Source organism: Duncaniella sp. B8, assembly GCF_005304985.1.
GTDB classification, from domain to species: Bacteria; Bacteroidota; Bacteroidia; order Bacteroidales; family Muribaculaceae; genus Duncaniella; species Duncaniella muris.
Window position 1 is genome coordinate 1384118 of record NZ_CP040121.1, and the last position, 57671, is coordinate 1441788.

General features: G+C 53.9%; 48 protein-coding genes, 1 tRNA gene, 3 rRNA genes and 2 riboswitches (2 of these 54 running past the window's edge). Of the genes, 10 read left to right on the forward strand and 42 right to left on the reverse strand.

The features are described 5' to 3' along the window. The 29 genes from FDZ78_RS06080 to FDZ78_RS06220 all read right to left on the reverse strand — a co-directional run. Nucleotides 1-1624, reverse strand: partial view of a glycoside hydrolase family 97 protein gene (locus FDZ78_RS06080; protein ID WP_137426190.1) — the 5' portion only. It extends 311 nt beyond the left edge of the window; only the first 1624 of its 1935 coding nucleotides appear in the window; the start codon lies at nt 1622-1624; the stop codon falls past the left edge of the window. A gap of 243 nt (nt 1625-1867) precedes the next feature. Beyond that, on the reverse strand, nt 1868-2545 hold the full coding sequence (locus FDZ78_RS06085) for an HAD family hydrolase (protein WP_124075935.1): 678 nt from the start codon (nt 2543-2545) through the stop codon (nt 1868-1870). Continuing rightward, the gene (locus FDZ78_RS06090; protein ID WP_124075934.1) at nt 2542-3099 is read right to left on the reverse strand and encodes a phosphoribosyltransferase; all 558 of its coding nucleotides are present in this window, start codon (nt 3097-3099) and stop codon (nt 2542-2544) included. Before FDZ78_RS06090 ends, FDZ78_RS06085 begins: the two co-directional genes overlap by 4 nt. After that, nucleotides 3096-4070 (reverse strand): glycosyltransferase family 2 protein, encoded by a 975-nt coding sequence (locus FDZ78_RS06095; RefSeq protein WP_137426191.1) that lies wholly within the window; start codon nt 4068-4070, stop codon nt 3096-3098. Before FDZ78_RS06095 ends, FDZ78_RS06090 begins: the two co-directional genes overlap by 4 nt. A 25-nt stretch (nt 4071-4095) precedes the next feature. Continuing rightward, nucleotides 4096-4785 (reverse strand): lipocalin-like domain-containing protein, encoded by a 690-nt coding sequence (locus FDZ78_RS06100; protein ID WP_136408231.1) that lies wholly within the window; start codon nt 4783-4785, stop codon nt 4096-4098. 40 nt (nt 4786-4825) lie between these two features. Beyond that, the gene (locus FDZ78_RS06105) at nt 4826-7336 is read right to left on the reverse strand and encodes a DUF4493 domain-containing protein (RefSeq protein ID WP_124075931.1); all 2511 of its coding nucleotides are present in this window, start codon (nt 7334-7336) and stop codon (nt 4826-4828) included. 32 nt (nt 7337-7368) lie between these two features. Next, nucleotides 7369-8199 carry a glutamate racemase gene (gene murI / locus FDZ78_RS06110; protein WP_123397854.1) on the reverse strand — a complete coding sequence of 277 codons (831 nt, stop codon included), beginning with the start codon at nt 8197-8199 and terminating at the stop codon, nt 7369-7371. Between the two features lie 141 nt (nt 8200-8340). Then, nucleotides 8341-9783, reverse strand: a complete 1443-nt coding sequence (locus tag FDZ78_RS06115) for an NADH-quinone oxidoreductase subunit N (RefSeq protein ID WP_123397853.1) — start codon at nt 9781-9783, stop codon at nt 8341-8343. A 17-nt stretch (nt 9784-9800) separates the two neighbouring features. After that, nucleotides 9801-11306, reverse strand: coding sequence for a NuoM family protein (locus tag FDZ78_RS06120; protein WP_107033124.1), 1506 nt, complete (start codon nt 11304-11306; stop codon nt 9801-9803). 37 nt (nt 11307-11343) lie between these two features. Then, on the reverse strand, nt 11344-13290 hold the full coding sequence (nuoL, locus tag FDZ78_RS06125) for an NADH-quinone oxidoreductase subunit L (RefSeq protein WP_107033123.1): 1947 nt from the start codon (nt 13288-13290) through the stop codon (nt 11344-11346). 9 nt (nt 13291-13299) lie between these two features. Continuing rightward, nucleotides 13300-13611 (reverse strand): NADH-quinone oxidoreductase subunit NuoK, encoded by a 312-nt coding sequence (gene nuoK, locus FDZ78_RS06130; RefSeq protein ID WP_107033122.1) that lies wholly within the window; start codon nt 13609-13611, stop codon nt 13300-13302. A gap of 16 nt (nt 13612-13627) precedes the next feature. Next, the gene (locus tag FDZ78_RS06135) at nt 13628-14143 is read right to left on the reverse strand and encodes an NADH-quinone oxidoreductase subunit J (protein ID WP_107033121.1); all 516 of its coding nucleotides are present in this window, start codon (nt 14141-14143) and stop codon (nt 13628-13630) included. Nucleotides 14144-14189: 46 nt separating this feature from the next. Then, complete coding sequence (locus FDZ78_RS06140; RefSeq protein WP_107033120.1) at nt 14190-14936, reverse strand: NADH-quinone oxidoreductase subunit I; 747 nt, start codon at nt 14934-14936, stop codon at nt 14190-14192. Between the two features lie 71 nt (nt 14937-15007). Continuing rightward, nucleotides 15008-15895, reverse strand: a complete 888-nt coding sequence (gene atpG, locus FDZ78_RS06145) for an ATP synthase F1 subunit gamma (RefSeq protein ID WP_136408232.1) — start codon at nt 15893-15895, stop codon at nt 15008-15010. 23 nt (nt 15896-15918) lie between these two features. After that, nucleotides 15919-17490 (reverse strand): F0F1 ATP synthase subunit alpha, encoded by a 1572-nt coding sequence (gene atpA, locus FDZ78_RS06150; protein WP_136408233.1) that lies wholly within the window; start codon nt 17488-17490, stop codon nt 15919-15921. A 27-nt stretch (nt 17491-17517) separates the two neighbouring features. Next, nucleotides 17518-18063, reverse strand: a complete 546-nt coding sequence (locus FDZ78_RS06155; RefSeq protein WP_123397848.1) for a F0F1 ATP synthase subunit delta — start codon at nt 18061-18063, stop codon at nt 17518-17520. A 153-nt stretch (nt 18064-18216) separates the two neighbouring features. Further along, nucleotides 18217-18714 carry a F0F1 ATP synthase subunit B gene (gene atpF / locus FDZ78_RS06160; protein ID WP_107033116.1) on the reverse strand — a complete coding sequence of 166 codons (498 nt, stop codon included), beginning with the start codon at nt 18712-18714 and terminating at the stop codon, nt 18217-18219. A gap of 25 nt (nt 18715-18739) precedes the next feature. Beyond that, nucleotides 18740-18991, reverse strand: coding sequence for an ATP synthase F0 subunit C (atpE, locus tag FDZ78_RS06165; RefSeq protein WP_162496197.1), 252 nt, complete (start codon nt 18989-18991; stop codon nt 18740-18742). A gap of 35 nt (nt 18992-19026) precedes the next feature. Then, nucleotides 19027-20178, reverse strand: coding sequence for a F0F1 ATP synthase subunit A (gene atpB, locus FDZ78_RS06170; RefSeq protein WP_124075938.1), 1152 nt, complete (start codon nt 20176-20178; stop codon nt 19027-19029). An 11-nt stretch (nt 20179-20189) separates the two neighbouring features. Continuing rightward, nucleotides 20190-20429, reverse strand: a complete 240-nt coding sequence (locus tag FDZ78_RS06175) for a F0F1 ATP synthase subunit epsilon (protein ID WP_123397846.1) — start codon at nt 20427-20429, stop codon at nt 20190-20192. A gap of 55 nt (nt 20430-20484) precedes the next feature. Further along, a complete protein-coding gene (gene atpD / locus FDZ78_RS06180) occupies nt 20485-21990 on the reverse strand; it encodes a F0F1 ATP synthase subunit beta (protein ID WP_107033113.1) in 1506 nt (501 codons plus the stop codon). A gap of 93 nt (nt 21991-22083) precedes the next feature. Next, nucleotides 22084-23160 carry an NADH-quinone oxidoreductase subunit NuoH gene (gene nuoH / locus FDZ78_RS06185; RefSeq protein ID WP_107033112.1) on the reverse strand — a complete coding sequence of 359 codons (1077 nt, stop codon included), beginning with the start codon at nt 23158-23160 and terminating at the stop codon, nt 22084-22086. Between the two features lie 87 nt (nt 23161-23247). Further along, entirely contained in the window at nt 23248-24882 is a 1635-nt protein-coding gene (locus tag FDZ78_RS06190) for an NADH-quinone oxidoreductase subunit C (RefSeq protein WP_107033111.1), read from the reverse strand. 39 nt (nt 24883-24921) lie between these two features. Further along, nucleotides 24922-25530 carry an NADH-quinone oxidoreductase subunit B gene (locus FDZ78_RS06195; RefSeq protein ID WP_136408234.1) on the reverse strand — a complete coding sequence of 203 codons (609 nt, stop codon included), beginning with the start codon at nt 25528-25530 and terminating at the stop codon, nt 24922-24924. After that, nucleotides 25521-25889 (reverse strand): NADH-quinone oxidoreductase subunit A, encoded by a 369-nt coding sequence (locus tag FDZ78_RS06200; protein WP_107033109.1) that lies wholly within the window; start codon nt 25887-25889, stop codon nt 25521-25523. Before FDZ78_RS06200 ends, FDZ78_RS06195 begins: the two co-directional genes overlap by 10 nt. Before the next feature lie 362 nt (nt 25890-26251). After that, nucleotides 26252-26360 (reverse strand): 5S ribosomal RNA (gene rrf, locus FDZ78_RS06205). A 163-nt stretch (nt 26361-26523) separates the two neighbouring features. Continuing rightward, nucleotides 26524-29433: ribosomal RNA gene (locus FDZ78_RS06210) — 23S ribosomal RNA — on the reverse strand. Between the two features lie 188 nt (nt 29434-29621). Further along, nucleotides 29622-29695, reverse strand: a tRNA-Ile gene (locus tag FDZ78_RS06215). 163 nt (nt 29696-29858) lie between these two features. Beyond that, nucleotides 29859-31391 (reverse strand): 16S ribosomal RNA (locus tag FDZ78_RS06220). Together the 16S, 23S and 5S rRNA genes with 1 tRNA gene alongside form the textbook arrangement of a ribosomal RNA operon. Before the next feature lie 803 nt (nt 31392-32194). Here FDZ78_RS06220 and glmS point away from each other — a divergent pair. Continuing rightward, entirely contained in the window at nt 32195-34042 is a 1848-nt protein-coding gene (gene glmS, locus FDZ78_RS06225; RefSeq protein WP_136408235.1) for a glutamine--fructose-6-phosphate transaminase (isomerizing), read from the forward strand. 168 nt (nt 34043-34210) lie between these two features. After that, the gene (rbr, locus tag FDZ78_RS06230) at nt 34211-34795 is read left to right on the forward strand and encodes a rubrerythrin (protein WP_107032759.1); all 585 of its coding nucleotides are present in this window, start codon (nt 34211-34213) and stop codon (nt 34793-34795) included. A gap of 101 nt (nt 34796-34896) precedes the next feature. On the opposite strand, the gene FDZ78_RS06235 is transcribed toward rbr, so the two are convergent. The 8 genes from FDZ78_RS06235 to FDZ78_RS06270 all read right to left on the reverse strand — a co-directional run bounded on the left by FDZ78_RS06235 (nt 34897) and on the right by FDZ78_RS06270 (nt 44658). After that, nucleotides 34897-35709: an SDR family oxidoreductase gene (locus FDZ78_RS06235; RefSeq protein WP_136408236.1), complete on the reverse strand. Its 813-nt coding sequence runs from the start codon at nt 35707-35709 to the stop codon at nt 34897-34899. Nucleotides 35710-35731: 22 nt separating this feature from the next. After that, nucleotides 35732-36895, reverse strand: coding sequence for a mannonate dehydratase (uxuA, locus tag FDZ78_RS06240; protein WP_136408237.1), 1164 nt, complete (start codon nt 36893-36895; stop codon nt 35732-35734). A gap of 122 nt (nt 36896-37017) precedes the next feature. After that, on the reverse strand, nt 37018-37686 hold the full coding sequence (locus FDZ78_RS06245; RefSeq protein ID WP_107032762.1) for a bifunctional 4-hydroxy-2-oxoglutarate aldolase/2-dehydro-3-deoxy-phosphogluconate aldolase: 669 nt from the start codon (nt 37684-37686) through the stop codon (nt 37018-37020). A 108-nt stretch (nt 37687-37794) separates the two neighbouring features. Next, complete coding sequence (locus FDZ78_RS06250) at nt 37795-39333, reverse strand: alpha-N-arabinofuranosidase (RefSeq protein ID WP_107032763.1); 1539 nt, start codon at nt 39331-39333, stop codon at nt 37795-37797. A gap of 64 nt (nt 39334-39397) precedes the next feature. Then, complete coding sequence (gene xylE, locus FDZ78_RS06255; protein WP_123398499.1) at nt 39398-40879, reverse strand: D-xylose transporter XylE; 1482 nt, start codon at nt 40877-40879, stop codon at nt 39398-39400. A 97-nt stretch (nt 40880-40976) separates the two neighbouring features. Beyond that, nucleotides 40977-42293 carry a xylose isomerase gene (xylA, locus tag FDZ78_RS06260; RefSeq protein WP_107032765.1) on the reverse strand — a complete coding sequence of 439 codons (1317 nt, stop codon included), beginning with the start codon at nt 42291-42293 and terminating at the stop codon, nt 40977-40979. Nucleotides 42294-42370: 77 nt separating this feature from the next. Then, entirely contained in the window at nt 42371-43855 is a 1485-nt protein-coding gene (locus tag FDZ78_RS06265) for a xylulokinase (RefSeq protein ID WP_136408238.1), read from the reverse strand. Between the two features lie 80 nt (nt 43856-43935). After that, the gene (locus FDZ78_RS06270) at nt 43936-44658 is read right to left on the reverse strand and encodes an NUDIX domain-containing protein (RefSeq protein ID WP_107032767.1); all 723 of its coding nucleotides are present in this window, start codon (nt 44656-44658) and stop codon (nt 43936-43938) included. A 468-nt stretch (nt 44659-45126) separates the two neighbouring features. On the opposite strand from FDZ78_RS06270, the gene FDZ78_RS06275 reads away from it, so the two are divergent. From FDZ78_RS06275 to FDZ78_RS06285, 3 genes are all read left to right on the forward strand, one after another. After that, the gene (locus FDZ78_RS06275) at nt 45127-46251 is read left to right on the forward strand and encodes an OmpA family protein (RefSeq protein ID WP_123398497.1); all 1125 of its coding nucleotides are present in this window, start codon (nt 45127-45129) and stop codon (nt 46249-46251) included. Between the two features lie 245 nt (nt 46252-46496). After that, complete coding sequence (locus FDZ78_RS06280) at nt 46497-46745, forward strand: hypothetical protein (RefSeq protein WP_123398496.1); 249 nt, start codon at nt 46497-46499, stop codon at nt 46743-46745. 34 nt (nt 46746-46779) lie between these two features. Then, a complete protein-coding gene (locus tag FDZ78_RS06285; RefSeq protein WP_107032770.1) occupies nt 46780-47976 on the forward strand; it encodes a DUF5309 family protein in 1197 nt (398 codons plus the stop codon). A 76-nt stretch (nt 47977-48052) separates the two neighbouring features. Here FDZ78_RS06285 and FDZ78_RS06290 read toward each other — a convergent pair whose 3' ends face one another. The 5 genes from FDZ78_RS06290 to FDZ78_RS06310 form a co-directional block, all read right to left on the reverse strand. Continuing rightward, a complete protein-coding gene (locus FDZ78_RS06290) occupies nt 48053-48964 on the reverse strand; it encodes an FKBP-type peptidyl-prolyl cis-trans isomerase (RefSeq protein WP_107032771.1) in 912 nt (303 codons plus the stop codon). Nucleotides 48965-49016: 52 nt separating this feature from the next. Continuing rightward, on the reverse strand, nt 49017-49826 hold the full coding sequence (locus FDZ78_RS06295; protein ID WP_168181955.1) for an FKBP-type peptidyl-prolyl cis-trans isomerase: 810 nt from the start codon (nt 49824-49826) through the stop codon (nt 49017-49019). A 58-nt stretch (nt 49827-49884) separates the two neighbouring features. Then, on the reverse strand, nt 49885-50511 hold the full coding sequence (locus FDZ78_RS06300; protein ID WP_107032773.1) for an FKBP-type peptidyl-prolyl cis-trans isomerase: 627 nt from the start codon (nt 50509-50511) through the stop codon (nt 49885-49887). A gap of 203 nt (nt 50512-50714) precedes the next feature. After that, complete coding sequence (locus tag FDZ78_RS06305; RefSeq protein ID WP_136408239.1) at nt 50715-51317, reverse strand: riboflavin synthase; 603 nt, start codon at nt 51315-51317, stop codon at nt 50715-50717. 61 nt (nt 51318-51378) lie between these two features. Next, complete coding sequence (locus FDZ78_RS06310; protein ID WP_107032775.1) at nt 51379-51627, reverse strand: hypothetical protein; 249 nt, start codon at nt 51625-51627, stop codon at nt 51379-51381. 203 nt (nt 51628-51830) lie between these two features. On the opposite strand from FDZ78_RS06310, the gene FDZ78_RS06315 reads away from it, so the two are divergent. From FDZ78_RS06315 to FDZ78_RS06335, 5 genes are all read left to right on the forward strand, one after another. Further along, nucleotides 51831-52412 (forward strand): cob(I)yrinic acid a,c-diamide adenosyltransferase, encoded by a 582-nt coding sequence (locus FDZ78_RS06315; RefSeq protein WP_136408240.1) that lies wholly within the window; start codon nt 51831-51833, stop codon nt 52410-52412. Between the two features lie 62 nt (nt 52413-52474). Continuing rightward, a riboswitch (cobalamin riboswitch) is annotated at nt 52475-52718 on the forward strand. A 226-nt stretch (nt 52719-52944) separates the two neighbouring features. Beyond that, complete coding sequence (locus FDZ78_RS06320; protein ID WP_136408241.1) at nt 52945-53490, forward strand: hypothetical protein; 546 nt, start codon at nt 52945-52947, stop codon at nt 53488-53490. A gap of 46 nt (nt 53491-53536) precedes the next feature. Further along, a riboswitch (cobalamin riboswitch) is annotated at nt 53537-53780 on the forward strand. Nucleotides 53781-54006: 226 nt separating this feature from the next. Next, on the forward strand, nt 54007-57018 hold the full coding sequence (locus tag FDZ78_RS06325) for an Ig-like domain-containing protein (protein WP_136408242.1): 3012 nt from the start codon (nt 54007-54009) through the stop codon (nt 57016-57018). 76 nt (nt 57019-57094) lie between these two features. Then, nucleotides 57095-57331: a hypothetical protein gene (locus tag FDZ78_RS06330; protein ID WP_136408243.1), complete on the forward strand. Its 237-nt coding sequence runs from the start codon at nt 57095-57097 to the stop codon at nt 57329-57331. After that, nucleotides 57310-57671, forward strand: partial view of an ATP-binding protein gene (locus tag FDZ78_RS06335; protein WP_136408244.1) — the 5' end (the start) only. It continues 988 nt past the right edge of the window; 362 of the gene's 1350 nt are visible here — the first part of the coding sequence; it begins with the start codon at nt 57310-57312; the stop codon falls past the right edge of the window. Before FDZ78_RS06330 ends, FDZ78_RS06335 begins: the two co-directional genes overlap by 22 nt.

Genomic DNA, 57671 nt, shown 5'->3' on the forward strand with positions numbered 1-57671 from the left:
CCTCAAGATTGTAGGGCGTTATGGCGAAGTTCTGCACCGGATTCTGAAACAGTACGGTTGTGGCCAATTGAAAGGCATCGCTGGTCATGCGGCGGTGACCGTCACGGTTGTTCCGGCTGATATACTTGTTCATGAAACAGCCGCCGAACTCCATGCAGCCCACACTATTGCGGATGAAGGGGTGGAGCGTGGCGTTGAAAGCCTCGTCGTCACAGGCCTGCTGGGTGAAATACATGTTCTCGCTTGCTCTCACGGCCTCGCTTCCCACATAGTTGGGATACATCCGCTCCCATCCGCGCGGCAGTGTGCAGCCGTGGAATATCACCATCAGTCCGTGGTCATCGGCATCAGACAGTATCGCCTCATACAAGCGCATGGTCTCCTGCTTGTCGCCGCCGAAGAAATCCACTTTTATACCCTTCACGCCGAGGCTGCGCAGCCAGCGCATCTCAGCCTTGCGTCTGATGGGATTGTCCATGCAGTTTATCGGGCCCTGCTCTATGTCGTTCCAGTAGCCTGAGGAACTGTACCACATTATAAGGCTCACTCCCTTCGAGCGGGCATATCCGGCAAGCTCCGGCAGACGGTCGCGCCCGATCTGAGTGTCCCACCAGTTGTCTACAAGCACATATCTGTAGCCCATCTCATGAGCGAAGTCAATGTATGCCTTCTGGTCCTCCATGTTGATGCTCTTGTCCTGCCATACAATCCAGCTCCATGTACCGCAGCCAGGCTCATAGCTGTTGGCCGAATCATAACGCGGGCTGACGAGATCCCAGGGCACGGTGGTCTCCACTATCGGCGCGAGGTCGCGGCCCACGGTGATAGTGCGCCAGGGAGTATAGCCTGGGAGAGCCATCGCGGCGCCCGCATTGCCGTTGCCGTTGTTTTCCTCCGGCATGGGATAGGCTATTGTATAGAGGCCGTCGAGCCTGTAGTCGCTCAGATGCGATCCGCAGTAATAGCCGTCGACCCCGGTTTCGGAGAGGAGCACCCAGCCGTCATCGCCAACTCTGAACAGACAGGGGAAGGTGTAGCCACGGCCGTATTGCGAGACGGCGTCCATAGGCGCATCGGCCGTGTAGACCTCCTCATACGACGGACTGGTGCGCTTCCAGTTCTCCATAGCCGTGCGCTGTGGCGTAAGGAAAGTGGTGGTGCCACCAGGAAAACGGAATCCTGAGGCCTCGGAGCTTATATAGATCGCCCCTGTATCGCCCTGACGAGGTATGCGGTAACGGAAAGCCACATCATGGTCCGACACCCTGAACTCTACCTCCCAGCGGCCTCCGCCGGGAGTTTCAAAAGACACCGTCGCTTCATTGGCCCGATAATCGACCGAGCTCTTCTTGATGCGGTCAAGCGTGTAATGTTCCTCAACCCTCCTGACCTCCGAGGGGACGATGGAGGACGATGTAGTGAAGGAGCCGATGTTTGATTCGAAACCTAAAGGCGACTGGCGGAGCATGGTCTTTCCGTCGAGAGTCACCGAGTAACACGGACGGCCTTCAGCGTCAAGCTCAACGCTGACGTCAAGTTTGCCGTCCGGGCCTGTGATGTTGAAAGCAAAAGCCGTTGATATGCCGGCAAGCATTGCGATGACCGGCAGCACTGTTCTTTTCATAAGTATGGATAGAGTTTTATAGTCCGGCAGGAAATCACTGATAGTGAGCAGTCTCTAATCAGAGACCCTTAATGAAACAGCCTCTAAGTTAGGCAATTTTTCAGAATCCGCCAACCCGTTGCGGCACTCATCAGCCTCAGCGGTCTCCTTTGATTACAAAACCCGCTCATTTTTATTACAAAACCGTCACTCCTCAAGCCAGGCAGACCTCACCGTGGCTATTCCATCCCGGCAGATCCGATTCTATATGATCTCGAAATCCAGTCCGCGGCGGCGCAGTTCTTCCGGCAGGCCCGGAGCCGGACTGACGAGCAGACGGCTGATGCCTGGCAGCAGAAGCAGTGGAAGATCATCGAGATGGTCGGTGGCCACAACGGCTATAGTCCACCCCTCGCGGGCGGCATAGTCCAGACAGAGATCTCGTTTGCGTTCACCGCGAGTCTCAGTGTAAGCCTCTCCAGCCCAAGCCGGAAGCGGAGTGGCGATGAAACCGTCAAAGCCTGCCAGAGCAGTAAGGCGCGGCAGGTAGAGGTCAGGAGCGGCCGATGCAAGCAAAATCCGATAGCCCCGCCGCCTGTAGCCGTCGAGCCGTTCAAGCAGCTTCCGGTTCAGAGCAGCGCCAAGCACCGATACAAAATTCTCCATGTCAGCTTCAGACATTGATTCAGCCGCCATGCGGTGGACCGGATGCTTCATGCCCGTGTGGCTTATCAGCCTGAGGCGGCGCAGTCCGAGCAGACCGCCCATGCGAAGCAGACGCCAAAAGCCACGCCGCCGGCGCAGCTGGGCGGCCATGAAGCGCACCAGCATGTGCAGCGAATTGCCGCAAATCAGCGTGCCGTCAAGATCTACGACCACGCAGGGCGACGCCACACACTGCACCCCCTCAGCCTGGAGTGAAACTCCGGTTGATATTTTCATGCGTCCATCGACCACGGGAAACGGATTAAAGTTCTGTCATCATAGATAGCATAGTCAGGCCTCGTCAGCGGAGCGGCTGTGGTCACGGTTATGGCAGCCGTGCGCAGTTCAATTTCAGGATTCCCGCACCTCAGCGCCTCGGCCACTCGCAGCATGGTCGTTCCGCTGTCAACGGCATCGTCCACAAGCAGCACCCTGATCTGTCCAAGCCCCGTAAGCGAAGATGGCAGCTGGAACGGAGGCAGGTCAGAGACACTCCTGTGGCGACCCGCCAAGACGTAGGCCTCAATAATTCTGAGCCTGTCAAGCAGAGGGCGCGGCAGACGGCCGAGCACCTTTCCGAACATGCGCTTGCGGCTCGTCGACGGCCTTTGGAGGCCCACAAAACCGAGAGCCGCACGCGAGAAGCACGGACGCATCTCACAGGCCACATACTCACCGCCCCGGCGTATGCCCACAATCAGCTGCGGCTCGAAGCCCGAAGCGACCACCAGCCCCGCAAGCTCCCGGCATATACGGCCAAATGCGGCGGAATCGAGTGTCAGCACTCTCATCTGATCCTCCCTTCGTAGAAACGGTGCGAGACCTGTCCGAGCACTCCGCGTCCGAGATAGCTCAGCACTATTCCGAGCTTGTTTTTCAAACGCACCCGTGGATTTGAAAGACTCTCACGGCGGTAAGCCCTGATCAGTCGCCAGCACTCATCGGCAACCGGCGCATAGCGCCCGTCAGGGTCATTCGCGGCTATCAGGCCGAACATATTGAAGGCCGCGCTCAGCCGGCGGTCACGGGCCGCAGGCAGCAGAGCGGGATGATGGAGAGCCATATGCTTCTCCATGCGCTCCGTCACTTCAAGCACATCGAAGCGACGCGGCGAAAAGCAGCCTGTCACGCTGACCGGATTTTTGCGATAGAAGTATAGGCAGTCTGGTATAAGAGCTGTCTTCCCGGCCTTTTCGGCCAGAAGATAGAATATGTCAAGGTCTTCATAGAGGATGCCTTCACGGAACCTCAGGCCGCTGTCAAACAAACTTCGCGCAAAGATCTTGCCACACACGGAGGGGCAGGCTCCATCCTGATAGAGCACCTTCTCTATATAAGCCTCCTGCCCGAACACCGTCGGCAAACCGGCCGGAGCATCCGCCCATCTGACCTGCAAGCTATCGGCGCCTTCAGTCCACCGGGCCTCAACAAACGAGGTGCCGCTCCTGCTGGCGGCCTCAAGCAGCACGGCCACGGCATAGGGCGAAAGCACATCATCGCTGTCGAGAAACATCACCCACTCTCCGCGCGCCATTTCCAGACCAGAATTGCGGGCAATTGGAAGACCTCCGTTGGGACGCCTGAGGACCCTCACCCGGCTGTCGCGCTCAGCATATCCGTGTATTATCTCCGGAGTAGAGTCGGTAGAGCCGTCATCAACCACAATCACCTCCAGGTCAGTGAATGTCTGTCCGAGAGCGCTGTCAAGACACTCCCGGATATACATCTCCACATTATAGGCGGGTATTATGATAGAAACCATGCTCTTATCCGAGATTCTCAGACTGTCAGTCCTGCCTCTGAAGTTCGAAACCGGCCGTCATGCCGTCATACTGCTGAAGGATGGCGGTGAGACCTTTGATTGTGCTGTTTCCTGAAAGAGAGCCGGCCTTTTCAACCAGCGTCATGAGCTTGGTGACATCGAAAGTGAGTTCCATTCTGTTGCCGTTCATGACAATAAAGCCCTCCATAGAGCCGACCTTTATCTTTTTGAAGGCCTTGAAATTGAAAATGAAGTTTCCAGACTCGGAGTCCCTGGTGATAGTGCCGTTCAGAGTAATCATGCGGGCCTTGAAGGTGAATGTGGAGTCGGCATTGATGGTCATGACGAGCGAAGTCAGACCGGCGGTCTTGTAATAGGGAGCCAGTTTGGCCTCTACCTGCTGTGCGGCGGCGGCACCGCCGGCCTTGAGCAGGAAATTGTCACTTTTGAACGACACTGCCGGATTGAGATATTTCCATGTTCCCACCATCTTCTCCACGGTAAGCTTCGAACTTCCCACACCGAGAGCGTTTGCCACACCTGAGAGCAGATCGCCGAGGCCGCCCCCTTTTGAAGAGCCGGTCTTGGTCGAGTCAGACGCGGTGGCTGAAGAGACTTTGCCGAGAAGGTCTGAAATGTCCCAGCCAGAGGCTGAGGCGCTCATTGAGGTTGAAAGGAATAGAAAGAGAAAGAGGATGACAGTTAATTTTTTCATATTTGCAGTTATTTGATTTCTAAAAACAGAGAAGCAGGCATCAGTAAGCAAGACTGATATTGTCAATCCATAGAGTGCTTCCGAGAGAGGCTCCTTTGACAGGATCAGCCGAGGTGACTATCGAGGCGGTCTCTTCAGCAATGGTGCCGACCGAAGCCGAGGAGGCAAACATCAGTCTCATGCCGCTTGCCTTGATGCCGAAACGGGTGTAGGACAGCGGGGCCGTGAAGGCTGTATAACTGTTGGCTATAGGCAGATATGTACGGGCCGAGGCTATCACCTGCAGCTCACCGCCGACATCGCCATAGATTTCTATAATGGCTACTCCGGTGTCTGACGGGCTGTCAGGCGAGGGTGCGTATTTATAGAATCCGTTAAGCGACCGCGGTCTCGACTTCCAGTCGACAACATCCTTATAGCTCTCCTCCATGCTGAAGGCGCTGAAAGAATACTCTCCGAGGAAAAGCTTGCCCGCGGCACGGCAGGCCACATGCGGAACCACCGGAGAATACTGCAGATAGGGTCTGCCGGTCTGCGCATAGTCCGGAATATCCTCACCGCTGAGATCAAAGCCCACACTGCGCAGGCAGACGGCGAATTCGCCGCTTTTGACCTCATCGGATACCGTGAAGACCGACGGCTGCATATACCAGGTGTTATGATTAGAGGCGCGTGTGCTGAAAGTCTTGGCGTTGGTGTTGGCCCACTTCTGTGGAACCTGCTGTGAGAATGACTCGCGGTTCTGCCAGTTGTAGATAGCGACTTCGGTCTGTGAATAGCGGCCTCCGCTCGGCAGTCTGTCATAGACCACTCCCGATTTACGGTCTTCAAAGTCTGAATTAGGAAGCGCCGGGGCCTTTTCTGTCGTGAAGCGCTGTCCGGGGGTAAAGTCAGAGGCATCCGGACGGTCCATCATGGTTGCGGTCAGCGTGTATGAGGTGTTTGGCGAAAGTCCGCTCAAGGCAAGCACTCCGCTTTCCTCGTCACGCAAGAGGACCGGCCCCCTGCGCCCGTCGACGTAGAGCATCAGCCGGCGCACCACTGTCTCGACCGTAGCCTGGTCCGGGGCCATGACCCTGATCATGGCATAGGTGGCGAAGGGATCTGCCACAAGTTCGAATTCAGGCATACAGCGCTCTACGGTGAATTCGGCTCTGATCTCCTCGCAATACAATATACGGGCCCTGATGTCGGCATTGCCGTCAGGGATAGCAAACTCAAGTTCATATGACGAATCGCCGGCCGGTCTGACCGCAAGCACAGATGCCGGCTGCCACAGACCGTCGGCATCAAGAATCTCGATCCCGACATTTGAGGCGAAGTCCACGGCCCTGGTGCTGACCGTGAGCGATGCGGATGTGGCTCCGACGGGAGCGTCACCGACCGATGTTACCGAGATGTCGACGGCGGTGGTCTGCACCTGCAGCCTCAGCGGCTCGCTGACACGTCCGCAGTCATCTTCGGCTATGAAGCTGAAACATGACAGGGCTTCATCGTCAGTCAGGAAGACAAGTTTTCCGATCAGTGCGGTAAAGTCCACCGATCCGCCGGCCGATGTCAGATCGGACATGAGTCCGACAGCAGCAAAGGCAGCTTCATCTTCCGCAGAGGGATGCAGCAGATCAACAAGCACCGGGAATGACAGCGATGAGAGATAGGCCGACGATACCGAGAGCCAAAGATGCGAAAGCGGGGCTGCGGCGGTGACGGCTGCTCTGACCGGAGTTTCCGGCTGTTCGCCCTCAGGCACTGTCAGGATGCTTCCGGGAGTCCAGCCCGAAGCGGTCAGAGATGGCGGAAGGGCTGACAGGAAGTCGGCGCTAAGTGTGAACGATGCACTCTTGCCGGGAGCCGAGCAGGTGAGCACGGGGTCAGGGCCTGAGATGTCGGCACTTACCTCACACTCATAAAAGCAGCCTGAAAGGGCTGAGAAGTCAAGGCTTCTGAATGCGGTATGCCGCCCGTCAGGGAGTATGACGTCAAGATATATCCCGGTCTGTCCGGGTGTCAGATAGAGCAGGCGCGATTCATCGGGGCTGACGCGGTGATATTCTCCGCCCGGAGTGTGGACAAAGGCTGCGACTTCACCGATACCGGCTGTTATGGCGGGGCTGAAATCGAATGAAAAGGCACTGCTGACAAGGTGCATTGTCAGCGGCCATGTCAGCCGGCGGTCCGGTTCGACTACGGCCGAGACGGAGCCTGAGTAACACGGAGTGTCAAAGCCTTCGGCTCCTTTGCCGGAGATTGCTTCTATAAGATATGAGCCGGAGTAGTAGAGATCCTGCGCGGGAAAATCACAGAGTGATTTCCATGTGTGGGAGTAGCTGCCCTCGGCGGCTATCATCGTCACGCTTATCTGCGATTGTTCGGGCACACAGGGCGAGGCCACTATGATCTCCTGCGTGAGCGGATCGCGCAAGGTGGCGTCGACGGTCACGTCAAGCGACAGGCTTCCGGCTCCGTCTGATGCCCGGTCAGAGTCATCGGAGCAGGAGGTGGCGAGCAGTGCGAGTGGTAAAAACGTGATGAATGAGTGGCGGAGAGACATAGTTTAGTTGTCGGTCAGCAGCAGGTGGAAGGTCAGAGATCTATACGGGAGGCCTTAAGAGGTGTCTGAAGGAATATTTCGGCGAGTTCGGTGAACTTGTCGGGGTTTTCGGTGGTCAGGAATTCGCATGAGCCGCCTTTGGTGCACTTGGCATCCATTTCGGGATGGCGGCGCAGATAGTCGGCGAGACTGGCGCCTACGAGTTCACCCTGGGTGACGATGGTGGCGCGCGAGCCGATTTCGCGGCGGATCTTGTCGATCAGCAGCGGATAGTGAGTGCAGCCGAGAATCACGGTGTCTATTTCAGGCTCCTGGGTGAAGAGTTCATCGACATATTTCTTCACAAAATAGTCGGCGCCGGGCGAGTCGAATTCCTTGTTTTCGACCAGAGGCACCCACATGGGGCAGGCCACGGAGACGGTGCGGAACTGGGGGAAGAACTTGGCGATCTCTATGTCATAGGTGCCTGAGCTTACGGTGCCGGGGGTTCCGAGCAGGCCTATATTTCCGTTTTTGGTTATATGACCGAGGGCTTCGACCGTGGGTATGACCACGCCGAGCACACGGCGCGATGGATCCCATCCGGGCAGGTCTTTCTGCTGGATGGAGCGCAGGGCTTTGGCCGATGCGGTGTTGCAGGCGAGGATCACCAGCTGGCAGCCGCGGCTGAAGAGGGCTTCCACTGCCTGACGGGTGAAGCGGTAGACTACGTCGAACGAGCGTGTGCCGTAGGGAGTGCGGGCATTGTCGCCGAGATAGAGGTAGTCATACTGCGGGAGAGTTTCGCGGATGCCTTTGAGTATGGTCAGGCCGCCGTAGCCTGAGTCAAAAACGCCGATTGGGCCGGGTGCTGAAGGAAACATGGTTCAGTGTTTTTTTTGAAGGTGGGTGAAACGAGAGGCGAAGAGCTGTCCGGGCCTCTGTCCTTTATCAGCAATCTCCGGCTGCAAGCAAAACGCATTGCGGCCGGAGATAGTTTTATCAGATCTGGGTAATTATTCTGTTCAGGCTACGACTGTCAGGAGATAGTCATAGAAGTAGCTTACGATGCCGAGGCCGATGATGCCTGCAACGCAGATCCACATGCCGAGACGTTCGGAGCATGCCGAGCGGAATGTGGCGATCGGGCTGTCGCTTTCATTGATGAACATGGCCTTCACAACGAGCAGATAGTAGTAGAGGGAGATGATGGTGTTGATGAGGGCAATGAGCACCAGCACGTAGAGAGCGGCTGAGGCGGTTCCGTTGAGGGCGGCTGTGAAGACAAAGAATTTGCTGAAGAAGCCTGCAAACGGGGGGATGCCGGCGAGGGAGAACATGGCGAGCATCATTGTGAACGACAGACGGGGGTTGGTCTTGTAGAGACCGTTGTAGTCGGTCATGTCTACCTTGCCTGTGGCGTTTTCAATGGCTCCGATCACGCCGAAGGCGGCGAGGTTGGAGAAGACGTAGACGAGGGTGTAGAACATGAGAGCCGAGACGCCCATATTGTTGTCGCCGATGATTGCGAGCATTATGTAGCCTGCCTGAGAGATCGACGAGAAGGCGAGGAAGCGCTTCATGTTGGTCTGGCGGATGGCGAAGAGGTTACCGACTGTGATGGTAAGGATGATCAGAGCGTAGAGCATCCATTCCCATGCCTGGGCGTAGAATTGACCGAATACCTGGGTAAGGACCACAAGGAAGGCGAAAGCCGCCGAGCCTTTGGAGATGACCGAGAGATATGAGGTCACCGATGTGGGTGCACCCTGATAGACGTCGGCTGTCCAGAGGTGGAAGGGAACGAGCGAGAGTTTGAATCCGAAACCGGCCATCACGAAGGCGAGGGCTACCGAGAGCATCACGCCCATGCGGCCTGCGAGAGCTCCGGTGATGCCGTCGTAGTAGAGAGTTCCGGCCAGACCGTAGACAAACGAGAGACCCATCAGGAGGATTGCCGAAGAGAATACGGCGGTGAGGACGTATTTGATGGCGGCCTCATGGCTTTCATAGCGGTGCTTGTCAAAGGCGACAAGTGCGCAGAGGGGAAGCGAGGCAGTTTCGAGGCCGATGATGAACATCAGGAAGTGGCGGCTCGAAATCATCAGATACATGCCTAAGAGGGTCAGAAGTATCAGTTCGTAGAATTCGCCGCGGCGCACTGCGGTGAATTCGGAGTTGGCCCATTTGACGGACTGGATGAGGACGATGAACACGCCGACATTAAGAATGTTTTTGATAGCCACCATCACGGGTGAAGTGACATACATTCCGGCGAAGGCGGTCTCAGGGGCCTTGACCACGGGGCAGAATCCCCAGGCGACGAGCACACCCATGAGAACGGTTGCGATCATCGGGACGGCTTTTGCCGAACGGGGGCTGCAGAAAGTGTCATAGAGGAAGACTAATAGGAATACGATTAACAATCCTATTTCCTGCTTGAGTGCTAAAAACTGTGAGTAATCCATTGCTATTAATCTATAGATTAGTTCAGACCGATAACGGTGAAGATTTCAGGGCTGAAAGTGAACTTGATAAGATCGACGAAGAAGTTGGGGAAGAAACCGATGCCGGCCACGCAGACGATGAGTCCGGCGGTGGCTACACGTTCCCACCACTTGGCGTCGGTGAGTGTCATGTGGTGCTGGTCATAGACGGGACCGTAGAGGAGCTTGCCTACGACGCGGAGGATGTAGACGGCGGTTGTCACGATGGAGCTGCAGGCCACTATGACGAAGACGCGGTGGAAGAGGTCAGAGTGTTCGAACGATCCGACAAAGATTGTCATTTCGGCAACGAAGCCGGAGAGACCGGGGAGACCGAGGGAGGCCATGCCGGCGATGACGTAGCAGACCGAGAGATAAGGGAGGATCTGCATCATGCCGCCCATCTCGCGGATGTCGCGGGTGTGGGTTCGTCCGTAGATCATACCGATGAGGGCGAAGAAGAGGGCTGTCATCAGACCGTGGGAGAGCATCTGCATGATGGCTCCGGTCATCGCTGTGGTGTTAAGCATGAGGATGGCGAAGAGCACCAGACCGCAGTGTGACACCGATGAGTATGCGTTGATGTATTTGAGGTCGTTCTGGACGCATGCGCTGAAGGCTCCGTAGACAACCGAGATGCCGGTGAGGATGAGGAAGATCCAGGCTAGTTCGTTGGCGGCGTGGGGCATCAGGTAGATGGCCACACGGAAGCAGCCGTAGCCGCCGAGCTTCATGAGCACACCTGCGTGGAGCATCGACACTGCTGTGGGGGCCGATGCGTGGCCGTCAGGCGACCAGGTGTGGAAGGGGAACATGGCGCCGAGCACACCGAAGCCCACGAAGGTCATCGGGAAGAGGAATGTCTGCCAGCCGTGGCTGATGGCGTCGTTCTGGGCAATCTCAAGGATGTTCCAGGTGAGGGGCTGTCCGGCGGGAGCGGAGTGGTAGTAGATGCCGATGAGGCCGAGCATGAGGAATGCCGATCCGCCCATGAGCATGAGGGTGAGTTTCATCGCCGAGTAGTTCTTGTTGCCGCTGCCCCAGACACCGATGAGAAGATACATCGGGATGAGGGCGACTTCATAGAACATGAACATGGTGAAGAGGTCGATGGAGATGAAGAATCCGTAGACACCGGTCGACAGGAGGATGAGCCAGAGGAAGAATTCCTTGGGCTGCGGGATTTCCCATGAGGCGAAGCTGCCTGTGATGAGGATTACGCCGGTGAGGATGAGCATGGCTATCGAGATGCCGTCGACACCAACGGCGAGGTTGATGTTGAGCGGAGCGAACCACTGCCAGGAGTCGACCCAGAGCATGGGGTCTGTGGCTCCGGCGGCGCGGAGTGCGAGATAGTCGACGAGAAGCCAGACCGAGAGGGCTGTCAGGACAACCGAGCCTGTGACTGCCACTGCCCGGATCTGCTTGATGTTCCGGCAGAGGAAGAGTCCCAGCAGCATGACCACGGGGATCACCACGAAGTAGATCAATATATTGGAAAACATATCGCGTTACTATATTTTTCTTAACAGGTTAACAGATTCAGAGGACACAGATGGCGGTTATGATGCCGAGCACGACAGCTCCGATGAGATACCACCAGATGTACATCTGCACTTTGCCGCTCTGGAAGCCGCGGATGGCGTAGGATGCCTTGTTGGTGACATAGGCGAATCCGTCCATTGTGCCGTCGATTATGTGGCGGTCAAACCAGGCGATGGGCTTGCAGATTCCGTCGAAGATGATGCGGCGGGTGATGAAAAGGTAGATTTCGTCCCAGTAGAAGCGGCGGTTTGCAGCTGTCCAGAGCCAGCGGCAGGAGTCGGCCATGCGCCGGGGCTTGTCGTTTTTCTTCATGTAGAGCCAGGCTGAGAATGCAATCGAGAGGATGGCTACTCCCATGCTGAGTCCGGCGATAGACCAGTCTATATGGATGTGATATTCGTGGCCGTCGAAGGTGACGAGCTGTCCGAAGGGGATGAATCCGGCGATGATCGAGACGATTCCGAGGAAGATCAGCGGGAAGGTCATGGCGAAGCCGGGGTCGTGGGGAAGATGGCCGTGGTGTTCTTTCTCGTAGTCGGGGTTGTCCCACCAGAAGACGAGGAAGTACATGCGGAACATGTAGAAGGCGGTCATTGCGGCTACCATCATCATCCAGATGCCCCAGAAAGTACCGTTGGCGAAGCAGGCCGAGAGAATTTCGTCTTTAGAGAAGAAACCTGCGAATGGCCAGATGCCTGCGATGGCGAGACAGCCGATGAGGAAGGTGATGTGGGTTATAGGCATGTATTTGCGCAGGCCGCCCATCGCGGTGTAGTTGTTTGAGTGGACTGCGTGGATGAGCGAGCCGGCTCCGAGGAAGAGGAGGGCTTTGAACATGGCGTGGGTGAAGAGGTGGAACATGGATGCCATGTAGCCGAGACCTTCGTGGATGGCAACGTTGTTTTTGGATGCCACGCCGAGCGATACCATCATGAAGGCGATCTGCGAGATGGTCGAGAAGGCGAGGATGCGCTTGATGTCGATCTGAGCGCAGGCCACCATTGCGGCGTAGAATGCTGTTGCGGCTCCGACTACGGTGATGAACATCAGAGCGGCGTCTTCAAGCATGTAGAGCGGGAAGAGACGGGCCACGAGATATACACCGGCCACAACCATTGTGGCGGCGTGGATGAGGGCCGATACGGGGGTCGGGCCTTCCATCGCGTCGGGGAGCCAGATGTGGAGGGGTAGCATGGCCGATTTGCCCATACCTCCGGTGAAGATCAGGACGAGGGCCCAGGTGAGTCCGGAAGCGCCGAGGAAGGTGACGCCCTCGAAGCTTGCGAGGACGGCCTGCGGGTTCTGGGTCATCGGGAGGAAGTCGAGATGATGGGTGAAGTATGAGAGGACGAGGATGCCGATGAGGAATCCGAGGTCGGCGAAGCGGGTGACGATGAAAGCTTTCTTACATGCCGATACGGCCGAGGGGAGGGTGTAGAAGAAGCCGATGAGTAGGAACGATGATGCGCCCACGAGCTCCCAGAAGATGTACATCTGGAATATGTTGGTCGCTACAACGAGTCCGAGCATCGAAAAGCTGAAGAGCGAAAGGAAGGCGTAGTAGCGCTGGAAGCCTTTCTCTCCGTGCATGTAACCGAGCGAGTAGACGTGGACCATGAATGAAATTGTCGGGATGACAATGAGCATCATGGCTGAGATCGGGTCGAGAAGGAAACCGATGCGGATTGCGAGCGCGGGGGTGAACTGCAGCCAGGTGTGGTTGAAGATCACGGCCTGCAGGCGTGTGGTGCCGTCAATGAATTCAGGGTTTCCTGAGAAGTAGTAGGTGAACGCCGTGTAATAGGACAAGACCAACACGGTTCCCATGCCGAGCGTTCCGAGCGTACCGGCGAGTTTGTGACTCATCTTGACTCCCGCCAGTCCTAAGAGGAGGAACATGAAGAGCGGGATTGCCAATATAAGAATAGGTATTGTAATATCCATAGGGCGTGATTAATTTTTCATTTTTGTTGCGTCGCGGACGTCAATGTTTTTGCTTACCCGGAAGAGGTTGATGATGATGGCGATTGCGAGTGCGGTCTCGGCTGCGGCGATGGCGATTCCGAAGAGGGTGAACATCCATCCTTCCATCGAGGAGGGGAAGAGGTAGCGGTTGAAGACCACAAAGTTGATGTCGACCGCATTGAGCATGAGCTCAAGGGATATGAGCATGGCTATCATGTTGCGGCGGGTCAGGAAGCCGTAGACGCCGCAGCAAAACATCACGATTGCGGGAACGAGATACCAGATCAGTGTAATATCCATTGGTGAAATGTTTGAATTAGCGTTTACGTGCGATTACGACACCACCGATTATGCAGGCGAGCAGCAGTACGCTGACGGCCTCGAACGGCAGAAGATATTGTCCGTAGTTTGTGCCGAGCATTGCTTCGCCGATGCGGTGCATTGACGGGTTGGCCATAGAGGGCAGCGATGTAAAGAGGTCGGCAGAGCGTGAGCAGAGGGCCCAGGCACAGGCTCCGGCTGTGGCGAGAGCGCCGACGAGGCCGAGAAATTTTTTGCGCGAGGTTAACTGCTTGCTGTTGTCACCGGGATGAGTCGTGAGCAGGATTGCAAAGACGAAGAGGACCACTATACCGCCGGCATAGACCGCAATCTGAACCGAGCCGAGAAACTCGTAGTCGAGTTTGAAGTAGAGGGCTGCGGTCGCGAAAAGGACGAAGAGCAGATATGTGGCCGCACGCAGGATTTTGCGTGTGGTGACAGTCAGTACCGAGAAGATGACAATCGACAGGGCGATTATCCAATAAAAGATTGTACTTCCTACTGATTCCATATACTGTGATAGTAATTAATTATCGTGATTGGTGATGAAAAGAGGTTCAGTTTGCGGCACCGGCGTTTTTCTCGGCTTCGCGTTTTGCCTTGAGGGCAGCGGCTTTTTCGAGCGCGGCGCGGATCTTGGCCTCTTTTTCAGGATCGCCCTTTGCGGCGGCGAGTGCCTTTGCGGCGGCGTCGTCAGCGGCTGGAACCTGGGCTGCGGGGGCGGCCGGTGTGGCGGCTGCGCCTGCTGCGGCGGCTTTCTTGGCTTCGGCGGCTGCCTTGGCGGCTGCTATTTTGGCTTCTTTCTCGGCTTTCATCTTCTCGATCTGCTCAGGGGTGGGCTGAGGTTCGGGCTTTTCAGGGAGATAGTTGAGAAGCTTGACGAGTTTGCTGCGGGTGTAGAGCGCCTGCTCGAAGTCATTGCTGAATTCAAGGGCGTCAGTCGGACAGTTTGTCACGCAAAGCTGGCAGAAGGTGCAGCTTCCGAGATCGTAGTGATATTTGTCGAGTTTCTTTTTCTTTTTACCGTCCCATGTTTCGACGGTCTTGATGTCGAGGGAGATGGTGTTGTTTGGGCAGACACGCTCGCAGGTGCCGCAGGCGATACATTTGTGGTCGCCCTGGTCGTCATACTTGAGTGTAAGGATTGCCCTGAAGCGGTCGGCGACAGGCAGATTGTCTCGGTTGTCGGGATACTCTTCAGTGATTTTGGGGGTGACAAATTCCTTACCGGTTACCTGCATGCCTTTTACAAGGCTGGCTATGCCGGATCCAAGATTTGAGAAATACTCTTTTACACTTCCCATGTCAATTGTACTCTTTCGGTTATGTGCTGTGGATGTTATGATCGGATTATTTTTTTTGCTTTGGCGCCGTGTCAGTCTCTTACCTGTCCGCCGACTATGTCGAGAAGCTCGGTGGTGATACTCTGCTGGCGGAGTTTGTTGTATTCGAGCTGAAGCTGTTCGAGGAGTTTCTTGGCGTTGTCGTTGGCACTCTGCATGGCCATGATGCGGGCGGCTTGCTCTGAGGCGCGGTTTTCGGTGAAGATTTCCTGCATGACGGCCAGAAGGAACATCGGGAGGACGGAGACGAAGATCGTCGGGGCGTCAGGCTCGAAGATGTAGGGCCGGCAGAGGGTTTTGGCTCCTTCGGCCGCGAATGATTCGGGGCAGACGGGGAGAAGGGCGTCGCAGCGGGGACGCTGGCGGCTGACCGACTGGAAGTTCATGTAGAGAATTCTCACGCTGTCAAACTCGCCTGCGATGAAGCGTTCTTCAAGGCTGCGGGTGAACTGCTTGACGGCTTCGCCGCTTGATTTGGAATCGACTCTTTCAGCGTGGCTCACGGTGATGCCGGGCAGGGCGGTGAGGCGTCCGGCGGCTTTGACCATTTTGCGGCCTACGGGGATCAGAGTGATCCTGACCTGGTCGCCGTAAATTTCGCGGAGCTGGCCGATGGATTTGACGAGTTCCTTGTAGATATTGATGTTATAGGCTCCGCAGAGACCGTCGTCACTGCCGAGGACCACGATTGCCACCGAGGCAACGTCACGCGCCTCGGTGAGGGGTGATGAGAACTCGGCGTCGGCTGAGAGGAGGTTGCCTATGATGTTCTCTATCTGCTGGCGGAATGGCAGGAGGCGACGGAGATCGCCCTCGGCACGGTGCATCTTGGCCGAGGAGATCATCTTCATCGCGCCCGTGATCTTCTCGCTGGAAGCCACGGAGCCGATTCGTCCTTTTAGTTCGCGGAGTGTTGCCATGTGAGCTTTGGTTGCTGTTCTTCTTATTTATATGATCCCGAAATTTCAGCCGCTGCTTCGGTGAGCTTGGCGGTGATGTCGTCATCAAGCTTTCCGGCGCGGATTGACTCCATGACTTCGGGATATTTTGTGTTGACGAGCTGGAGGAAGTTTTTCTCGAACTCGGCAACTTTGTCGATGGGCACGTTTTCAAGCAGCCCTTTGGTGCCGCAGTAGATGACGGCCACTTCGTCTTCGACCTTCATCGGGGCGTACTGAGGCTGGATGAGCAGGCGTTCGTTTTTGCGGCCTTTGTCGATGACGCGGGCGGTCACTGGGTCGATGTCGCCGCCGAATTTGGTGAACGATTCGAGCTCGCGGAACTGTGCCTGGTCGATCTTGAGCGTGCCGGCCACTTTTTTCATTGATTTGATCTGCGCGTTACCGCCCACACGCGACACGGAGATACCTACGTTGATGGCCGGGCGGATGCCTCGGTTGAAGAGAGCGGTTTCGAGGAAGATCTGGCCGTCGGTGATCGAGATCACGTTGGTGGGGATGTAGGCCGAAACGTCACCTGCCTGGGTCTCGATGATAGGGAGCGCGGTGAGCGAGCCGCCGCCTTTGACTCTGTCTTTGAGCGAGGCTGGAAGGTCATTCATCTGGCTTGCCACCTGCTGGTTGTCGATGATTTTGGCGGCACGTTCGAGCAGACGGCTGTGGAGATAGAAGATATCGCCGGGATATGCTTCGCGGCCTGAGGGGCGCTTGAGGATGAGCGAGATCTCACGATAGGCCACGGCCTGCTTCGAGAGGTCGTCATAGACGATGAGGGCATCGCGGCCGGTGTCGCGGATGTATTCGCCGATGGCTACTCCGGCAAAGGGGGCGTAGTAGCGCATTGATGCGGAGTCGGCGGCGGTGGCTGCGACTACCACGGTGTAGTCGAGCGCTCCGTGCTGACGGAGGGTCTCAACGATGGCTGCTACGGACGATGCTTTCTGTCCGATGGCCACGTATATGCAGTAGACAGGTTTTCCTGCCTCGAAGTTTGCGCGCTGGTTGATGATGGTGTCAATGGCGATGGCTGTCTTGCCGATCTGGCGGTCGCCGATGATGAGCTCGCGCTGTCCGCGGCCAATGGGCACCATTGAGTCGATTGCTTTCAGACCTGTCTGGAGCGGCTGCTTGACGGGCTGACGGAAAATAACGCCGGGGGCCTTGCGTTCGAGGGGCATGGGGAAGAGTTCGCCCTGGATTGGGCCGCGGCCGTCGATAGGTTCGCCGAGTACGTTGATCACGCGACCGAACACGCCGTCGCCTACGTGGATCGAGGCGATCTCGCCTGTGCGCTTGACGGTCATGTTTTCAGTAACGTTGTTGATTTCGTTGAGGAGGATGACACCCACATTGCTTTCCTCAAGGTTGAGGGCTACACCTTTCACTCCGTTTTCAAATTCTACAAGCTCGTTGGCGCAGACATTGTCGAGACCGTAGACGTGGGCTACTCCGTCGCCTACTTCCAGAACAACTCCTGTCTCTTCGAAAGACACTTTGGAGCTGACGTTCTCCAGCTGCTGTTTTAAGACCTGAGAAATCTCGCTTGGGTTTATCATTTTGGTATGAGGGGGATGTGAAGTTGGTTAGTTGCTTAAAAGTTTCAGACGCAATTGTTTGAGTTCATCGGCCACAGAGGCGTCAAGCTTCTCGTTGTTGATTGTTACGGTGAAGCCTCCTATGAGGGAGGGGTCGACGCGATGGTGATACTCCATTGTTCCGCCGTCGAGATGGCGGAGGATGAGTTTGCGTAGCCGTTCTTCCTCGGCCTGCGCCATCGGGGCGGCAGAGGTGACGGTGACAAGGTAGATGTGATGCTGGCTGCGATATAGCTTCATGTAGGCGAGAGCTATGTCACGGGCGGCATCAAGGCGGTTGTTGTCAGCTAAAAGCTGCAGGAAGCGGGCATAGACTTCATCGTTTCCTGAGGCTCCGGCAGCGGTTGTCAGGAGTTTCATCTTGTCGGCTGCAGGGATGAAGGGGTTGCCTACGGCCTGCTGGAGCGACGGCTCGGAAGCGAAGGAGCTTTCAAGTGCGTGCATCAGGTCATAGATGCGTCGGTCGGCCTTCTTCTCGGAGGCAAACTCGAAAAGCGCTTTTGCGTATCGGCTTGGGATGAGACCTTGATTCATTGCTTGGTGGTTGGAACCTTAGGGTTAACGGATGATGAGAGTAGTGGAAGTTTAGAGGGGAGGCTGCCGGAAATGCGGAGCTGAGGTTCTTGCCCTTGCCGTTCCGGAGCTGACGGCCAGAGTGGCTGCCGGCCCGGTACGGCTGGAGGGATATCAGTTCTGTTTTTCCATTTCGTCAAGCAGAGAGCTTACGAGCTGTTCCTGGGCTTTTTCGTCTTTCATCTGGTTGCGGACGACTTTCTGTGCGATGTCGAGGGCAAATGACGAGACTTCGTTGCGGAACTGCTGCTCGGCTTGCTTGCGTTCCTGTTCGATTGACACTTTTGCTGCGTCCATCACCTTTTTGGCTTCGGTCTGCGCTGCGGAGCGGGCTTCTTCGATGATCTGGGTTTTCATCTTGTCGGCTTCGCGGAGCATGTCGGCCTGCTGGCGACGGGCGTCGGCTATGTATTTATCCGCCTCTTCGCGGGCATGGTCAAGCTGTTGTTTGGCATTTTGAGCATACTCCACACCTTTGTCGATGAGGTCGGCTCGGTCAGACACTCCTTTCATGATCGCCGGCCAGCCCCACTTCCACAGGACGAAGAAGAGGATGGCGAACGATACGAACATCCAGAATATCAGACCGAAATCAGGCGTGAAAAGTTCCATTTTTCAGATAGATGAAGCTTGGAGATCAGCCCACAAACATTGCGAGGATACAAACGATAACAGCGAAGAGGGCCACACCTTCGATAAGGGCGGCGATAACGATCATGTTACTGCGGATGTCGCCGGTTGATTCGGGCTGACGTGCGATAGCTTCCATGGCGGATCCACCGATCTTGCCGATGCCGATGCCGGCGCCAATTGCTGCGATTGCTGCACCGATGCAAACGCCGATGCCGAGGGTTCCTTCGATAGCTGCTAAAATCATTGCTAACATAATTGCGGGAGATTAAAGGGTTATTTTGATTTTTTTGGTTATGCGTGGGTTTCTGTGCCCGTGGAGGCCGGGAGGCCGGGGGCGTGGGGGTCTTCTTCCTTCTTGTGGTCTTCATGATGGCCTTCTTCCTGGCCGAGGGCTATGAAGAGGGTCGAGAGCATGGTGAACACGTAGGCCTGGATGAAGCTCACAAGCACGTCGATCAGAAGCATGAACACCGAGAAGATGATGCTGACCACGGCTGTGGCGCCGGTCACGACCGGACCCATAGCTGCGAAAATGAAGATGAGGAGGGTGAGCACGATCACGATCATGTGGCCGCCCATCATGTTGGCGAATAGACGGACTGTCAGCGCTGCGGGTTTGGTGAACACGCCGAAGATTTCGATGATAGGCATGATCGGGAGGGGCCATTTGAGCCACCAGGGCACATCGGGGTTGAAGATTTCTTTCCAGTAGTGTTTGGTGGCGAAGATGTTGGTGATCAGGAAGGTGATTATGGCAAGCACGAGAGTCACGGCTATGTTGCCTGTGAGGTTGGCGCCGCCGGGGAAGATCACTATCAGGCCCAGGAGGTTCATCACGAGAATGAAGAAGAATACTGTCAGAAGATAGGGGGCGAATTTGTTGGCCTTGTTTTTGAGGGTGGGTTTGATGACACCGTCATAGATGAAGAGGATCACAAATTCGATGGCTCCGGTCATCTTGCGTGGGGCTTTGAGGCCCTGGTTGCGGTGCCAGCGGGCAACCGAAAGGATGCTCCAGATGACCAGCAGGACTGCGATGAAGACGCCGCAGACGTTTTTGGTGATGGAGATGTCAACGGCGGGTTTCACTTCCTTGCCGTCGATTATCTCCACTACTTTTCCCTTGTAGGGGCTGTCTTTTCCGGCTATGCGGAAAAGCGCCGAGCCGTCGCGGTATTCCTTTCCGTGGTCCACTCGCGCCGAGGAGAATACGTGGAGTCCGTCACTGCCCCAGACTATTACAGGCAGGGGTATGCTCTTGTGGTGATTGAACGGCACTTCCCAGCCGTAGCGGTCGCCAAGGTGCTCGAAGATGATGCCCTGGGCGTCAACGGCTCCGCTTTTCTCCTGGGAGTCGGCCTCATGACCGGAGGCGCGGCCCGCAAGGGGAAGCAGAAGGGCCACAAAGGCCATTGCGATTGCTGCGAGAATATTTCGTTTCATCATCACCATTATTAATATATGCAGACTGACACGATGTTGCTGTCGACATCGACTATTCCGCCACTGACGCTGATGCGCTGCTCTTCGCCTCCGGCGGCCGCGGTGTAGCGGATTTCACCGGGGGTCAGAGTTGAGATCAGAGCGGCATGGCCGGGAAGGACGGTGAAGGCGCCGAGCGCACCGGGAAGATGCACTGCTTTGACTTCTCCCTGAAAGAGGATGTCTTCTGCCGAGATGACTTTTAGTATCATGCTTTATCTGCTGTTTTGAGAGATTCGGGTGGAGTGGTTTGCTGGGGAGGGAGGCTTATTTCGAAACTTCCGCAAGGAGTTTCTTGCCCTTTTCGATGGCTTCGTCGATGGTGCCGACGTTGAGGAATGCCTGTTCGGGATATTCGTCCATCTCTCCGGAGAGAATCATTTTGAAGCCGCGGATGGTCTCGCTCAGGGGTACCATGACACCGGGCAGGCCGGTGAACTGCTCGGCCACGTGGAATGGCTGCGAGAGGAAGCGCTGGGCGCGACGGGCGCGGGCTACCACGAGTTTGTCTTCGTCGGAAAGTTCATCGACACCGAGGATGGCGATGATGTCCTGAAGCTCGTTGTATTTCTGAAGAAGCTGCTTGACAGCCTGCGCGGTATTGTAGTGGTCTTCGCCGATGATGTTCGGGTCGAGGATTCGCGAGGTTGATTCCAGAGGGTCTACGGCGGGATAGATGCCGAGCTCGGAGATCTTACGCGAGAGCACTGTGGTGGCGTCAAGGAAGCTGAAGGTGGTGGCAGGCGCGGGGTCGGTCAAGTCATCGGCAGGCACGTAGATGGCCTGGACTGAGGTGATCGAGCCGTTTTTGGTTGAGGTGATTCGTTCCTGCAGGGCACCCATTTCAGATGCGAGGGTGGGCTGATAGCCTACAGCCGAAGGCATACGGCCGAGGAGCGCCGACACTTCCGATCCGGCCTGGGTGAAACGGAAGATGTTGTCGATGAAGAGAAGGATGTCCTTGCCACCGCCGTCCTGATCGCGGAACTGCTCGGCCACGGTGAGGCCTGAAAGAGCCACACGCAGACGTGCGCCCGGAGGTTCGTTCATCTGACCGAAGACAAGGGTTGCCTGCGACTGGGCCACCTGGTCCATGTCGACATCAGCGAGGTTCCACTCGCCTTTTTCCATGCCTTCTTCAAATTTCTTGCCATATTTCATTACGCCGCTCTCAATCATCTCGCGCAGAAGGTCGTTGCCTTCACGGGTACGCTCGCCGACACCGGTGAACACCGAGAAGCCGTTGTGGCCTTTGGCGATGTTGTTGATGAGCTCCATGATGAGCACTGTCTTGCCCACACCGGCGCCACCGAACAGACCGATCTTACCACCCTTGCTGTAGGGTTCGAGAAGGTCGATGACCTTGATGCCGGTGAAGAGAATTTCGGTGCCGATTGTCAGATCGTCGAATTTCGGCGCAGGCTGATGGATCGGGCGGAGTTCTTCGCGCTTCAGTTCGGGAAGACGGTCGATGGCATCGCCGATCACGTTAAGGAGTCGGCCTTTCACCTGCTCGCCGGTCGGAACGGCGATGGGACGTTCGAGGTTGTCGACACGCATTCCGCGGCGAAGACCGTCGGTACTCTCCATAGCCACACAGCGCACGGTGTCTTCGCCGATATGCTGCTCAACTTCGAGAATGAGCTCTCCTCCCTCCGGACGTGTTACCTTGAGAGCCGTGTAGATCGGGGGGATGAGATTGTCTTCACCATCGAAAATCACGTCGACCACAGGACCGATTACCTGGGCGATCTTGCCGAATTTTTCACTCATCGCGTTTATAGTTTTTTGGCGAGCAGGCCTGTCAGTTGGTCTGATGGCCGGCCGTTTGGTTAGTTTATTTTGTGTGAGAGATATTTTTTGTGTTTAGAGATACAATCCGAATGTTACAACAATTACCATGAGCACAAGGTTGAACAGATTGATCGGAAGAAGGTATTTCCATTCGAGTGTCAGCAGCTGGTCGATGCGCAGACGGGGGAAAGTCCACTTGAACCAGATGATGATGAATGAAAGTGCGATCGCCTTGCCGATGAACCACACAAACGATGGTATATAGTCCATTACGTGGTTGAAAGCGTCAAGTCCGGGGATGTGGAGAGGCATCCAGCCGCCGAAGAAAAGGAGGGCGGCGACACCTGACACGATGAAGAGGTTGAGATATTCGGCAAGATAGAAAAATCCGAAGTGAATACCGGAATATTCGGTGTGATAGCCGGCGGTAAGCTCACTTTCGGCTTCAGGAAGGTCAAACGGGCCGCGGTTGGTTTCGGCTGTGCCGGCGATCATGAAGATCACAAAGGCGATGATGGCCGGAATGTGGCCTGAGAAGATGAACCACAGATGACTCTGGGCTTCAACAATGCCTCCTACCGACATTGTGCCGGCCATGACAACCATTGTCACCACGCAAAGTCCCATCGAGAGCTCATAGCTGACCATCTGCGCGCCTGAACGAAGGGCGCCGATGAGGGTAAACTTATTGTTTGATGACCATCCTGCCAGAAGAATGCCAAGCACGCCGATCGAAGAGACGGCAAGGAGGAAGAAGATGCCGACGTTGAAGTCGATGATCTGAAGTCCATTGCCCCACGGAAGCACGGCAAAAGCGAGCATCGAGGCTATGATTACCAAATATGGAGCCAGTGCGAAGAGAAATTTGTCGATATGGTTCAGCGAGATAAGCTCTTTGATGAGAATCTTGAACATATCGGCGATACTCTGCATCAAGCCCCAGGGGCCTACACGGTTCGGGCCGAGACGGCACTGGAAATAGGCGCACACCTTACGCTCGAAAAGAATGTAGAAAAGGGCCAGGACTGCATAGAGCAGCATCAACCCTACTCCGATGAGCAGACATTCGAGGGTCACGGCAGCCCATTCGGGGATGTAGTCCGTGAGGAAAGAATGAAGCCAGGCGGTTCCTACTGATAAGTCTTGCATATTGAAAAGTTACTTATAGTTTACTCTCTGTGTTTGTTGACTCGTATTTTTTCACTTGAATTCTGTTTCTGCGGCATCAGATCCGGATCAGCGGTCGATGTCAGGAACGATATAGTCAAGCGAACCTCCGATTGTGATAAGGTCGGCGATCTTCTGGCCGTCGGTGATGTGGTCGACCACAGCTGCGGCAGGAAGACACGGAGGTGCTATCTTAAGACGATAGGGACTTGTTGTGCCGTCGCTTTCAAGATAGATTCCGAACGTGCCGCGGCAGCCTTCGACCATCTTGAACCAGTGGCCTACGGGGAGCTTGAGCACTTTGGGCACCTTCACGCAGTAATCGCCTTCGGGAATGTTGTCGACAAGCTGTGCGATGATGCGCGCGCTCTGGACCATTTCGTCCATGCGGACTTTGAAACGGGCCATCGAGTCGCCTTCCTCGCGCACCACTTCTTCGAAATCGAGTTCGGAGTAGATGCTGTAGGGGGCACACTTGCGCACGTCGCAGGCCCAGCCTGAGCCTCGGCCGTTGGGGCCTGTCACAGCCCAGGAAATGGCGTCTTCACGGGTGAGCACACCGACGTTTTCCATTCGGTTGCGGGCAATGACGTTACCGGTGAATATCTTGTTGTACTCCTTGATGTTTGCGGGGAGCACGTCGAGAAGCGCGTGGACATCTTTCACGAAGTCGGGATGCAGATCCTGCATTACGCCACCGATGCAGTCATAGTTGAAAGTCATGCGCGCGCCGCAGGTCTTCTCCATGATGTCGAGAATCTGCTCGCGGACACGGAGGGTGTAGAAGAGCATGGTGGTCGCGCCGAGGTCCATGCAGTAGGTGCCGATGAAGAGACAGTGGGAGGCGATGCGCGAAAGCTCGTCCATGAGCACTCGGATCACCTGGGCACGGCGCGAGATTTCGATGCCTGCGGCCTCTTCGATGAGCATGCAGAGACAGTGGTGATAGGGATGCGCCGAGAAGTAGTCGAGACGGTCCATGAAGTGGAGGGTCTGCGGATAAGTCAGCTTCTCGCATATCTTTTCAACTCCGCGGTGGATATAGCCGAGGTAGATATCGATCTTCTTGATGGTCTCGCCGTCAATTGCAGTGCGGAAACGAAGCACACCGTGGGTTGCCGGGTGCTGCGGGCCGATGTTGACCACGAAGTCTTCCGGCTGGAAGATGCGGCGCTCGTGCTTTTCGATTTTTCCGTCGGCAGTCTCGGTCCAGACGTCGGTGAAGTCAGTCTGGCGTTCGTTTTCAATCGAGACAGGGTTGATCGAAGGATCTTCGTCATAATCCTTGCGCAGGGGATAGCCTTTCCAGTCGAGATTGAGGAAGAGGCGGCGCATATCGGGGTTGTTGATGAAGATGATCCCGAAGAAGTCATAGACCTCGCGTTCATAGACGGTCGCGATGGCCCAGAGATCGAAAATCGAATGGATGAGCGGACGCTCACGGTCACCGGTGGCCATGACCTTCACGGCGAGGTGAGTGTTGAATTTTGTGGAAGTGAGGTAATAGACACAGCCCATACCGTTTTCCTTCCAGTCCATACCCACGATTGTCACAAGGAAATCAAATGAGAGGTCAGCGTCGTCGCGAAGGGTCTTCGCGAAATCGTGCCACTTGGCGTCGGGTACGGTCACCTGCATTATATCGCCGTCTTCAATGACAGCCTCAGGCAACAGCGTTGAGATCTTTTCCCGGATGTTGGACATATTATATGTGTATAATAATGTGGTGTATTATCAATGAAATCAGTCGTTCACTCCGGGAACCGGATGTGCTTTAAGAAATTCGGCCTGCTTTTCCTGGCGGTTGACACCTCCGAAGAACTTCTCGACCTTGATCTTGCGTGAGAGCTGCATGATACCATAGATCATGGCTTCCGGACGGGGAGGACAGCCGGGGATGAATACATCTACCGGGACAATATCCTCAATGCCCATAGCCACGTGATAGCTCTTCTTGAACGGACCGCCGGAGATGGCGCAGCTGCCGCAGGCAATCACATATTTCGGCTCTGCCAGCTGATCATAGAGACGGCGGAACACGGGCACCATGCGGTGGACAATCGTACCGGCCACCATCATGAAGTCGGCCTGACGTGGCGAGGCACGGGCAACTTCCCAGCCGAATCGCGCCATGTCATAACGGGCGGCTCCAAGCGACACAAATTCGATGCCGCAGCAACTGGTGGCAAAGGTGAGCGGCCAGATAGAGTTGGAACGCCCCCAGTTGATAAGTTTGTCAAAAGAACCGACAACCACGTTGGTGCCGCTCTCCTGAAGTATCTTGACAAGATCCTCGATGTATTCGTTGTCCTTCCATGCCTCGTAGGGCATGCCTTGAGTAGTTACTTCCATTCAAGAGCTCCTTTCCGCCAGGCATAGACAAGGCCCAGCACAATGATTCCAAAAAAGACTGCGATCGCCGTGAGGCCTGAGGTTCCAAGCTCATGGACTCTCACTGCCCAGGGATAGAGAAACACGGTTTCTACGTCAAACATCAGGAAGAGTATGGCAAAAAGATAATATCCCACCTTGAACTGAGCCATAGACTCACCTCTGGTAGGAATACCGCACTCATAAGCCTCACCCTTCTGCGGGTTGAACGAACGTGGAGAAATGAGACCCGCAAGCCATAAAGCGATGGCGACAAGAGCAACGCCCGTCAAGAGCGCCACAACAGCAAGGGTCACATTCTGAATTGCCAATGCTATCATAAAGTAATTAATACGGTTTCTTTACTATAATACACTGTATTCCAGTGCGATAAGCCAACATTAGGACTCCAACGGGCACAAAAATCCCGAATCGCAGTGCAAATATAGTCAAAATTTCCCAAAACTCCCCAAACTTTTTTAGATGCTTTATAACAATATATACCTAAAACCGACAATCTTAGCCAAAGCGGCCAAACCAAAAGGTGGATGCCGGAGCGCGGGGGGATTGCGATTGGTGGGGGATTGCGGTGAGGATTGCTGGGGGGGTGGGGATATCCCGAAGCAGAGTAATTGCAGAAGAAGGGATATAAAAAAAGCGGGCCGGAAGCTGTCGCTGTGACAGGATCCGGTCCGCGGTTTAGAGGGGGCGGTTATCTACTTTCCCACTTTCGTAGTATCATCGACGTGGTGAGGTTTAACTTCTCTGTTCGGAATGGGAAGAGGTGGAGCCCTCACGCTATGGCCACCTTAGTATCGTTAAAAAAGAGGTGACTGGAAGCGAAGCTGATGTTCTTCAGCTATCTCGCGAGTTTGTATTTCAGACGCTCTGAACTGAACCAGAGGCTTTGTTATCGTTTGCCGTTGCTTTGATGTTCTGCCGGCTGAAATTGTTTTTGTGTGTTTGGGATTGCTCCCAAGAAAGGGTTTGGGCGATTAGTATCGCTCGGCTGTGTACGTTACCGCACCTGCACCTGCGACCTATCTACGTCTTCGTCTTAAACGGCCCTTATGTGGAGATCTTATCTTGAGGGGGGCTTCGTGCTTAGATGCTTTCAGCACTTATCCTTACCCGACGCGGCTACCCGGCGGTGCTCCTGGCGGAACAACCGGTAAACCGGAGGTCGGTCCAACACGGTCCTCTCGTACTAGTGTCGGGGCCTCGCAAATCTCCTGCGCCCACAACAGATAGAGACCGAACTGTCTCACGACGTTCTGAACCCAGCTCGCGTGCCACTTTAATAGGCGAACAGCCTAACCCTTGGGACCTTCTCCAGCCCCGGGATGTGACGAGCCGACATCGAGGTGCCAAACCACTCCGTCGATATGAGCTCTTGGGAGGGATCAGCCTGTTATCCCCGGAGTACCTTTTATCCTTTGAGCGATGGCCCTTCCATGCGGAACCACCGGATCACTATGCTCTAGTTTCCTACCTGTTCGACTTGTCTGTCTCTCAGTCAAGCGCGCTTGTGCCATTACACTCTGCGGCCGGTTACCAATCGGCCTGAGCGCACCTTTAGAAGCCTCCGTTACGCTTTTGGAGGCGACCACCCCAGTCAAACTACCCACCAAGCAGTGTCCGCGCCGATGCGCGTTAGAAACCAGATGTGCAAAGGTCAGTATTTCAACGTCGACTCCACGATGACTGGCGTCACCGATTCTCTGTCTCCTGACTATCCTACACATCGCACACCCGGTCACAGTGCTAAGCTGCAGTAAAGGTTCACGGGGTCTTTTCGTCCCGTTGCGGGTAATCGGCATCTTCACCGATACTACAATTTCACCGAGCTCACGGTTGAGACAGTGTCCGGATCATTACACCATTCGTGCAGGTCGGAACTTACCCGACAAGGAATTTCGCTACCTTAGGACCGTTATAGTTACGGCCGCCGTTTACCGGGGCTTCAATTCAATGCTTCTCTTGCGATGACATCTCCTCTTAACCTTCCGGCACCGGGCAGGTGTCAGGCTGTATTCTTCATCTTTCAATTTCGCACAGCCCTGTGTTTTTGTTAAACAGTTGCCTGGACCTATTCTCTGCGCCCCTCCCGCGAAGGAGGGGACCCCTTATCCCGAAGTTACGGGGTCAATTTGCCTAGTTCCTTAACCGTGAATCTCTCGAGCGCCTTGGTATGTTCTACCCGACCACCTGTGTCGGTTTGGGGTACGGGTCCCTTCAGGATTAAGTTTAGCGGATTTTCTTGGGAGCCTGATTACCTCCGCTGTCGGATTGCCACGGGGGCTCTCCGTACTGTCCCGTTTCAGCATCTGAGGCGGTTTTGCCTGCCTCAGATATACCTACGCGGTTTAACGTGCTATTCCGTCAGCACGCGGGAGTGTCACTTCTCCGTCTCCACGTCACTCCTGAAGGGAGTAACGGAATGTTGACCGTTTCTTCCATCGGCTGCGCCTTGCGGCTGTGCCTTAGGTCCCGACTGACTCTGATCCGATTAGCGTTGATCAGAAACCCTTGGTCTTGCGGCGAGGGGGTTTCTCGCCCCCTTTGTCGTTACTTATACCTACATTTGCTTTTCCGGGACCTCCAGCCAGGCTCGCGCCTGACCTTCTGCGGCTACCGGAATGCTCCCCTACCAATCAACGGTTTAACCGTCGATTCCACGTCTTCGGCACCGGACTTATGCCCGATTATTATCCATGCGGGATCACTCGACTAGTGAGCTGTTACGCACTCTTTAAATGAATGGCTGCTTCCAAGCCAACATCCTAGCTGTCCTTGCAATCCCACCTCGTTATTGTCTTCAACTTAGCCCGGATTTGGGGGCCTTAGACGGTGGTCTGAGTTGTTCCTCTCTCGGACGCGGACCTTAGCACCCGCGCCCTCACTCCCGGGGATCGTGCCGTGGCATTCGGAGTTTGTCAGGACTTGATAGGCGGTGAAGCCCTCGCATCCTATCAGTCGCTCTACCTCCACGGTACTGCGCCCGAGGCTGCACCTAAATGCATTTCGGGGAGTACGAGCTATCTCCAAGTTTGATTGGCCTTTCACTCCTACCCTCAGGTCATCCGAAAGCTTTTCAACGCTTACCGGTTCGGTCCTCCAGTGGGTGTTACCCCACCTTCAACCTGCCCAAGGGTAGATCACTTGGTTTCGCGTCTACCGCCGCTGACTAGATTGCGCCATATTCTGACTCGCTTTCGCTTCGGCTCCGTCCATCCGTGGACTTAGCCTCGCCAACGACGGTAACTCGTAGGTTCATTATGCAAAAGGCACGCCGTCACTGCACGAAGCAGCTCCGACCGCTTGTAGGCACATGATTTCAGGGTCTGTTTCACTCCTCTGTTCGAGGTTCTTTTCACCTTTCCCTCACGGTACTGGTTCGCTATCGGTCTCTCGGTAGTATTTAGCCTTACGGGATGGTCCCCGCGGATTCGGCCAGGATTTCTCGTGTCCCGGCTTACTCAGGTGCCGTCTCTGTCAGTCGTCTGTTTTCGCCTACGGGGCTGTCACCCGCTGCGGCGCCCCTTTCCAGAGGCTTCGGCTAACTTCTGACTGTCCATTTGCTGACGGTCCTACAACCCCGGTCAGTGCCTGAACACCGCCGGTTTGGGCTCTTGCGCGTTCGCTCGCCACTACTGGCGCAATCATTGGGTTATTTTCTTTTCCTTTGGGTACTGAGATGTTTCAGTTCCCCAAGTTCGCCTCTTCCATTCGGAAGATACTGCCTGTTCGGGCAGTGGGTTGCCCCATTCGGAAATCTGCGGATCAAGGGATATTTGCTCCTTCCCGCAGCTTATCGCAGCTTATCACGTCCTTCATCGCCTCCGAGAGCCCAGGCATCCTTCATGTGCCCTTCTCTCCTTTCTTTATGACCTTAGTTTTCAATCGGTTCGAACATCACGCGGCTCGCTCTCTGAAATTGTTCAGTCTTTTGTCTGATTTCAGAAACGCGAAGTTTGTTTACCTCGTGTTTCGCTTGATTTGATTTACTCGTTGTGTTTGCTTGAAGATTGTATCTTCTTCGCTTCCAATATGTCAATGTCCTCTTTTTTGAGTAGTCCCTGGCAGAGTTGAACTGCCGACCTCTACATTATCAGTGTAGCGCTCTAACCAACTGAGCTAAGGGACTGTGCTTAATCCCTTAAGGAAGGACTGCTGGGAATCCGCTTGTGTGGGGATTAATATATAGTTGCAACTGTGAAGCAGTATCAAGAGGCGGATTGCTCCGCTCTCCGGCGTTTCCTTCGGTCCGTCTGACCGTTGTGTCGTTGTCGTTGAGATTTCCGCTCCAGAAAGGAGGTGTTCCAGCCGCACCTTCCGGTACGGCTACCTTGTTACGACTTAGCCCCAGTCACCAGTTTTACCTTAGGGCGCTCCTTGCGGTTGCACACTTCAGGCACTCCCGGCTTCCATGGCTTGACGGGCGGTGTGTACAAGGCCCGGGAACGTATTCACCGCGCCATGGCTGATGCGCGATTACTAGCGAATCCAGCTTCATGGAGTCGAGTTGCAGACTCCAATCCGAACTGAGACAGGCTTTCAAGTTCCGCTTTGCGTCGCCGCATTGCTTCTCTCTGTACCTGCCATTGTAACACGTGTGTCGCCCCGGACGTAAGGGCCGTGCTGATTTGACGTCATCCCCGCCTTCCTCACAGCTTGCGCCGGCAGTCTCGCCAGAGTCCCCAACTTGACTTGCTGGTAACTGGCGATGGGGGTTGCGCTCGTTATGGCACTTAAGCCGACACCTCACGGCACGAGCTGACGACAACCATGCAGCACCTCGACACAGGCTCCGTAGAGCTACCTCCTTTCAAAAGTATTCCTGTGTCGTTTGAGCCCGGGTAAGGTTCCTCGCGTATCATCGAATTAAACCACATGTTCCTCCGCTTGTGCGGGCCCCCGTCAATTCCTTTGAGTTTCACCGTTGCCGGCGTACTCCCCAGGTGGAATACTTAACGCTTTCGCTGTATCACTCAGGGATCATTCTCCCCGAACAATTAGTATTCATCGTTTACTGTGTGGACTACCAGGGTATCTAATCCTGTTCGATACCCACACTTTCGTGCATGAGCGTCAGTTGAGCGCCGGTATGCTGCCTTCGCAATCGGAGTTCTGCGTGATATCTATGCATTTCACCGCTACACCACGCATTCCGCATACTTCTCGCTCACTCAAGAAAACCAGTTTCAACGGCTCGAAGAGGTTGAGCCTCTCAATTTTACCGCTGACTTGATCTTCCGCCTGCGCACCCTTTAAACCCAATAAATCCGGATAACGCTCGCATCCTCCGTATTACCGCGGCTGCTGGCACGGAGTTAGCCGATGCTTTTTCTTCGGGTACTCTCGGAACGCCACGCGTGGCGTCTTTTGCTCCCCGACAAAAGAGGTTTACAATCCATAGGACCGTCTTCCCTCACGCGACTTGGCTGGTTCAGGCTCGCGCCCATTGACCAATATTCCTCACTGCTGCCTCCCGTAGGAGTCTGGTCCGTGTCTCAGTACCAGTGTGGGGGACCTTCCTCTCAGAACCCCTACGCATCGTCGCCTTGGTGGGCCGTTACCCCGCCAACTAGCTAATGCGCCGCATGGCCATCCGTAGCCGGTGTCACCCTTTAAACCCCAAGAGATGCCTCTCGGAGTTATTACGCGGTATTAGACGGAATTTCTTCCGCTTATCCCCCTGCTACGGGCAGGTTCCATACGTGTTACTCACCCGTGCGCCGGTCGCCGGCGGAAGTATTGCTACCTCCCCGCTGCCCCTCGACTTGCATGTGTTAAGCCTGTCGCTAGCGTTCATCCTGAGCCAGGATCAAACTCTTCGTTGTTGTCTATATATTTTTCTTTTCTTCTTTATTAAAAAAAAGCAAAGCTAAAATACAGACCGTTTGTTCTGTTATTTCTTTTTGCTTTCACAGAAACCTCAGAGATCGCAGGGATCGCTCCCCGCTGTCCTTGACTGACTATCGGTCTAAACGCCGGATCTTGGAAATTAACAGAGATCGCTTCTTCTATCGTGTAGAAGATTTGACTCTTGTACTACTTCGTTATGTTGCAAATATTTCAATGTTCTCTCGTTGCTTTCTCGATCGCCGTGGCGGTCAGTGGAAAACTTTGCAAAGGTACAACCTTTATTTGAATCTCGCAAATTTTTCTGAAGATTTTAACCTTTCTTAAGATTTGACCGGCGAACCGATCTACCATTTCCAGCGTTATATCTTCTATCAGTCTGCCGCTGCAGGCCTTGCTTCTCAAAAGCGAGTGCAAAGGTAGACATTTCCCCAATTCCCTCCAAATTTTTCATGGTGTTTTAACGAAAATTTAACACTTCGGCTAATCTTACATTATATAATAATAAATCAGTTGGAAAATCGGCTTAAATATCCTACCTTTGCAAAATATTTGAGTTAAGTTCGGGTTCAGTATCCTTAGGTATGATTTCTCGATCCGCTGGCATCAGCATCTTTTTAACCGTTATGCTCCGGAATACGCTGATTTCATCCCGTTCAGACTTTGGCTTCAATATTAATCATGTTTATAATTTAATTTCTTAATCAGTCAGATTATCACTGTCTCAAAAAGGGGAATTTGTGAAAGACGACACTAAAACACAACTTTTTTTATACAACTTATGTGCGGAATTGTTGGCTATATCGGTTCAAACCGAGCTTATGACATCCTGATTCAAGGTCTCAAGCGTCTTGAGTACCGTGGTTATGACAGCGCCGGCGTGGCTCTGGTGGATTGCGACGGAAAACTGAAGATACATAAATCACAGGGCAAGGTGTCAAATCTTGAAAGCATTGCCTCCGGCGCCAACGTCGAAGGCCATCTCGGCATCGCCCATACCCGCTGGGCCACACACGGCGAACCCAATGACATCAATGCTCACCCCCACATGTCGCAGAGCGGCATGATCGCACTGGTACACAACGGCACGATCGAAAACTACGCTGTGCTGAAGAAGGTGCTCATGGAGCATGGCTATGAATTCAAAAGCGAAACCGACACCGAAGTGCTGGTGCAGCTTATAGAATATATCAAACTCACCTCATCATGCACTCTGCTTGAAGCAGTGCGCGAAGCCCTCCTTCAGGTTGACGGCGCGTATGCGATCGCTGTAGTAGAACAGAACGAGCCCGACACCCTGATAGTGGCCCGCAAAAGTTCTCCCCTGGTAATCGGTGTGGGCGAGGATGAAACATTCATCGCATCTGACGCCACACCCATAGTGGGCTATACAGACCAGGTGATCTATCTCAAGGACAACGAAATCGGCGTGATCCGTCGCGGCGAACCCGTGCAGGTGCTCTCACTGTTCAACAACGAGCCCTCCACAATCAATATCCAGAAGTTAAAACTGTCACTTGCCCAGCTTGAAAAGGGAGGCTATGACACGTTCATGCTTAAAGAAATTTTCGAGCAACCCTCTACACTGCGCGACTGTCTGCGCGGACGTATCGTAGACAATTGCCGCCGGGTGACCCTCTCAGGAGTCGATCTCAACCAGGAGCGCTTCAAATCAGCCGAACGCATCACTCTCGTGGCCTGCGGAACATCATGGCACGCCGCACTGATCGGCAAGCATCTGATCCAGGACTTCTGCAAAATGCCTGTCGAAGTGGAATATGCTTCTGAATTCCGCTACGGCAATCCGGTGCTTAACGAAAAAGACATCGTCATCTCCATCAGCCAGTCAGGCGAAACCGCCGACACTCTGGCTGCCATCGAGCTTGCCAAAGCCAAGGGTGCGTTTGTCTATGGCATCTGCAACGTGGTCGGAGCATCCATTCCCCGCACCACCGATTCAGGAACCTACATTCACGTAGGTCCGGAGATCGGTGTCGCATCAACCAAAGCCTTCACCGGTCAGGTGACAGTGCTGACGCTGCTCGCTCTTTCCGTGGGCCAGCTCCGCGGAGCCATTGATGACGCCACACTCCATGAAGTGCTCTCGGCTCTCGACAAAATTCCCGAAACCATCGAGGAAGCTCTTAAGGTGGATCCGGAAGTTATGAAACTCTCACGCATCTTCTCCTATGCCCACAACTTCCTCTATCTCGGCCGCGGCTACAACTACCCTACCGCGCTCGAAGGCGCTCTGAAGCTGAAAGAGATTTCCTATATTCACGCCGAAGGCTATCCCGCCGCAGAAATGAAGCACGGCCCGATCGCACTGATCGACCACGACATGCCGAGTGTGATCATCGCTCCGAGCGACTCGCTCTATGACAAGATCATTTCGAATGTGCAGCAGGTGAAATCACGCGGAGGCGCTGTTGTGGCTATCGTTTCGAAGGGCAACAAGGCCATGAATGATATTGCCGACTTCTGCATCGAGATACCCGAAGTTCCCGAATGTCTCACTCCGCTCGTGGCTTCGATACCCTTGCAGCTGCTCGCCTACTACATTGCCGTCAACAAGGGCAAAGATGTAGACCAGCCCCGCAACCTTGCAAAATCAGTAACCGTGGAATAAATCCGGTCTATCACCTATTATATAAAGAGCAACTGCCGCCGAGCCACCGGGCCGACGGCAGCTGCTCTTTTTTGATCTCCCGACTCAACCTTTCTGTTACCGCGGAGGTTTATATAGGACAAGGAAATTTACAAACAAAACAACACTCAAAAACATAATTATAATACTATGGCTAAAAAAAGTATCAAAGGCACAGAAACCGAAAAAAATCTGGTGATAGCCTATATGGCTGAATCAAGCGCTTACACCCGCTACAACTTCTACGCATCACAGGCCGACAAGGAAAACTATTTTCCGATCGGCGAGATTTTCCGCAATACAGCCGACAATGAGATGCGCCACGGCAAAGTTTTCTTCAAATTTCTTGAGGGCGGAGTTGTCGGCGCGAATATGGATGTGGATGCCGGTGTCATAGGAAGCACCGCTGAAAATCTGGAGATCGCCATCAAGGAAGAACAGAACGAGGGCATCAAGATGTACACCAATGCAGCCAAGGTTGCCGACAAGGAAGGATTTCCGGAAATCGCGGAACATTTCCGTGCTATCGCAGAAATCGAAACCCGCCACAAAGCCCGCTTCGAAGCCTATCTGAAACAGGTCAAGGACGGCACAGTCTGGAAACGCGACCATAAGATCAAATGGCAGTGTCTGGTCTGCGGCTATGTGTTTGAAGGCAAGGAACCGCCCAAAGTATGTCCTGCCTGCGATCATCCCTATCAGCACTACATCGCACTTGACATGGACGAACTCTAAGACCAGAGGCTTCCGGCTATAAATATACCGGCTATAATATAAAAGTCATGGCTATGCCCTATGCGGCACGGCCATGACTTTTATAAGATGAAATATGTCCGTTACATGGCAAAGGCGTTGAAGCCGCCGTCGACCACGGCTACAGTTCCGGTGACAAAACTTGCGGCGTCAGAGATGAGATACTGGATGGTTCCACATAGTTCTTCCGGCTTGCCGAAGCGCTTGAAGGGAGTCTGGCGAATTACATCGGCACCTCTCTGGGTCAGAGATCCGTCAGGGTTGGTCAGAAGCGCACGGTTCTGGTTGGTGAGGAAGAAGCCGGGAGCGATAGCATTGACGCGGATCGAGGGAGTGAACTTCGTGGCTACCTCATTTGCAAGGAAAGCAGTGAAGTTAGAGATTCCGGCCTTGGCTGCGGCATAGCCGAGTACACGGGTCATCGGGCGGAATGCCGCCATCGACGAGAAGTTGACTATAGAGCCCTTGCCGGCCTCTACCATCGGGCGCAGGAAAATCTGGGTGGGAAGCACCGTGCCTGTCAAGTTGAGATTGAGCACGGTCTTGAAGGCCTCGATCTCTACATCGAAGAAATTGCCGGTCGGAGCTATAGTGGCACCCGGCATATTCCCGCCGGCAGCGTTGAGAAGAGCATCGACACGACCATATTTCGCCATGATTTCGTCGCAGTTGGCCTGCAGGATTTCAGCGTTCATGACATCTGTCACAAGAAACATGGCTTCTCCGCCTTTGGCAGCGATTTCAGCTACGATCTCATCGCCCTCTTCCTTACGGCGACCGAGAATCACGACTTTGGCTCCTTCTGTGGCAAGATATTCGGCAATGCAGCGGCCGAGCACACCGGTGCCGCCGGTGATAACCACCACCTGGTCTTTTACTGAAAACAATTCGTTCATTATCTTTTTCTTTATTTCTATGTTAGGTATTCTCTGTGTGGACTGTGGCCATTATGCCTGAAACCATTCCGAGAGCAAGCATACGTCCGTGGAAAGAGTAGCCGGCATTGTAGCCCATCTTTTCATCACCGAGCATAAGCGGAGCGTGGTCAACACGCATCGGGACTCCGGGACGCTCACGCTCGAAAGTGCGCACTACGTCGATCAGGCGCTGATCGAGATGGGTCGACTCTTTGAAATCGCCGTTGGGGAGCACGTTGCAGATTCGTGCATGGACAAAATGAGTGCGGGAGGCATATTTGCGGACCAGAGCGGGGATATCGTTGTGGACACCGGCGCTGAGCGAGCCTGCGCAGAAAGTCAGACCGTTGTGCGGATCAGGCACGGCGTCAAGAAACGCCCGGATGTCTGCATCGCAGGTTACGATTCGCGGCAGGCCGAGAATCGGCCGTGGGGGATCATCGGGATGCACGCACATGTTTATATCATATTCACGGCAGACCGGCATGATGGCATTCAGGAAGTAGGCCATATTCTCACGGAGTTTGCCGGCGTCGATGCCGTCATAGAGGGCAAGAAGGTCACGGAATTTTTGCACGGGATCAAGATCGTTTTCAGAAATGTTTCCGTTGACAAAGCCCTGGGTTTTGACAATGATGTTGTCAACCAGGCGCTTCTTCCCTTCCGGTGTCATGACTTTGCGGAGTTCGTCGACACGGGCAAGAGTTACTTCATCATAATCGCGGGCAGCATCCTTGCGATGCAGGATATGGATATCGAAATAGGCGAATTCGCCGAAGTTGAAATATAGATTGGAGGTCCCGTCGGGATTCGGATATTCAAGATCTGTACGCGCCCAGTCGAGGACAGGCATAAAGTTGTAGCAGACGGTCCTGATTCCCGATTTGCCGAGATTGCGCAGCGATTCCTTGTAGTTTTCAATCAGCTGATCGCGGTCTTCACCGCCATATTTTATCGACTCTGAAACCGGAAGACTCTCGACCACGCTCCAGCGGAGACCTGCGGCCTCGATAAAGTCTTTCATCCGATTCACTTCGTCAAGTGACCACACCTCTCCGTTGGGAATATGATGGAGAGCGGTCACGATGCCCTCTACTCCGATCTGACGGAGCATTTCAAGAGTGATCTTGTCATTAGGGCCAAACCAACGCCATGTCTTTTCCATTAAATTACTTGTAAAAATTGTATTTCTATGAAACTCTTAAAAAAACCTGACGGCGTGTTCCGGATCGAAAATCCAACCAGAAACACGCCGTCAGCGATATTGATGTCCGGAGATCATCTGAATTATTTACGGGCTTCAGCCACATAAGAGAGGGCTTCGCGACATTTTTCGGTCACATATGCCCAGTCCTGAGCGGCTACGCGATCTTTCGGGAAGAGCTTGGATCCCATTCCGACACACCATACGCCGGCCTTGATCCAACCTTCGATATTTTCCTTGGTCGGTTCAACGCCACCGGTGACCATGAGCTTGGTCCAGGGCATCGGAGCGAGAAGACCTTTGACAAACTTGGTGCCGAGAACGTCGCCGGGGAAGCACTTGCAGAGGTCACAGCCGGTTTCCTGAGCTGCACCGACTTCACTTACTGTGCCACAGCCGGGGGTGTAGGGAACGAGACGGCGGTTGCAGACGCGCGACACTTCGGGGTTGAAGAGCGGGCCGACAATGAAGCAGGCGCCAAGCTGGATATAGAGAGCGGCAGTGGCGGGATCAACGATAGAGCCTACACCCATTGCCATGTCAGGGCATTCCTTGGCAGCGAATTTAACAACTTCTGCAAAGACCTCGTGAGCAAAGTCGCCTCGGTTAGTGAATTCGAAAGCGCGCACGCCTCCGTCATAGCAGGCTTTCACTACTTGTTTTGCCACTTCAGCATCCTTGTGATAGAACACCGGGACAACACCGGTCTCGCCCATCTTGGCGAGAACTGCGATTTTATCAAATTTAGCCATTTTTGTGATTGAAGGTAATAATTGATTGTACGATTTGGTATAAATTCTTCCAAAGAATAAAACGTAGGCAGGGAGCCTCTTATTGTAGCCTCCCTGCCAAATGATCTGTCAATTCAGGCTCAGAGTGACTATCGAGTGGGCCGGCATTGTCAGAGTGACCTTGCCGTTTTTGATTTTCGCACCAGAGAAAGGCTTCAGAGCCACCTTTTCAGCCTGCCCGAAATCGTTATAGTCATGCACATCGGCCGCTGTCAGTACTTCGCCGCTGACCTTCGAGGCCTTGATGCCACCGAGATCAATGACAACTTCCTGCGGCTTGTCAAGCAGGACATTGACAAGAGACACAGTGGTCACACCGTCTTTGACCGAAGCCGAAGCCGTCAGCACGGGCACCGTACGGCCTTTTCTTACGGTCATCAGCCCGGCGTCAGTGGTGAGCGGCACCAGACGGGCTCCCTGATGGGCGGCATAGCTCTTGAACACATAGAATGTGGGGGTCTTTACCATGAATTCATCCTTGGTCAGGAGCATGGCCTGAAGCACGTTGGCAAACTGGGCTATGTTGGCCATGCGCACACGGTCAGCGTGAGAGTTGAAGACGTTGAGCGACAGAGCTGCCACGAGCGCGTCGCGCATGGTGTTCTGCTGATAGAGGTGTCCGGGATTTGTTCCGGGTTCCACTTCCCACCATGTGCCCCATTCGTCAACGAGGAGGCCTACACGCTTTTCCGGATCATACTTGTCCATGATCTGCGAGTGGGCTCTGATAAGGGTATCGATATCAAATGCTTTGCCCATGAGCCAATAGTATCCATCCTGATCAAATTCGCGTGCCGCGCCTTTATTGGACCAGTCGTCGACACAATAGTAGTGAAGCGAGATACCGTCCATCATGCGCCCGGCATTCTTCATGCAGACATCTGTCCAGTTGTAGTTATAGGCATCCGCACCACAGCCGATCTTATAGAGCTGGTTGCCGTTGAAATTGCGGCAGTAGGTAGCGTAACGGCGATAGATATCCGAATAATATTCGGGAGTCATGTTGCCGCCGCAGCCCCAGGTTTCGTTGCCGATACCGAGATATTTGAGTTTCCAGGGCTTTTCGCGGCCGTTTTCCTTGCGAAGTTTTGCCATAGGGCCGTCATTGGCTGTCATATATTCTACCCATTTGGCAAGTTCCTCGACAGAACCGCTTCCGACATTACCGCTGATATACGGCTCCACGCCGGTGAGTTCACAGAGATCAAGGAACTCATGGGTGCCGAATGAATTGTCCTCCACGGTACCGCCCCAGTTGGTGTTGACCATTCTCGGACGCTGCTCGCGCGGACCGATTCCGTCCATCCAGTGATATTCATCGGCGAAACATCCGCCGGGCCAGCGCATCACGGGCACCTTGAGCTCACGGATGGCTTCCAGCACATCGTTGCGATAGCCTCTGGTATTGGGAATTTCAGAATCCTCCCCTACCCATATGCCGCCATAGATGCAACGGCCGAGATGTTCGGTGAACTGACCGTAGATTTCTGGTTCGATCACAGGAGCCGAGTCTGTGGGATTCAGGCTGACATTAACTTTTCCGGCCGCAGCGGCAGTCAGCGATAATGCGGCTGTGGCAAATGCTAATGATAATGATTTAATATTCATAATCTTATTTAACTTTAGAAATTGTAACCCGTCAGAAAATTTAGAGGTTGTAAAAAAACTGTTCTTATTTGCCGTCGCGCTTGCGCCAGAGGTTTGTCATATCCTCAAGAGTCTTGCCCTTGGTCTCAGGCACAAGAGAGGCAACAAACCATGCGGCTACGATACAGATCACACCGTAGAGCGCATAGGCGAACATATGGCCGAACTTGTCGCCCATGTCGCCGAGAGTCATGTTGTACATCGGAACGAATGTTGACGACACTATGAAGTTGAAGATCCACTGGAAGGCAACGGCGATAGCCACCGCAGCTGAGCGGATGGTGTTGGGAAAAATTTCGGCGATGAGCACCCAGCAGATCGGGCCCCATGAGAACATAAACGAAGCCGAGTAGACCATGATAGAAACCACGGGCACGAGCGGATTGACTTCCACAAGGTTGGAGGCAGCTACGCCGAACGCACCGACAGCCATGCCGATCGAGCCCCAGATGAGCAGAGGCTTGCGGCCGAGTTTCTCGACGGAGAATACAGCGACAAGAGTGAAGGTGATGTTGACAATGCCCATGATGACGGTCTGAACCATCGGATTACCCATGTTCATCGATTCGAAAATACGCGGAGCATAGTAAAGCACAGCGTTGATACCTACGGCCTGCTGGAACACAGAAAGCATCACGCCGACAAAGATAACCATCACGCCGAAAGAGAAAAGCTTCTCGCTCTTGACCTCGACGGTCTGCTTGATCTGGCCGAGAACCTCTTTGGCCTTTTCATAACCGTTGATATGCGAAAGCACCATAAGGGCCTTTTCGTCTTTGCCTACGAGCGCGAGATAGCGGGGCGACTCAGGGACCAGACACACAAGTATGGTGAAGATGCCGGCTACAAAAGCCTCGCTGCCGAACATGTAGCGCCATCCGGTCTGAATGGTCCAGAGGTCTGATTTGTCAGAAACCTGATAGATTGTCTCGCTGATTTTCTCAATGATGGGCTGAGTGTGTTCGCCGAGGATGAGGAAGTTGACAAAATATACTACAAGCTGACCGAAGATGATGGCAAACTGGTTCCACGACACGAGTGTGCCTCGGATATTCGAAGGAGCGACTTCGGCTATATACATCGGGCAGATGGCCGAGGCCAGACCCACGCCGATACCGCCGAGAATACGATAAAAATTAAAAGCGACCAGCAGACTTGCCGAAGGAACGCCATGATCAAAAAGCATGAATTCCGGGTAATAGCTGCCGAGCGCCGAAAGGAAAAAGAACACTCCGGCTATTGCAAGCGAGCGCTTGCGGCCGAAATAAGATGCGAAGAAGCCGGAAATGGCACTGCCTATGATACAGCCCAACAACGCGCTTGACGAAGTGATGCCGTGAATTGTGTCTGTATAAACAAAATCTTTTGCTCCGAGGAAAAATGCCTGAAGACCTTTTTCAGCTCCTGAAATAACGGCTGTGTCATAGCCGAAAAGCAGGCCTCCGAGCACTGCGACAAGTACTATCGAAAAAAGATAAGTCTTGCTTCCATTCTGGGGATAATTCATGGTGTGGTAAGAAGTTTTGGATGAAGAGAATAAGGGAAATGCCCGTGTGGCTTCCTAAAAGCCACACGAACATTCCCTGAAAATCTGGTCGGGCCTATCAGCAGTACATTGCCACGATAGCCTCGTAGAGTTCCTGCTTGCCGGAAGTGCGCTTGGGTTCGCCTACTTCTTTGCCGTAAGCATATACGTCTTCGAGAGTCAGCTTGCCTTCTTCGAAGTCCTTGCCCTTGCCGGCATCGAATGATGCGTAGCGTTCGCGGAGCATATCCTTGTAGGGTGATTCTTCGAGAAGAGCGGCTGCGCTTTCAAGTGCGCGGGCCATAGCATCCATGCCTGCGATGTGGGCGATGAAGATGTCTTCGAGATCGGTAGAGTTGCGACGGGTCTTTGCGTCGAAGTTTGTACCGCCGTTGCCGAGACCGCCGTTGCGGATGATCTGCATCATGGCCTGGATGAGTTCGAAGTTGTCGATGGGGAACTGGTCGGTATCCCAGCCGTTCTGATAGTCGCCGCGGTTTGCGTCGATAGAGCCGAGCATACCGTTGTCCACTGCCACTGCGAGTTCGTGTTCGAATGTGTGACCGGCGAGAGTTGCGTGGTTAACTTCGATGTTGAGCTTGAAGTCCTTGTCAAGACCGTGCTGCTTGAGGAAGCCGATAACGGTTTCGCTGTCAACGTCATACTGGTGCTTGCTGGGTTCCATAGGCTTGGGTTCGATGAGGAATGTGCCGGTGAAGCCTTTTGAGCGGGCGTAGTCGCGGGCCAGACGGAGCATGGTTGCGAGGTGTTCTTTCTCACGCTTCTGATCGGTGTTGAGGAGGCTCATGTAACCTTCGCGGCCACCCCAGAACACGTAGTTTGTACCGCCGAGTTCGATAGTGGCATCGATAGCGTTCTTGATCTGGACAGCAGCGCGGGCCACAACGTCGAAGTCAGGGTTGGTAGCGGCTCCGTTCATGTAACGGCCGTTGCTGAACACGTTTGCAGTACCCCAGAGGTTCTTGATGCCGGTTTCGGCCATCTTGCCCTTGAGATAAGCTACGATTTCCTTCATGTTGTGCTCATATTCCTCTACAGAGCAGCCTTCGTCAACGAGGTCTACGTCATGGAAGCAGAAATATTCGATGCCCATCTTCTGCATGAACTCAAAACCGGCGTCAGCCTTCTGCTTTGCGATTGTCAGAGCGTCAGCACCTTCGTTCCAGGGGAATTTCTTTGAAGATCCGCCGAACTGGTCGCCTCCTTCAGCACAGAGAGTGTGCCACCAGGCCATCGCAAACTTGAGCCATTCTTTCATGGGCTTGCCAAGGATCACTTTTTCAGCGTCATAATAACGGTAGGCCATAGGATTCTTTGATTCCTTGCCTTCGAACTTGATTTTTCCGATACCGGGAAAATATTCTTTTACTGCCATAATAATAAGGTAATTGGATGATTTTTATTTATTGATTTCTGTTTTTTTGATTTTCAGTCTGAAAGAAGGACGTTTTTTTAAAGCTCACGCATCAGGCGTTCTTTCCAGAGGGCATAAGCCTCGACGTAGGCCTGGCGGTCAGCGGCCACCGGCTCGATGACCTCGATTTTTTCCAGCGAAGCGAAAGCCTCGTTGTTGTCCTTATAGATTCCGGCACCCATTCCGGCGCCCTTTGCGGCGCCTACAGAGCCGTCTGTGTCATAAAGCTCGATTGTGGCTCCGCTGACTCCGGCAAGAGTGTTGCGGAAAAGCGGGCTGAGGAACATGTTGGCGTGTCCGGCGTGGATCTTGTTGATCGGCATGCCCATCTGCTCCATGATCTCCATGCCATAAATGAATGAGAACACGATGCCCTCCTGAGCGGCGCGAAGCAGATGCGATTTGTTGTGGGTAAGGAAGTTCACGCCGTGGATCGAGCAGTTGACTTCCTTGTTCTGCAGCACTCGCTCGGCTCCGTTGCCGAAAGGAATCACCGACACACCGGCGGCACCGATAGGAGCCTGGTCGGCTACATCGTTCATCTCGGCATAGCCGATGCCTTCAGGGGCCACAGTGCGCTTGCTCCATGAGTTGAGGATGCCGGTTCCGTTGATGCAGAGCAGCACTCCGAGGCGGGTCCGGTCATTGGTATGGTTGACATGGGCAAAGGTGTTGACGCGGCTCTTCAGGTCGTAGTTAACCTCGCCGAGCACGCCGTAGACTACTCCGGATGTTCCTGCTGTAGAAGCAATTTCACCGGGGTTGAACACGTTGAGCGACAGAGCGTTGTTGGGCTGGTCGCCGGCACGGTAGCTGACGGGGATTCCCTCGGCCAGACCGAGCTCGGCTGCGGCTTCCGCGCTCACAAGGCCCTGGACAGAGAATGTCGGCACTATCTCAGGTATTATGTCTGCGTCATATCCAAAATATTCCAGCAGGAAATCTGCCACCTTGCCTTCTTTGAAGTCCCAGAGCATCATTTCCGAAAGGCCTGACACAGTGGTGCAGATGCGGTCGGTCAGACGCATGGCCACGTAGTCGCCGGGAAGCATTATCTTATAGATCTTCTCGAAGAGTTCAGGCTCGTTTTCTTTCACCCAGGCCAGTTTTGTGGCTGTGAAGTTGCCCGGAGAGTTGAGTATGTGGCTCAGACATTTTTCTTCGCCGAGTGCTCCGAAGGCCTTTTCGCCATAGGGCACACCGCGCGAGTCACACCAGATGATGGCCGGACGCAGGGGCTGCTTGTCTTTGTCTACGAGCACAAGGCCGTGCATCTGATAGGAAATGCCGATGGCTTTGATTTCTTTGGGGTCGATTCCTGAACTTGCCATGATGCTTGCGGTGGCGTGTTTCAGGCAATCCCACCACTGCTGGGGGCGCTGTTCGGCCCATCCGGCCTTGACGGCTATTATCTCGGCTTCTGTCTTGGGATAGAAATCAGAAGCTACGGTCTTGCCGGTCTCGGCATTGACGAGGCTCGCTTTCACTGACGAGCTGCCTATGTCATATCCTAATAGATACATAATCGTTTCCTGTCTGTGTTTTTTATTAATTGGTGATTTACGTTAAATTTTTCTGTGCCTGAGAAGGCTGCGGCTGGGTTCTATCTCATCACGGTGTAAGCCTTCCGGTCGAAGCGGTAGAAGCGGGCTGCGCGGTGCGAGACTCCCTGCTGCTTTTCGTCAAGAGGCACTATGTAAGGCATCTGGGCTATCTTTTTGTGGAAATTTCTAACATCAAGAGTCTTTCCGTTGATGATCTCCGAGAGTTTGCGCAGCTGCGAGGCCGTGAATTTCTTAGGCAGCAGATCGAAAAGCAGAGCCCTGTTGTTGTCAGCTTCACGGCGTATGGCTTTCCGGGCCTCCTCTATAATAAGGTTATGGTCAAAAGCCAGAGGTCCTATGTCATCGATCCGGCACCACTGTGCCTGGGCGGGGTCCACTGTTTTCTCCAAAGCTTTGTCGAGTTTCACAAGCGCGAAATAGGCTATGGTGACAATCAGCTCCACATGCTCTTTCTGCGCTCTCTCAAGCCAGAGCACATCGCGGGGATTGCTGGTGCGGTCTTTCGAGCCGAAGGCCTTGAACTGCGTCAGGCTCAGATCTTTGATTCCTGTCAGCTCTTCGAGCACACGGCCTGCGGCTTCATCAAGGTCTTCATCACGATAAATAAGACTGCCGGGGAGTTTCATATCATTGTAGTCTCCGCCATCGTCACTTCCACTGCGCTTCACAAGGAGCACACGCAGATCAGTGCCGTCGAATCCGAAAACCACGCAGTCAACAGAGATATGATTGTTTGCCAGAGGAGTTGACATGTTTTCTATAGGCTTTTGATTAGGTTTTTAGCTTACACTGACAAAAGTACAAATTTTCCAACAATAAAATTTCCCGGAAAAATATGTTTTAAAACATTAAAATCTATCCTTTTAGTTTTCTTAACCATGACAATATCCCTGTTCTTCGTGTGCCCGTTACAATAAGACCTGCCGGCCAACACGGCCGCTGCCTCAAAATCACTGTCTGCCGTGCGCTTAGATAGCTTACGCCGCCCGCAGGCTTAGGGTATATTTGACAATAAGCCTCCCGCGGCCTCTGCCCCGCAAGCCGACTGTTAAACTTTGCTAATCCCCGGCCGGATTCAGCCACGTCTATATTTATAGATATAACGAAGTCCATCAAATCAGCCGTCCCTGTCACAACCGGAATTTTCAAACCATCTCACCCCATAGGTTGTTTATAAGATAAAACGACCAAAAAACTCTACTCAACATCAACTAAAAACAGCAAAGGATATGAAAAAATTCTTAGTTGCAACAGCCCTTGCCGGCTGTGTAATGGGAGCCTCGGCACAAAACATTATCGAGCGCCCTACATTCGGTGATAACTGGAATATCGGCATTGACGTCGGTGCGACAACTCCACTGAAGGGTCACTCCTTCTTCCAGAACATGCGTCCTACAGTAGGTCTCCACTTCGGCAAACAGCTCACTCCCCTCTTCGGGGTAGGCGTTGAAGGTATATTCGGGATCAACACCTCATCGGTCAACGGACACCGCCACAGCCACACCGCATTTGACAACTCCTATGTAGGCGGCTACGGAACCTTCAATCTCACAAACGCATTCCTGGGATTCAGCTGTGACCCGCGCCCCTTCGGACTTGAAGCCGTGGCCGGCATCGGATGGAGCCGCGACTACATCGCAAATCACCACGACCCCAACGACATCTCGACCAAGTTCGGCCTCAACTTCAACTTCAATGTTTCCGAAAACGTCTCCATCGCCCTCAAGCCGAGCGTGCTATTCAACCTGACGGGCAACAATTCGGAATACAAAAACATGGGATTCAACGCCCGACGCGCCAACTTCAACATCGCAGTGGGATTCAACTACAACTTCGGCCCCGGCTTCGAATGTGTGGTTCCGGTCGACAACTCTGCTGAAATCGCCGCCCTCAACGACCGAGTCAACACCCTCCGCGCCGATATCGACGGACGTGACGCAGCCCTCGCCGCAGCCAACGCCAAGAACGCCGAACTCACTGCAGCCCTCGCGGCAGCCAATGCAAAACCCGCAAAGGTTGTAAAGGAAAACACCCTTTCGTCCGTGCGCTACGTCTTCTTCAAGATCGGTTCAAGCAAGATCACTGCCGACCAGATGCCTAACGTCGAAATGATCGCCGCTTACCTCAAGAACCACCCGAAAGCAAAAGTCCAGATCCGCGGCTACGCTTCTCCCGACGGTTCACTCGAATTCAACGAACGCCTCGCTGCAGCCCGCGCCGAATCAGTGAAGAATTCTCTTATCAAGAAATACAAAATTCCCTCTGACCGCATCGACGCCAAGGGCGAAGGTATCGGCAACATGTTTGCCGAAGAGTCCTGGAACCGTGTATCCATCTGTACTCTTGAAGAATAATCTCTCTGAAATATAGCGAAACACAATCACTGCCCCTCGCACCCGTCAGCCGGATGCGAGGGGATTTTTTTGAAAAAATTTCACCCCTCCCCGCATTATCGCACCAAAACCGCCTCCACCCGGCCTTAACTTTGCATTGTCAACCCCCACAGCCCCTCTGACACAACTCCCGACTCCCGCATCCCTCCCCTCCAAAAAAAATTCACCCGCATCTCAACTCCACCAAAAAAACCGATCATCAGCTCATGGAAACAACTCAGACACCCCCACCGAACCCCGACACCGCCTCACCTGCCGCAGCCGCCACCTCCGTTCAGCCCGAACCGGCTCCTGCGCCTTTGCCTGACACCGCTCCCTCATCTCCGCCACCCACGCGGCGCCACTACACCCTCTGGGAACTCGTGCGCCACGAGGACCACGACCGTCCCGCCCCACAGTCCGACCCCACAGACTCCGTCCTCGCATCAATGCGTCCGAGCGCATGGCCCGACTGAACCATCCACTTTTTTTCACCTTTAACCCATCTCTATGGAACCCAACATTCTCACCACCACCCTCTCAAATGAGATCTCACCCGAACTCCTGCGCAACGAAATCGACAGCCGCATTGTAAAAATCCGCCCCTCCTCCACCCCTCTTGACCAGATTTCACGCCTCGGCACCGCCCGCCACGCCGGCTCGATGCGAGTGGAATACTATTCGGTCGACACCAAGGAAGGCAGCACCAACATCACCGAAGGCAACCGCTCGCTGTCAGTCGAAACCGGCAAACAGTTCTCGATCAGAGTTGCCAACAGCGCCATCTTCTCCGAAACCGAAACAGTGCTGCTTCCCACCCTCTCCGTGACTACCGGCAGCTACAAAGGCCAGGCCCTCGTAGGCTACATCACCGAAATCAGCGCCGACACCCTGACCGTCATTCCCGTCAACGCCGACAGCACTCCCGCCACATTCGACCTGAAAGTAGGAGATCCCGTGGTCCGCATGGGCCGTGCCGCCCGCGAGCTCGACGTGCAGACCACCCAGTTCATCGCCCTCCCGCGCAAAGACTACAACTTCTGCCAGATCTTCAAAAGCCAGGTTGAAGAAAGTCTCTATCAGCGACTTGCCGACAAGGAAGTGGGCTGGGAATTCACCGACCAGGAAGAAGTGGCTATAATGGACATGCGTCTCGGCATGGAAAAATCATTCCTCTTCGGCGCCCGCTCCCGCATCGAACTCGCAGCCACAGGTGACGAAGTCTTTCTCACCGGAGGCATCTGGAACCAGACCGACAACACCTTCACCTACTCCCCTGCCGATTTCGACGAGACCGCCATTGTCAGGCTCGCCCGAAAAGCCTTCACCGGACACTCCGGATCGGCCCGCAAAGTACTGATAGCCGGCTCAGGACTAATCGAAGCCCTCAACACCTTCAAAGCCGTCCGCACCGTAAGCGCCACCGAGAAGAAAACCATCTGGGGCATAGACTTCCACCTCATAGTCACCAAATTCGGCACCCTCTACGTGCACCACTCCGAAGTCTTCGACCTATGCGGAATGCCTGACAACGGCATGGTCATCGACCCCGAATATCTCACCAAATACAGCCATGTCCCCTTCTCGGCCGAGCGCATCAGCTTCCGCAAACAGGGGTTGCGCAACACCGAAGGAGTAGTCCTCACCGAAGCCTCCTGCCTTGTGCTCCGCCATCCCAACGCCCACATGCGCATCACCGCCCGCTGATCCCGCCGCCCAAAAAAAATCCGGAGAGCCCCCGCATCGGGAGCCCTCCGGCATTTTTTCTTTTTATAAAGCCTTGTTATTTGGCAGGTGTCACGTCAGAAGTCTCAACCTCAAACACAAGCATCGCATTGGGAGCGATACCGGCCTGCGGATTGCCATCCACACCGTAAGCAAGCTTGCCGGGGATATAAAGCACATACTTCGAACCGTTCTTCATCATTGAAAGACCTTCGCCGAAACCGGGCACAACACGGTTGGGGTTCATAACCACACCCTCGGAATTGCTGTCGAACTCCTTACCGTCGATGAGTTTGCCCACGTATTTAACCTTTGCGCTGCCGTTGGCACCTACAGCCTCACCTTCGCCGGCCTTGATCACCTTATAGGCGAGACCCGACTCAGTAACCTTGATTTCAGGATCTTTAGCCATCTGATCCTTCAGATAAGCCTCACCCTTGGCCACGTTTTCCTTGGCCTCAGGGCTGTTCTCCTTAGCCTCGCGGGCAGCAGCTTCCTGCTTCTGATAGTATTCCATCATCTTCTGCTGGGCCTGCTGGGCAAGAGCCTGGAACTCGGTCTGGAGCTCGCGCATCTGATCTGAATCAACAGAATCGGCAGAGAACGCCTTGGCATAAGCCTCATAGAGCTTGTTGCGGTCAATGGGCACACCGGCCTCCTCATAGCGGAGAATCTGGCCGAACAGCTGCATACCGAACTGGAAACCAGTCAGATAGCCCTGCTGGGTAGTGTCGGTCATAAGAGCCTGCTTGAGACCGCGGAGAATATCGTCTTTCTTGTAGTTGGCCTGCTGCTCTTCGGGAAGTGTCATATATTCCGAAAGAAGACGGCTGCCCTGGGCAGAACCCATCGCAACAGAGAGAGAGTCGCCAAAACCTTGGTTGGCATTGTCAGAAGAAGATGTCTTGTTGCATGAAGTAGCACCAAACATCATAGCGGCGACGCCGCATACCATGAGAAGTTTTTTCATAAACTTTGTAATTGTTATTTTAATATGGTGTTGTTTCTATTCCAAATACGCATCACGGCTGAGAGCGGTCGACCGAAAGCAGCCTGACGGTAAACTCGATGGCCGCACCCGGAGGAATCACATCGCCCACACCGCGCTCGCCATAGCCCAGAGAGGCCGGAAGCACAATCCGGTATTCACCGCCGGGACGCATCATCTGCAGCCCCTCGCGGAAACCCGGAACAAGGCGCACCAGATCGAAGCTCACAGGCTCCTCGGTCTTGTCGAAGACACTCCCGTTGCTCAGACGGCCGGTGTACTCGATATTGACCTTGTCGGCAGCGCCCGGAAAATCGCCCTCGCCCTCGGTGATCACCTCGAACACGAGCCCTGAAGGAGTTGTCACCGCCCCCTTCTTTCCGGCGGCCTCCGCAAGGAAAGCAGCCTGGCTCTCAGGAGTGAAAGCCGAAGAATCGTAGCCGCCCACGAGCGGAGCGATCTGACGGTCGATGAACTCACCCGCGCTACCGGCCGTGAAACCGACACTGCCTCCATTGAGCACAGTGACTACAGCCTTGGCAAACGCCTCGCGGTCAACCTTCATGCCCAGCGACTCCATTTCACGCAGACCGGACAGGAAATTCATTCCCACACCGATCCCGTTGCGGTAGGCGCTGCTTGCCGAAGTAGTATCGGTCAGAGCCGCCTCCACACCCTCAAGAAAACGGAGATTCTCGGCAGGACTAAGCCTCTCGCTCTTCACCGAAGTGCCCCAGAACGTAGCCAGCGCCCGCGTAAGCGAATCAGAAGCCGCAGTCTGAGCCTCAGCCTTAAAAGCAAGCGTCAGCACGGCCGCCAGAACCAGCCCCCGAACTGCTCGCATTGCAATACCTTTTATCTGCATATCGCATTGTCAGTCATCTCAGGCAGAGACGGCCGTCTTACTTTTTGATGACCTTCAGAAGTTCGACATCGAAAATCAGGGTCGAGTTCGGACCGATCATGCCGCCTGCACCCTGAGGGCCGTAAGCCAGCTGAGAGGGAATGAACAGACGCCACTTCGAACCGGCCTTCATCAGCTGAAGAGCCTCGACCCAGCCGGGAATCACCTGAGTGACACCGAAAGTAGCCGGAACACCACGCTCAACAGAACTGTCAAACACAGTGCCGTCGATCAGCTTGCCGGTATAGTGCACCTCAACCTGATCCTGAGCGGTAGGCATCTCGCCGTCACCATCCTCGATCACCTCATACTGCAGACCCGAAGCAGTGGTCTTGACCTCCACACGCTTGCCGTTCTCTTCAAGGAACTGCTTGCCCGCAGCGGCATTAACATCGGCCATCTTCGCAGCCTCGGCGCGCTGCTTCTCTTCAAGAGCAGTGAAATATTTCTGAATCTCAGCCTTAGCCTCGTCATAAGTCATCTTGGGCTCACTTCCGTAGAACACAGCGGCAACGCCATCGGCAAAATCCTCAACGTTGATTTCCTGAATTCCGCTCGCACGGAAATTATTGCCCATGCTCAGTCCGAGAGCATAGCTGATACGGTCTAATTCTTTATTTTCCATAATTATATAAGTTCGTTTGTTGTCATCAAGTCTGCAAAGATAGGCTATTTTACGGCTACCCCTTTAATATTTTTAATTTAAAAAAGTTAAATCAGCAGCCATAAGCCTTCATCAAGAGAAACATCAGCCTGCCGAAAGGCCCGGCCGGCACATCCTTCAGACTTATAACGCCCTACAGCACCAATAGTTGGACTGGCAGCGGCTTAAAACTCGTTAAGACGCGCAAGATACTTGCCTATGATATCGAACTCGATGTTCACACGGCTGCCCGGACGGATATCCTTGAAATTGGTATGCTCGAATGTATAGGGAATGATCGCCACACGGAAAGAGAACTGCTCCGAATCGCAAACAGTCAGACTCACGCCGTTGACCGTCACAGAACCCTTCTCCACAGTCACATAACCCTTTGCGGCCATGCGCGGATCAACCTCATAGCTGAACTTATAGTAGCGGCTTCCCTCCACCTCTTCAATCTCCTCGCAGACAGCCGTGCAGTCCACATGGCCCTGCACTATATGCCCGTCAAGACGGCCGTTCATAAGCATAGAACGTTCGAGGTTCACACGGCTCCCGGCCTCAAGCAGACCGAGATTACTGCGGTCAAGCGTCTCCTGGATCGCAGTCACGGTATAAGTCCCGTCGCCGGGCAGAGCAACCACAGTCAGACACACACCATTGTGGGCCACACTCTGGTCAATCTTCAGCTCATCAGTGAAACTGCATCTGACGCGCATATCCACATTGCCCTCACGGCGCACAACTTCAACCACTTCGGCTGCTTCTTCAACGATTCCTGAAAACATATCCAATATTTGTTTTTATGATTCTGATAATTCTGAACTATTGATGCATCCGGACCCCGGATCATCCACACAGGCCACCGCCCGCGTCACCCGCAAGCAGTCGAAACCCGCGCAAATGTACAAATTTTACCCCGTATTTCAAATCATCCTGCACCATGTTCTGGATCATCTTCAGCGACGGACCTGAGGCACTCGAATAATTTTTCACATCGACAAGCCCGCGCGAAAGCCCGGCCTCGGCAATGCCGCCGGCCAGAAACGTCAGAATCAGCAACAGAAATACGCCTAAAAAGTCAGGACGTCTGGACATGGGATCAGGATGATGTATATATATTATATATAGGTGGGATTTAAGGTATGCCTGTGACGGGTGTAGCTCAAAATTACAACCTTTTTCAGAACTTTAATACTTTTATGACAATTTTTATAAACCATTTTTGCGACATTTGCATTTAAGAGGTTGTTATTTAAACAGCATCTTAAATCCGGAATCTTCACTGTCAACAGCATAAAATGAAAAAAAGTCTTCTATATACGCGCACCGGCGATGCCGGAATGACCTCGCTGGTCGGTGGCAAGCGAGTGGCCAAAAACTCGCCCCGCGTAAATGCCTACGGCACTCTTGACGAGCTGAACGCCCACATCGGTCTTGTCCAGGCCCACTGCGCGCAGCTCGACAACTTCGTCACCGCCACTCTTCTGAGCATCAACAACACGCTCTTCAATCTGGGAGCCTATCTGGCCACACCTCCGGCACCCGCCCCTGCCGATGACAGCGAGCTGCCGCAGTCGCTTAGGGTGATCCCCGACCGCATTGCCGAACTCGAACAGCAGATCGACACTCTCGATGGCTCAGTGCCCGAACAGCGCACTTTCATTCTGCCGGGCGGAAGCATCGGGGCTGCCCATGCCCATGTGGCCCGCACTGTGTGTCGCCGCGCCGAACGCGAGATACTCAATCTTGCCGACACAGGCGAGACCGTGGCACCGATTGTGCTCACCTACATAAACCGTCTGAGCGACTATCTCTTCATCCTCGCCCGCTACATCAACCACTTCACCGGCACCCCTGACATCCCCTGGCAGCAGTCATGATCAGCGCCGGGGATAGCTTTTTTCTTTGCAGAATTTGATCTCGTTCCAACTATTCTTCTTAACTTTGCACCATAAATTTCGGTGATCCTTATGCCGGACAGAGGTCCGGACAGGATTGAAAAGGGAACCGGGTGAGAATCCCGGACAGACCCGCTACTGTAAGTCCGCCACAAGGCCATGAGCCTGTGGCAGCAGCTTCACGGCAACTTTTTTTTACGGTCACTGCAAAAGCCCACTCAGGGCTGCGGGAAGGCCGCCGCGAAAGCCGGATAAGTCAGGAAACCTGCCGAAATTGACATCCTGATTGCAGCTTTCGTGGACTAAAGCCGGCATCACTGATTCTGATCTCATCCGCACCTCCCCCCGGCCGGGCCTATCCGGCCGGATGCGCTTTTTCCTCGTTTCCATAGCCCTCCGGGCCGGAAATGCGGTCCGGGCGCATTGCGGACGGTTTATGAATAGCCGTCACCCCGACTGTCTGACATTCAGGCGTCTGAGTGACTTCTTTTTATTTTAACCAATCATAAACCGAATGAAGATCAAATCTTTACTTCCTCTGACCACACTCTTAGGACTGATGTGGACAGCCGGAGTTTCGGCCACAGAAGTGACCGTAACGCTCAACACCATCAGCAAATCAATGACCGTGGTCCCTGCAGCCGGAGGCGAGACCGTAAACATCGGCGAGCCTTCAGCGGATTCAAACCCTGTCTACACCTTCAACTGCGATCCGGGCGACTACGTAATGAACCTCTTCGATGCCAAAGGTACTCCGACAGGCTCTATCACTGTCTCCGTCTCAGGCGAAACCGACAATGTAAGGCTCTACAACATTTCGCTTTACGCTACAAACAAGACCGACGGCATCGAATGGCAGCTCGGCAAAGACTATGACGTTCCCTTTGACCGGATCAACGTATCCTCCCAGAAAGGCGAAAACCATCCGGTGACTCCTGTGGTCTATGCCAACAGCACCCGCAAGGTGGCGACTATCTCTTCATCCTCGCCCGCTACATCAACCACTTCACCGGCACCCCTGACATCCCCTGGCAGCAGTCATGATCAGCGCCGGGGATAGCTTTTTTCTTTGCAGAATTTGATCTCGTTCCAACTATTCTTCTTAACTTTGCACCATAAATTTCGGTGATCCTTATGCCGGACAGAGGTCCGGACAGGATTGAAAAGGGAACCGGGTGAGAATCCCGGACAGACCCGCTACTGTAAGTCCGCCACAAGGCCATGAGCCTGTGGCAGCAGCTTCACGGCAACTTTTTTTTACGGTCACTGCAAAAGCCCACTCAGGGCTGCGGGAAGGCCGCCGCGAAAGCCGGATAAGTCAGGAAACCTGCCGAAATTGACATCCTGATTGCAGCTTTCGTGGACTAAAGCCGGCATCACTGATTCTGATCTCATCCGCACCTCCCCCCGGCCGGGCCTATCCGGCCGGATGCGCTTTTTCCTCGTTTCCATAGCCCTCCGGGCCGGAAATGCGGTCCGGGCGCATTGCGGACGGTTTATGAATAGCCGTCACCCCGACTGTCTGACATTCAGGCGTCTGAGTGACTTCTTTTTATTTTAACCAATCATAAACCGAATGAAGATCAAATCTTTACTTCCTCTGACCACACTCTTAGGACTGATGTGGACAGCCGGAGTTTCGGCCACAGAAGTGACCGTAACGCTCAACACCATCAGCAAATCAATGACCGTGGTCCCTGCAGCCGGAGGCGAGACCGTAAACATCGGCGAGCCTTCAGCGGATTCAAACCCTGTCTACACCTTCAACTGCGATCCGGGCGACTACGTAATGAACCTCTTCGATGCCAAAGGTACTCCGACAGGCTCTATCACTGTCTCCGTCTCAGGCGAAACCGACAATGTAAGGCTCTACAACATTTCGCTTTACGCTACAAACAAGACCGACGGCATCGAATGGCAGCTCGGCAAAGACTATGACGTTCCCTTTGACCGGATCAACGTATCCTCCCAGAAAGGCGAAAACCATCCGGTGACTCCTGTGGTCTATGCCAACAGCACCCGCAAGGTGATTACCTTTCCGGTTAAAATCGGCGATTCATTTACCGCCACCCTCTTCCCTTCAGGAGACTATGCCGAAGACTATGCCGAGGTCACAATAACACGGACCGTAACATTCGATGTCTCCGCGTCATGCACTTTCGAGCCCTATGTCACTTTCTCTCTGACCGCGCCAAAGGATGCCGAAGTCAAAGTGGCTCAGAAGATCGGATCGCGCCACTACGTGCCTTTCACCTACTACGATCCGGCAACGGCTGTCGAATCAGGCAACGACATGGTCTATACCTATCGTCTGCCCAAGAGCTCCAACTACAACTACCGCGTGTCACGTCCGGGCAGCATCACCAATGCCGGTATCTTTGACCCGTCAAAAGGCGACATCACTATCACAGACGCCCAACTCAACGCCTATCCGTCAGACTATTATAATCATGACGTGGCAGCCAACAGCGGCTACAACTATGCCGACATATATCTCAACATCAATCCGCAGGGGCATCTCCACATGCAGCCTGACAGCAAGTTCCACATCGTCAACCTGCGCACCTGGCAGCTGACCAACACCGTTACAGCCAACTATTTTATCGAACCCGACTATCACTACACCGTGCTCGGCACTGACTTCAAGCCCGACAATTCGGTGATCGACATCACGACTGAAGGCCTCATCACCGCAAAGAAGCAAGGCACCGCAATTGTGCAGGTACGCTATGACGCCATGTCGGTCGATGTAGCCGGAGGCAATCTCTGGAGCTCGATCTGGGCTGAGAATGTCGGCACCTTCGTGGTCACTGTCGGCGACAAGGCCGAAGGAATCAGAAGCAACATGAAGCTTCCCTACACTCATGAAAACCGCACCGGCGAGATTGATGCCGAACATGATGTCTTCTACTACATGAAGGGTGAAGACGGTTTCGACTACACCTTCACCCCTGAAGGCGTGACTTCCGTGAGCGTGGCCACTCCGCTTGTCGACCTTGAGAAAAACACCCTGTCATATCCCAATGGGTTCTCGACCGAAAAAGTCAGCAAAAACGCCGACGGCTCATATACCGTCCGGCTGGCATTCGGACGCAACATCGTCTGTCTGACTGACGCCGCAGGCAACAGCGTCTACCAGGTAATGTCGGCAAAACCGGCCTCCTACAGTGTGTCCAAGGCCAAAGATGTCCGTAATGACAGCTACAACCTGCCCGGCGACGTCCTTGAGGTAAACTTCAGCGGCCTCTACCACAATGCCGGAAAACTGGCCGCAATCTACAACCAGGGTTGCTCGCCTCTCTATTCATCCATCCCTGAAGGCTATGACAGCAACAGCGTCAAAGGCTCAGGCGGCCAATACAATTTCCCCGTTCAGCAGAAAGTGACCGTAACACTCAAAAACGACCAGCAGCCCATCGATTTCGACCTCAGCGGCGGATGCCTGACCTTCGGCGGTTTCGGCGACAAGCTCGGCGGTCACCGCGACATAGACTATTTCACAGGCCGCAATCCCAACTTCACGGCTGCGTCTCAGTATCAGCTTTCCGGCGTTATTCCTGACGTATCGTTCAGAACCGATGCCTTTGCTGACGGCATGGAACTCTCCATGAGCCTCGAATTCGGCAAAAGTGCCACTCCCGTCTCACTCGCCGCCTGCAAACTGTTCCTCGGCGAAGACATGACCGTCACAAGCTCTGACAAATCAATCGCCACCGTCGACAAGAACGGCAAAGTGACAGCCGTAGCTGACGGAAACGCCGTAATCACCTATGCCAATGCCGACGGCACAAAGAGATTCACCTGCTCTGTCGAGGTGTGGAGCATAAAAGTGGAAGGCATTGCCTTCAAAGACGAGGTTGTAGAAGCCATTGCATCCACAAAGGGAACCCGCATCATCTCGACAGCCCTGATATGGACCCCGGCCAAACCCTCAAACCAGAATGTGACCTATGAACTCTCCAATCCTGATGTGGTCAGTCTTAAGAACAACCGCTTATACACAATAGCCGGCAAGGCAGGAGAAACAGATGTCACAGTAACCACTGCTGACGGCGGCTATAAAGCCACATGCCATGTCATAGTCCGTATGGCTCTCGAAAAACTTGCCTTTGAAGAATCAGCCGAAGAACTGACCGAGGGTGAAAGCCTTTCTCTTAAACCGGTCTACACTCCTGAAAACACTGATTTCAAGGAACTCATCTGGGTTTCCACCAACCCTGAGATTGCAAGCGTTGATGAAAACGGCCTCGTCACTGCGCTTAAGGAAGGAACCGCGTCCATAAAAGCTACCTCAACCAAATATTCCTACATCAGCGCCACCCGCAATGTGACCGTCAAAGCGAAAGACCAGTCCGGAATCGAATCCGTCGGCATAGTCGGAGTGAAGGCCTATCCCAATCCGTTCACCGACTATATCATGGTGCAGACACCGGTTGCCACAAGCGCGTCAGTCTATAGCCTGCAGGGATCGCTGCTGATCAGCGCATCTCTGGAAGCCGGTCAGAACCGCATTGACACCTCGGCCCTCCCCTCCGGACTCTATCTTGTCCGCATCGGCTCTGAAACCGTCAAGATGATCCGCAAGTAACAAGTGAGAGGTCGTTAAAAGCACGACCCTCTAAGCACACTCGGCCATACCGAGTATTACGCCAAAGGGCGCTGCCATGAGCGAAAAATCTCGCCATGACAGCGCCCTTATCAACACCTCCCCCGGATCTGCCAGCCCCCGAAATCCTGGAAAAACGGCAAAAATCGCCCGAAAAACCTTGGAAAAACGGCAAAAACAAGCAAAATCACCTTGGAAAAACGGCAAAAATCGCCCGAAAAGCCTTGGAAAAACGGCAAAAACAAATTATTTTTGCAAAAAAGCAGATTCAGCATGGCACTATTCCGACACCTAAACAGCTATTTAAAAGATTTTTATGCATCGCAAAAGACTGCATTGCTACTCTCCGGAGCCAGACAGACAGGAAAAACATATGCAATCCGTCAGTTAGGCAAGCAGTACAAGTCTTTTGTCGAGATAAATTTCATCGAAAAACCGGAAGCTATACAGCTTTTCAAAGATGCAAGTTCTGTAGATGATATATTGCTCAGAATTTCAGCCATCAGCCAACAGCCTCTTTATAAAGGGGAGACTCTGATTTTTTTTGACGAGGTACAGTGCTGCGAGAACATTGTGACCGCCATAAAGTTTCTTGTCGATGAAGGGAGCTACAGATACGCTCTTAGCGGATCACT

What these genes read in the sequence shown, in the direction of transcription:
- FDZ78_RS06085 (WP_124075935.1), bottom strand. Translation starts at nt 2,545, where the DNA reads ATGAAAATATCAACCGGAGTTTCACTCCAGGCTGAGGGGGTGCAGTGT.
- FDZ78_RS06090 (WP_124075934.1), bottom strand. Translation starts at nt 3,099, where the DNA reads ATGAGAGTGCTGACACTCGATTCCGCCGCATTTGGCCGTATATGCCGG.
- FDZ78_RS06095 (WP_137426191.1), bottom strand. Translation starts at nt 4,070, where the DNA reads ATGGTTTCTATCATAATACCCGCCTATAATGTGGAGATGTATATCCGG.
- FDZ78_RS06100 (WP_136408231.1), bottom strand. Translation starts at nt 4,785, where the DNA reads ATGAAAAAATTAACTGTCATCCTCTTTCTCTTTCTATTCCTTTCAACC.
- FDZ78_RS06105 (WP_124075931.1), bottom strand. Translation starts at nt 7,336, where the DNA reads ATGTCTCTCCGCCACTCATTCATCACGTTTTTACCACTCGCACTGCTC.
- murI (WP_123397854.1), bottom strand. Translation starts at nt 8,199, where the DNA reads ATGTTTCCTTCAGCACCCGGCCCAATCGGCGTTTTTGACTCAGGCTAC.
- FDZ78_RS06115 (WP_123397853.1), bottom strand. Translation starts at nt 9,783, where the DNA reads ATGGATTACTCACAGTTTTTAGCACTCAAGCAGGAAATAGGATTGTTA.
- FDZ78_RS06120 (WP_107033124.1), bottom strand. Translation starts at nt 11,306, where the DNA reads ATGTTTTCCAATATATTGATCTACTTCGTGGTGATCCCCGTGGTCATG.
- nuoL (WP_107033123.1), bottom strand. Translation starts at nt 13,290, where the DNA reads ATGGATATTACAATACCTATTCTTATATTGGCAATCCCGCTCTTCATG.
- nuoK (WP_107033122.1), bottom strand. Translation starts at nt 13,611, where the DNA reads ATGGATATTACACTGATCTGGTATCTCGTTCCCGCAATCGTGATGTTT.
- FDZ78_RS06135 (WP_107033121.1), bottom strand. Translation starts at nt 14,143, where the DNA reads ATGGAATCAGTAGGAAGTACAATCTTTTATTGGATAATCGCCCTGTCG.
- FDZ78_RS06140 (WP_107033120.1), bottom strand. Translation starts at nt 14,936, where the DNA reads ATGGGAAGTGTAAAAGAGTATTTCTCAAATCTTGGATCCGGCATAGCC.
- atpG (WP_136408232.1), bottom strand. Translation starts at nt 15,895, where the DNA reads ATGGCAACACTCCGCGAACTAAAAGGACGAATCGGCTCCGTGGCTTCC.
- atpA (WP_136408233.1), bottom strand. Translation starts at nt 17,490, where the DNA reads ATGATAAACCCAAGCGAGATTTCTCAGGTCTTAAAACAGCAGCTGGAG.
- FDZ78_RS06155 (WP_123397848.1), bottom strand. Translation starts at nt 18,063, where the DNA reads ATGAATCAAGGTCTCATCCCAAGCCGATACGCAAAAGCGCTTTTCGAG.
- atpF (WP_107033116.1), bottom strand. Translation starts at nt 18,714, where the DNA reads ATGGAACTTTTCACGCCTGATTTCGGTCTGATATTCTGGATGTTCGTA.
- atpB (WP_124075938.1), bottom strand. Translation starts at nt 20,178, where the DNA reads ATGAAACGAAATATTCTCGCAGCAATCGCAATGGCCTTTGTGGCCCTT.
- FDZ78_RS06175 (WP_123397846.1), bottom strand. Translation starts at nt 20,429, where the DNA reads ATGATACTAAAAGTCATCTCGGCAGAAGACATCCTCTTTCAGGGAGAA.
- atpD (WP_107033113.1), bottom strand. Translation starts at nt 21,990, where the DNA reads ATGAGTGAAAAATTCGGCAAGATCGCCCAGGTAATCGGTCCTGTGGTC.
- nuoH (WP_107033112.1), bottom strand. Translation starts at nt 23,160, where the DNA reads ATGCAAGACTTATCAGTAGGAACCGCCTGGCTTCATTCTTTCCTCACG.
- FDZ78_RS06190 (WP_107033111.1), bottom strand. Translation starts at nt 24,882, where the DNA reads ATGTCCAACATCCGGGAAAAGATCTCAACGCTGTTGCCTGAGGCTGTC.
- FDZ78_RS06195 (WP_136408234.1), bottom strand. Translation starts at nt 25,530, where the DNA reads ATGGAAGTAACTACTCAAGGCATGCCCTACGAGGCATGGAAGGACAAC.
- FDZ78_RS06200 (WP_107033109.1), bottom strand. Translation starts at nt 25,889, where the DNA reads ATGATAGCATTGGCAATTCAGAATGTGACCCTTGCTGTTGTGGCGCTC.
- glmS (WP_136408235.1), top strand. Translation starts at nt 32,195, where the DNA reads ATGTGCGGAATTGTTGGCTATATCGGTTCAAACCGAGCTTATGACATC.
- rbr (WP_107032759.1), top strand. Translation starts at nt 34,211, where the DNA reads ATGGCTAAAAAAAGTATCAAAGGCACAGAAACCGAAAAAAATCTGGTG.
- FDZ78_RS06235 (WP_136408236.1), bottom strand. Translation starts at nt 35,709, where the DNA reads ATGAACGAATTGTTTTCAGTAAAAGACCAGGTGGTGGTTATCACCGGC.
- uxuA (WP_136408237.1), bottom strand. Translation starts at nt 36,895, where the DNA reads ATGGAAAAGACATGGCGTTGGTTTGGCCCTAATGACAAGATCACTCTT.
- FDZ78_RS06245 (WP_107032762.1), bottom strand. Translation starts at nt 37,686, where the DNA reads ATGGCTAAATTTGATAAAATCGCAGTTCTCGCCAAGATGGGCGAGACC.
- FDZ78_RS06250 (WP_107032763.1), bottom strand. Translation starts at nt 39,333, where the DNA reads ATGAATATTAAATCATTATCATTAGCATTTGCCACAGCCGCATTATCG.
- xylE (WP_123398499.1), bottom strand. Translation starts at nt 40,879, where the DNA reads ATGAATTATCCCCAGAATGGAAGCAAGACTTATCTTTTTTCGATAGTA.
- xylA (WP_107032765.1), bottom strand. Translation starts at nt 42,293, where the DNA reads ATGGCAGTAAAAGAATATTTTCCCGGTATCGGAAAAATCAAGTTCGAA.
- FDZ78_RS06265 (WP_136408238.1), bottom strand. Translation starts at nt 43,855, where the DNA reads ATGTATCTATTAGGATATGACATAGGCAGCTCGTCAGTGAAAGCGAGC.
- FDZ78_RS06275 (WP_123398497.1), top strand. Translation starts at nt 45,127, where the DNA reads ATGAAAAAATTCTTAGTTGCAACAGCCCTTGCCGGCTGTGTAATGGGA.
- FDZ78_RS06280 (WP_123398496.1), top strand. Translation starts at nt 46,497, where the DNA reads ATGGAAACAACTCAGACACCCCCACCGAACCCCGACACCGCCTCACCT.
- FDZ78_RS06285 (WP_107032770.1), top strand. Translation starts at nt 46,780, where the DNA reads ATGGAACCCAACATTCTCACCACCACCCTCTCAAATGAGATCTCACCC.
- FDZ78_RS06290 (WP_107032771.1), bottom strand. Translation starts at nt 48,964, where the DNA reads ATGAAAAAACTTCTCATGGTATGCGGCGTCGCCGCTATGATGTTTGGT.
- FDZ78_RS06295 (WP_168181955.1), bottom strand. Translation starts at nt 49,826, where the DNA reads ATGCGAGCAGTTCGGGGGCTGGTTCTGGCGGCCGTGCTGACGCTTGCT.
- FDZ78_RS06300 (WP_107032773.1), bottom strand. Translation starts at nt 50,511, where the DNA reads ATGGAAAATAAAGAATTAGACCGTATCAGCTATGCTCTCGGACTGAGC.
- FDZ78_RS06305 (WP_136408239.1), bottom strand. Translation starts at nt 51,317, where the DNA reads ATGTTTTCAGGAATCGTTGAAGAAGCAGCCGAAGTGGTTGAAGTTGTG.
- FDZ78_RS06310 (WP_107032775.1), bottom strand. Translation starts at nt 51,627, where the DNA reads ATGTCCAGACGTCCTGACTTTTTAGGCGTATTTCTGTTGCTGATTCTG.
- FDZ78_RS06315 (WP_136408240.1), top strand. Translation starts at nt 51,831, where the DNA reads ATGAAAAAAAGTCTTCTATATACGCGCACCGGCGATGCCGGAATGACC.
- FDZ78_RS06320 (WP_136408241.1), top strand. Translation starts at nt 52,945, where the DNA reads ATGAAGATCAAATCTTTACTTCCTCTGACCACACTCTTAGGACTGATG.
- FDZ78_RS06325 (WP_136408242.1), top strand. Translation starts at nt 54,007, where the DNA reads ATGAAGATCAAATCTTTACTTCCTCTGACCACACTCTTAGGACTGATG.
- FDZ78_RS06330 (WP_136408243.1), top strand. Translation starts at nt 57,095, where the DNA reads ATGAGCGAAAAATCTCGCCATGACAGCGCCCTTATCAACACCTCCCCC.